53 protein-coding genes and 1 tRNA gene (1 of these 54 cut by a window edge) are annotated in these 57671 nt (G+C 64.9%); 38 read left to right on the top strand and 16 right to left on the bottom strand.

The annotated features are described in order from the left end of the window. Positions 1-42 precede the first annotated feature (42 nt). The 3 genes from KW836_RS00570 (at position 43) to KW836_RS00560 (ending at position 2529) form a co-directional block, all read left to right on the top strand. Positions 43-492, top strand: a complete 450-nt coding sequence (locus KW836_RS00570) for an Lrp/AsnC family transcriptional regulator (RefSeq protein ID WP_175126229.1) — start codon at positions 43-45, stop codon at positions 490-492. 232 nt (positions 493-724) lie between these two features. Next, a complete protein-coding gene (locus tag KW836_RS00565; protein ID WP_175186489.1) occupies positions 725-1231 on the top strand; it encodes a hypothetical protein in 507 nt (168 codons plus the stop codon). Positions 1232-1329: 98 nt separating this feature from the next. Further along, a complete protein-coding gene (locus KW836_RS00560; RefSeq protein ID WP_218342178.1) occupies positions 1330-2529 on the top strand; it encodes an MFS transporter in 1200 nt (399 codons plus the stop codon). Positions 2530-2736: 207 nt separating this feature from the next. On the opposite strand, the gene gltX is transcribed toward KW836_RS00560, so the two are convergent. Continuing rightward, complete coding sequence (gltX, locus tag KW836_RS00555) at positions 2737-4143, bottom strand: glutamate--tRNA ligase (protein WP_218342176.1); 1407 nt, start codon at positions 4141-4143, stop codon at positions 2737-2739. A gap of 134 nt (positions 4144-4277) precedes the next feature. On the opposite strand from gltX, the gene KW836_RS00550 reads away from it, so the two are divergent. Continuing rightward, positions 4278-6719 (top strand): GNAT family N-acetyltransferase, encoded by a 2442-nt coding sequence (locus KW836_RS00550; protein ID WP_218342174.1) that lies wholly within the window; start codon positions 4278-4280, stop codon positions 6717-6719. 75 nt (positions 6720-6794) lie between these two features. On the opposite strand, the gene KW836_RS00545 is transcribed toward KW836_RS00550, so the two are convergent. From KW836_RS00545 to yjgA, 6 genes are all read right to left on the bottom strand, one after another. Continuing rightward, positions 6795-7487 (bottom strand): isochorismatase family cysteine hydrolase, encoded by a 693-nt coding sequence (locus KW836_RS00545; protein ID WP_218342172.1) that lies wholly within the window; start codon positions 7485-7487, stop codon positions 6795-6797. Positions 7488-7496: 9 nt separating this feature from the next. Beyond that, positions 7497-8333 carry an ABC transporter permease gene (locus KW836_RS00540; RefSeq protein ID WP_191578201.1) on the bottom strand — a complete coding sequence of 279 codons (837 nt, stop codon included), beginning with the start codon at positions 8331-8333 and terminating at the stop codon, positions 7497-7499. 3 nt (positions 8334-8336) lie between these two features. Beyond that, on the bottom strand, positions 8337-9152 hold the full coding sequence (locus tag KW836_RS00535; protein ID WP_056564409.1) for an ABC transporter ATP-binding protein: 816 nt from the start codon (positions 9150-9152) through the stop codon (positions 8337-8339). Continuing rightward, complete coding sequence (locus KW836_RS00530) at positions 9152-10156, bottom strand: ABC transporter substrate-binding protein (protein WP_175125491.1); 1005 nt, start codon at positions 10154-10156, stop codon at positions 9152-9154. Before KW836_RS00530 ends, KW836_RS00535 begins: the two co-directional genes overlap by 1 nt. Positions 10157-10538: 382 nt before the next feature. Beyond that, on the bottom strand, positions 10539-11213 hold the full coding sequence (locus KW836_RS00525; protein WP_175125489.1) for an alpha/beta hydrolase: 675 nt from the start codon (positions 11211-11213) through the stop codon (positions 10539-10541). A 19-nt stretch (positions 11214-11232) separates the two neighbouring features. Further along, positions 11233-11784, bottom strand: coding sequence for a ribosome biogenesis factor YjgA (yjgA, locus tag KW836_RS00520; RefSeq protein ID WP_175125487.1), 552 nt, complete (start codon positions 11782-11784; stop codon positions 11233-11235). Between the two features lie 58 nt (positions 11785-11842). Between yjgA and pmbA the strand changes: the two genes are divergently transcribed. From pmbA to erpA, 12 genes are all read left to right on the top strand, one after another. Further along, positions 11843-13207: a metalloprotease PmbA gene (gene pmbA / locus KW836_RS00515; RefSeq protein WP_175125485.1), complete on the top strand. Its 1365-nt coding sequence runs from the start codon at positions 11843-11845 to the stop codon at positions 13205-13207. Between the two features lie 196 nt (positions 13208-13403). Next, positions 13404-14498 carry a TRAP transporter substrate-binding protein gene (locus tag KW836_RS00510; RefSeq protein ID WP_218342171.1) on the top strand — a complete coding sequence of 365 codons (1095 nt, stop codon included), beginning with the start codon at positions 13404-13406 and terminating at the stop codon, positions 14496-14498. Between the two features lie 254 nt (positions 14499-14752). Then, a complete protein-coding gene (locus tag KW836_RS00505) occupies positions 14753-15907 on the top strand; it encodes an ABC transporter substrate-binding protein (protein WP_175139118.1) in 1155 nt (384 codons plus the stop codon). Between the two features lie 168 nt (positions 15908-16075). After that, entirely contained in the window at positions 16076-16957 is an 882-nt protein-coding gene (locus KW836_RS00500; protein WP_056564389.1) for a branched-chain amino acid ABC transporter permease, read from the top strand. 3 nt (positions 16958-16960) lie between these two features. After that, the gene (locus tag KW836_RS00495; RefSeq protein WP_175125479.1) at positions 16961-17836 is read left to right on the top strand and encodes a branched-chain amino acid ABC transporter permease; all 876 of its coding nucleotides are present in this window, start codon (positions 16961-16963) and stop codon (positions 17834-17836) included. Then, a complete protein-coding gene (locus KW836_RS00490; RefSeq protein WP_175139117.1) occupies positions 17829-18617 on the top strand; it encodes an ABC transporter ATP-binding protein in 789 nt (262 codons plus the stop codon). The genes KW836_RS00495 and KW836_RS00490 overlap by 8 nt, the downstream gene beginning before the upstream one ends. After that, the gene (locus KW836_RS00485) at positions 18614-19324 is read left to right on the top strand and encodes an ABC transporter ATP-binding protein (RefSeq protein WP_175139116.1); all 711 of its coding nucleotides are present in this window, start codon (positions 18614-18616) and stop codon (positions 19322-19324) included. Before KW836_RS00490 ends, KW836_RS00485 begins: the two co-directional genes overlap by 4 nt. A 303-nt stretch (positions 19325-19627) precedes the next feature. Continuing rightward, a complete protein-coding gene (gene rplM / locus KW836_RS00480; protein ID WP_056564379.1) occupies positions 19628-20056 on the top strand; it encodes a 50S ribosomal protein L13 in 429 nt (142 codons plus the stop codon). A gap of 9 nt (positions 20057-20065) precedes the next feature. Further along, positions 20066-20458, top strand: coding sequence for a 30S ribosomal protein S9 (rpsI, locus tag KW836_RS00475; protein WP_008163098.1), 393 nt, complete (start codon positions 20066-20068; stop codon positions 20456-20458). A gap of 193 nt (positions 20459-20651) precedes the next feature. Then, positions 20652-21716, top strand: a complete 1065-nt coding sequence (argC, locus tag KW836_RS00470; protein WP_175125472.1) for an N-acetyl-gamma-glutamyl-phosphate reductase — start codon at positions 20652-20654, stop codon at positions 21714-21716. Between the two features lie 42 nt (positions 21717-21758). Continuing rightward, positions 21759-22508: a DUF6776 family protein gene (locus KW836_RS00465; RefSeq protein WP_175139115.1), complete on the top strand. Its 750-nt coding sequence runs from the start codon at positions 21759-21761 to the stop codon at positions 22506-22508. Between the two features lie 86 nt (positions 22509-22594). Continuing rightward, entirely contained in the window at positions 22595-22966 is a 372-nt protein-coding gene (gene erpA / locus KW836_RS00460) for an iron-sulfur cluster insertion protein ErpA (RefSeq protein ID WP_063951957.1), read from the top strand. A gap of 159 nt (positions 22967-23125) precedes the next feature. Here the strand turns inward: erpA and KW836_RS00455 are convergent, their stop codons facing one another. Next, complete coding sequence (locus tag KW836_RS00455; protein WP_370632967.1) at positions 23126-24259, bottom strand: anhydro-N-acetylmuramic acid kinase; 1134 nt, start codon at positions 24257-24259, stop codon at positions 23126-23128. 87 nt (positions 24260-24346) lie between these two features. Then, entirely contained in the window at positions 24347-25756 is a 1410-nt protein-coding gene (locus tag KW836_RS00450) for a peptidoglycan DD-metalloendopeptidase family protein (protein ID WP_175139114.1), read from the bottom strand. 256 nt (positions 25757-26012) lie between these two features. Here KW836_RS00450 and tyrS point away from each other — a divergent pair, with 256 nt between their 5' ends. The 4 genes from tyrS (at position 26013) to nrdR (ending at position 30201) form a co-directional block, all read left to right on the top strand. Next, entirely contained in the window at positions 26013-27242 is a 1230-nt protein-coding gene (tyrS, locus tag KW836_RS00445) for a tyrosine--tRNA ligase (RefSeq protein ID WP_218342168.1), read from the top strand. A 71-nt stretch (positions 27243-27313) separates the two neighbouring features. After that, entirely contained in the window at positions 27314-27967 is a 654-nt protein-coding gene (locus KW836_RS00440) for a YbhB/YbcL family Raf kinase inhibitor-like protein (protein WP_175139112.1), read from the top strand. Between the two features lie 281 nt (positions 27968-28248). Then, on the top strand, positions 28249-29499 hold the full coding sequence (glyA, locus tag KW836_RS00435; protein ID WP_218342166.1) for a serine hydroxymethyltransferase: 1251 nt from the start codon (positions 28249-28251) through the stop codon (positions 29497-29499). 222 nt (positions 29500-29721) lie between these two features. After that, positions 29722-30201, top strand: coding sequence for a transcriptional regulator NrdR (gene nrdR, locus KW836_RS00430; protein WP_056327845.1), 480 nt, complete (start codon positions 29722-29724; stop codon positions 30199-30201). A 49-nt stretch (positions 30202-30250) separates the two neighbouring features. Here nrdR and KW836_RS00425 read toward each other — a convergent pair whose 3' ends face one another. Both KW836_RS00425 and KW836_RS00420 read right to left on the bottom strand, forming a co-directional pair. Next, positions 30251-31243, bottom strand: coding sequence for a GlxA family transcriptional regulator (locus KW836_RS00425; RefSeq protein ID WP_218342165.1), 993 nt, complete (start codon positions 31241-31243; stop codon positions 30251-30253). Between the two features lie 19 nt (positions 31244-31262). Further along, a complete protein-coding gene (locus tag KW836_RS00420; RefSeq protein ID WP_218342164.1) occupies positions 31263-31826 on the bottom strand; it encodes a cysteine hydrolase family protein in 564 nt (187 codons plus the stop codon). Positions 31827-32039: 213 nt separating this feature from the next. Between KW836_RS00420 and ribD the strand changes: the two genes are divergently transcribed. The 9 genes from ribD (at position 32040) to KW836_RS00375 (ending at position 43299) form a co-directional block, all read left to right on the top strand. Further along, positions 32040-33155 carry a bifunctional diaminohydroxyphosphoribosylaminopyrimidine deaminase/5-amino-6-(5-phosphoribosylamino)uracil reductase RibD gene (ribD, locus tag KW836_RS00415; RefSeq protein ID WP_370633002.1) on the top strand — a complete coding sequence of 372 codons (1116 nt, stop codon included), beginning with the start codon at positions 32040-32042 and terminating at the stop codon, positions 33153-33155. Between the two features lie 743 nt (positions 33156-33898). Further along, positions 33899-35815, top strand: coding sequence for a PrkA family serine protein kinase (locus tag KW836_RS00410; RefSeq protein WP_370633001.1), 1917 nt, complete (start codon positions 33899-33901; stop codon positions 35813-35815). Between the two features lie 12 nt (positions 35816-35827). Further along, on the top strand, positions 35828-37087 hold the full coding sequence (locus KW836_RS00405; RefSeq protein ID WP_175125456.1) for a YeaH/YhbH family protein: 1260 nt from the start codon (positions 35828-35830) through the stop codon (positions 37085-37087). Then, positions 37084-38637: a SpoVR family protein gene (locus tag KW836_RS00400; protein WP_218342160.1), complete on the top strand. Its 1554-nt coding sequence runs from the start codon at positions 37084-37086 to the stop codon at positions 38635-38637. The genes KW836_RS00405 and KW836_RS00400 overlap by 4 nt, the downstream gene beginning before the upstream one ends. 145 nt (positions 38638-38782) lie before the next feature. After that, positions 38783-38873 (top strand) — tRNA-Ser (locus KW836_RS00395). 115 nt (positions 38874-38988) lie between these two features. Next, a complete protein-coding gene (locus KW836_RS00390) occupies positions 38989-39921 on the top strand; it encodes a LysR substrate-binding domain-containing protein (RefSeq protein WP_175125454.1) in 933 nt (310 codons plus the stop codon). 196 nt (positions 39922-40117) lie between these two features. Continuing rightward, positions 40118-41056 carry a hydroxymethylglutaryl-CoA lyase gene (locus tag KW836_RS00385; protein WP_218342159.1) on the top strand — a complete coding sequence of 313 codons (939 nt, stop codon included), beginning with the start codon at positions 40118-40120 and terminating at the stop codon, positions 41054-41056. A gap of 29 nt (positions 41057-41085) precedes the next feature. After that, on the top strand, positions 41086-42264 hold the full coding sequence (locus KW836_RS00380) for a CaiB/BaiF CoA-transferase family protein (protein WP_218342158.1): 1179 nt from the start codon (positions 41086-41088) through the stop codon (positions 42262-42264). A 69-nt stretch (positions 42265-42333) separates the two neighbouring features. Further along, positions 42334-43299 (top strand): tripartite tricarboxylate transporter substrate binding protein, encoded by a 966-nt coding sequence (locus tag KW836_RS00375; RefSeq protein WP_175139102.1) that lies wholly within the window; start codon positions 42334-42336, stop codon positions 43297-43299. Positions 43300-43351: 52 nt separating this feature from the next. Here KW836_RS00375 and KW836_RS00370 read toward each other — a convergent pair whose 3' ends face one another. Further along, complete coding sequence (locus KW836_RS00370; protein ID WP_175125437.1) at positions 43352-43579, bottom strand: hypothetical protein; 228 nt, start codon at positions 43577-43579, stop codon at positions 43352-43354. Between the two features lie 222 nt (positions 43580-43801). On the opposite strand from KW836_RS00370, the gene KW836_RS00365 reads away from it, so the two are divergent. From KW836_RS00365 to KW836_RS00355, 3 genes are all read left to right on the top strand, one after another. After that, positions 43802-44731, top strand: a complete 930-nt coding sequence (locus tag KW836_RS00365) for a hypothetical protein (RefSeq protein WP_218342157.1) — start codon at positions 43802-43804, stop codon at positions 44729-44731. Positions 44732-44813: 82 nt separating this feature from the next. Next, positions 44814-45698, top strand: a complete 885-nt coding sequence (nadC, locus tag KW836_RS00360) for a carboxylating nicotinate-nucleotide diphosphorylase (protein ID WP_175125433.1) — start codon at positions 44814-44816, stop codon at positions 45696-45698. A 19-nt stretch (positions 45699-45717) separates the two neighbouring features. After that, positions 45718-46704 carry a tripartite tricarboxylate transporter substrate binding protein gene (locus KW836_RS00355; RefSeq protein WP_218342155.1) on the top strand — a complete coding sequence of 329 codons (987 nt, stop codon included), beginning with the start codon at positions 45718-45720 and terminating at the stop codon, positions 46702-46704. Between the two features lie 86 nt (positions 46705-46790). On the opposite strand, the gene KW836_RS00350 is transcribed toward KW836_RS00355, so the two are convergent. Further along, positions 46791-47468, bottom strand: a complete 678-nt coding sequence (locus KW836_RS00350; protein WP_175139099.1) for a tellurite resistance TerB family protein — start codon at positions 47466-47468, stop codon at positions 46791-46793. 207 nt (positions 47469-47675) lie between these two features. On the opposite strand from KW836_RS00350, the gene KW836_RS00345 reads away from it, so the two are divergent. Beyond that, positions 47676-48074 (top strand): OsmC family protein, encoded by a 399-nt coding sequence (locus KW836_RS00345; RefSeq protein WP_056327870.1) that lies wholly within the window; start codon positions 47676-47678, stop codon positions 48072-48074. A gap of 81 nt (positions 48075-48155) precedes the next feature. On the opposite strand, the gene fabI is transcribed toward KW836_RS00345, so the two are convergent. The 3 genes from fabI to gloB form a co-directional block, all read right to left on the bottom strand. Next, a complete protein-coding gene (fabI, locus tag KW836_RS00340) occupies positions 48156-48941 on the bottom strand; it encodes an enoyl-ACP reductase FabI (RefSeq protein WP_175125419.1) in 786 nt (261 codons plus the stop codon). Between the two features lie 153 nt (positions 48942-49094). Continuing rightward, positions 49095-50513, bottom strand: coding sequence for a transglycosylase SLT domain-containing protein (locus tag KW836_RS00335; protein WP_175139097.1), 1419 nt, complete (start codon positions 50511-50513; stop codon positions 49095-49097). Positions 50514-50520: 7 nt separating this feature from the next. Next, positions 50521-51342 carry a hydroxyacylglutathione hydrolase gene (gene gloB, locus KW836_RS00330; RefSeq protein WP_218342153.1) on the bottom strand — a complete coding sequence of 274 codons (822 nt, stop codon included), beginning with the start codon at positions 51340-51342 and terminating at the stop codon, positions 50521-50523. A 19-nt stretch (positions 51343-51361) separates the two neighbouring features. On the opposite strand from gloB, the gene KW836_RS00325 reads away from it, so the two are divergent. From KW836_RS00325 to dnaQ, 5 genes are all read left to right on the top strand, one after another. Then, positions 51362-52141 carry a class I SAM-dependent methyltransferase gene (locus KW836_RS00325; protein WP_175139096.1) on the top strand — a complete coding sequence of 260 codons (780 nt, stop codon included), beginning with the start codon at positions 51362-51364 and terminating at the stop codon, positions 52139-52141. Between the two features lie 50 nt (positions 52142-52191). Further along, positions 52192-52653 (top strand): ribonuclease HI, encoded by a 462-nt coding sequence (rnhA, locus tag KW836_RS00320; protein WP_175139095.1) that lies wholly within the window; start codon positions 52192-52194, stop codon positions 52651-52653. Between the two features lie 198 nt (positions 52654-52851). Further along, positions 52852-53934 carry an efflux RND transporter periplasmic adaptor subunit gene (locus KW836_RS00315; RefSeq protein WP_175186377.1) on the top strand — a complete coding sequence of 361 codons (1083 nt, stop codon included), beginning with the start codon at positions 52852-52854 and terminating at the stop codon, positions 53932-53934. A gap of 30 nt (positions 53935-53964) precedes the next feature. Next, on the top strand, positions 53965-57063 hold the full coding sequence (locus tag KW836_RS00310) for an efflux RND transporter permease subunit (protein ID WP_218342152.1): 3099 nt from the start codon (positions 53965-53967) through the stop codon (positions 57061-57063). Between the two features lie 44 nt (positions 57064-57107). After that, positions 57108-57671, top strand: the 5' portion of a protein-coding gene (gene dnaQ, locus KW836_RS00305; RefSeq protein WP_218342150.1) for a DNA polymerase III subunit epsilon. 162 nt of this gene lie beyond the right edge of the window; the window shows 564 of its 726 coding nt (coding positions 1-564); it begins with the start codon at positions 57108-57110; its stop codon lies beyond the right edge, outside the window.

The following is a 57671-nucleotide window of genomic DNA, read 5'->3' as shown; positions in this document are numbered from 1 at the left end:
CAATGAACATTTCGTATTCCAAAAAAATCAGGAGACAAACGAATGGACAAGACCGATATCGGCATCCTCAAGGCCCTGCAGGAAGACGGCCGGGCCTCGGCGCAGCAGCTTTCCGAGAAGGTGGGGTTGTCCGCCGCGCCGGTGTGGCGGCGGGTGAAGGCAATGGAGGCGAGCGGGGTGATCCAGGGCTACAGCGCCCAGGTCGACCGCAGCAAGGTGGGGCTGGGCTGCATGTTTGCGCAGATCAGCCTGGAGCGGCACTCGGCCAACACCGTTGAACACTTCGAGCGGTCGGTGCGCGATGCGCCGGAAATCCTGGAGTGCTATGCGGTCACCGGGGATTCGGACTTCCTGTTGAAAATCCTGGTGGAAAGCCCCGAAGCCTATGACCGCTTCTTGCACCGGTTCCTCTTCAACATGCCGGGCATCCGGCAGACACGCACCATCGTGGCGCTGCGCGAGATCAAGCACGAACAGCGGCTGCCGCTGTAGCCGTTTCGGGGCGCTCTATATATAGAGAGGCTCTGTCGCTTGAAACCAACGCATTTTTGCGGTTTCCGCGCGGATTCCGGGCGCGCTCGCGGCCGCACTGTTGCGCATTTGCACACGGCGCGGATCCTCGTTGATTCTTCCCTGGCGCCTATTTAGAGTGCGTGAAGTCCGCTGCGCCTGGGACGTGCCGGTGTGATCGGCGCGGCGCGTCGGCGGACGTCTTGAGGAAGTCATGAGCAGTGTGTTTTTGCGTACGGCAGGCGTTGCCTGCGCCCTCGTGATCCTGGCCGGTTGCGCCGCCAGGAAGCCCGCCGCCATCACCGAGGCCCAGCCTGCGGATCCGCCCAAGCCGGTGGCTTGCACGCCCGCCAAGGCTGGTGACCCGATGGTCGGCACCTGGTTGTCCAATTCGCGTCCGCGCGACGTGGCCGGCGACATGCAAGCGCTGATCGTGCTGTCGGCCGACGGCACGATGTCCTACGAATCCCTGCTCAAGATCGGCCGCAAGACGCGTCCCGCGCTGCGTGAGACGGGCTGCTGGAGCGTGGAGAACGGCGTCTACACGATGCGCACCACCAAGTCGGCCGGCGAGCCGGTGGACCCCACCGATCCGATCTATCTGAACCGCTACCGCGTCGAAAAGGTCGAGCAATCCAAGCTGTCGCTGCGTGAACTCAAGAGCGGCGGCATGCTGCTCACGGCGCGCCGCATGCCGGCGGGCTATCGCCTCGCCTACTGAGCGTTGCGCCGGGCGGACACTTCGCCCGGCGGTTTCGCCAAGCGGGCCGGGCTGCGGTAAGGTGCGGGCTTCGACTTTCGCCCCGCCGCCGGTTATCCATGCCCGCCCTGTCCTCCGAAGCACGCGCGATCGCGCTGCTGGCGCTGGCCGCCTTCGTCAGCGCCAGCGCTTTCCGAATCTGTGATCCCATGCTGCCGCAACTGGCGGCGGAATTCGGCACCACCACCGGCCAGGCCGCGCGCGCGGTCACGGCGTTTGCCGTGGCGTATGGCGTGCTGCAGATGTTCTTCGGTCCGGTGGGCGACCGTTACGGCAAATACCGCGTGGTCAGCGTCGCCACCGTGGCGTGTGCGCTGGGCAGCGCCGGCGCCGTCATGGCCGGATCGCTCGATATGCTGGTGTTCTGCCGCGCCTTGTCGGGCGCCGCGGGCGCGGGCATCGTGCCGCTGTCCATGGCCTGGATCGGCGACAACGTCCCCTATGAACGCCGGCAGGCGACGCTGGCGCGCTTTCTGACCGGCACCATCCTTGGCATGTCCGCCGGCCAGCTTGCGGGCGGCCTGTTCGCCGATACCGTCGGCTGGCGCTGGGCCTTTGCCGCGCTCGTGGCGGGCTATCTGATCGTGGGCGTGCTGCTGCATCTGGAAGTGCGTCGCCAGCGCGCGGCCGGATTTGCGCAGGTCGATCCCGGTGCGCCACGGCAAGGTTTTATCGCGCAGGCGCGGCTGGTGCTCGGCACGCGGTGGGCGCGCGTGGTGCTGGCGACGGTGTTCATCGAAGGCTTGCTGGTGTTCGGCGCACTGGCCTTTGCGCCGTCGTACCTGCATGAGCGTTTCGATATCTCGCTGACGGCCGCGGGCGCGCTGGTGGCCGTGTACGCGGTGGGCGGGCTGATCTATACAGTCGTCGCGGGGCGCATCCTCAAGCGGCTCGGCGAGCGCGGCCTGGCTGTCGCGGGCGGACTGGTGCTGGGCGTGGCGTTCCTGTCATACCTGTTGGGGCCGGTGTGGATGTGGAGCCTGCTGGCAAGCGTCCTGGCGGGTTTTGGGTACTACCTGCTGCACGCGACGCTGCAGACGAACGCAACACAGATGGTGCCGTCGGCGCGTGGCACGGCGGTCGCGTGGTTCGCGTCGTGCCTGTTCATGGGGCAGGCGGCCGGCGTGGCGCTGGCGGGGGCGGTGGTGGACGAGATCGGGCCGGGCGCGCTATTCGGCGGCTCGGCCGTGCTGCTGCCGCTGCTGGGGGCGTTCTTTGCCCGGGCGCTCAAGGCGAGGGCGGGGATGCAGCAGGGGTGAGGGCGTTGGCGTCACGCCAGATTGAAAACAGAAAGGGCCTTGTTCATCGTTGGATGAAAAGGCCCTTTGTTTATGGGGGTGTCAGGCATCCTTGGATTATGCAGGTGTCAGACACCCTGCCGAGACCGTCGCGGGTTTGTGGCGTTATCTCTCAAGGGTGTCAGACACCTGGGCAGTAGGCTTTCGGAGAGTGTCTGACACCCGGATTCAAATCGCCGACAGCCGCTTGAGCACGGTTTCCTTGCCCAGCAGTGCCAGCACCGCATCCACCGCAGGCGTCTGCGTCTGACCGGTGACCGCCACGCGCAGCGGGATGGCCAGTTGCGGCATCCTCAGCCCGCGGTCGGCCAGCACGCCCTTGATCAGCGCGGACAGCGCTTCGCGCGTCCACTCCGCATCCTGCGCGCGCTGCGCGAAATCGGCCAGCGCCTCGCGGGCCGGCGCGGTCAGGTGCTGTTCGGCCAGCTCCGCCGGCGCGCCCTTGAATTCGCCGCAGAACAGCATGGCGCCATCGGCCAGTTGCTCCAGCGTTTCGGCGCGGTCCTTCAGGAGGCCCATGACGCCCGGCAGGTCGATCTGCTCGGGATAACCGCCGCGCGTCGCCACGCGCGTGGCGACGCGTTCGGCCAGTTCGGCGTTGTCCATCTGCTTGATGTAGTGGGCATTGACCCAGTTCAGCTTCTTGGGATCCCACTGCGACGCGGACTTGGACAGATGCTTGGTGTCGAACCACGACACGAGCTGGTCGCGCGAGAAGAGCTCGTCGTCGCCGTGGCTCCAGCCCAGACGGGCCAGGTAGTTGATCATGGCTTCGGGCAGATAGCCCTCGTTGTCGTACTCCATGACGTTGACCGCGCCGTGGCGCTTGGACAGCTTTTCGCCGTCCGGGCCCAGGATCATCGGCACGTGGCCGTATTCCGGCAGGGTGGCGCCAAGCGCGCGCAGGATGTTGATCTGGCGGGGCGTGTTGTTGACGTGGTCATCGCCGCGCAGCACGTGCGTGATGCCCATGTCCCAGTCGTCGACCACGACGCAGAAGTTATAGGTGGGCGTGCCGTCCGGACGCGCGATGATCAGGTCGTCGAGCTCGGTGTTGTCGAAGCTGATCGTGCCCTTGACCATGTCGTTCCAGGACGTGGCGCCGTCCTGGGGATTCTTGAAGCGCACCACCGGCTTGCGGCCTTCGGGGATGGCGGGCAGCATCTTGCCGGGTTCCGGGCGCCAGGTGCCGTCGTAGCGCGGCTTGTCGCCGCGGGCGCGGGCAGCCTCGCGCATCGCTTCGACTTCTTCGGGCGAGCTGTAGCAGTGATAGGCGGTGCCGGCGGCCAGCATCTGGGCCACGACTTCGCGGTACCGGTCCATGCGCTGCATTTGGTAGAAGGGGCCTTCGTCCGGCTGCATGCCCAGCCATTCCATGCTGTCCAGGATGGCCTGCACCGCTTCCGGCGTGGACCGCTCGACGTCCGTGTCCTCGATGCGCAGCACGAAGGTGCCCTTGTGGTGGCGCGCGAAGGCCCAGGAGAACAGCGCGGTGCGCGCGCCGCCCAGATGCAGGAAACCGGTGGGCGAAGGCGCAAAGCGGGTGCGAATGGGTGTAGTGGCGTTGGAAGTCATAGGTGGCAGTGTTAGCGGCTGCGGCGCCACAAAGCGGCGTCGGGCAGTGTCCTCATCAAGCGGACAGCGGGCTTGTCTTGATACGATGAACGCTATTTTAGATTAGTGTGAACAGGCCCTGGCCCGACCTCCCCATGTTGAGACACGCTCTTGCGCCGATGTTCGAACCCGCCTCGCTGGTGATCGTGGCCGATCGGCCGCTGCCCGCGGCAAGTTCCCTGTCTCCCTCCCTGAAGACAAAGACCACGGTTGTCACCGTCGAACCCGGTGCAGCCCCCGACCTGCCGGACAGGCTTGAAGGCCTGGCCCAGGGCGACCGGCCTGATCTGGCCCTGGTTTGCGTGTCGCCTGCCGTGCTGCCCGAAACGCTGCGCCGCCTGGCGCCGTTGTTGCCCCGCGCCGTGATCCTGCTGCCGCACGAACTGCCCGACCCGTACCCGCGCGGCACGCTGGCGTTGTGCCGGGCCTGGGCCGAGGAAAACCACTGCGAACTGCTGGGGCCGCGCTCCTTCGGCGCGCAGCGGCCGCACGCGGGCCTGAACTTCAGCCAGCACCCGGTGCTGGCGCGCAGCGGCCGCGTGGCGCTGGTGGCGCAGTCGCGCTCCATCATGGCCGCCGTCATGGACTGGGCCGAGGACGTGCACATCGGCTTTTCCACCGCCGTGTCGCTGGGCGACGAGGCTGTGGTGGGCCTGCCCAAGCTGCTGGACTACCTGGCCAGCGATCCGCGCACGGACAGCATCGTCCTCTACCTGGAAGACGTCGGGCCCGCCCGCGAGTTCATGAGCACACTGCGGGCCGCGGCCAGCATCAAGCCGGTCATCGTGCTCAAGGCCGGCCGCTCCGATGCCGACAGCAGCGACGCCGTTTTCGATGCGGCGCTGCGCCGGGCTGGCGCGGTGCGTGTGCGCTACTTCGTGCAGCTCTTCTCGGCCGTGAAGGTGCTGGGCTACACGCGCCGCCCCAAGGGCCGCAGGGTGGCGCTCATCTCCAACGGCAGCGGACCCCCGCAGCTCGCCATGGATCTGATCGGCCCCGACGCCGCCGTCCTGCGCGCCGACCTGGCGCCCGCCACGCAGCGCGCGCTGGCCGAGATGCTGGAGCCCGACGCCGGCACCGCCAACCCCGTCATCACCTATCTGCCGATGACGCCCGAGCGCATCCGCGCCATGCTCGAGGCCGTCCTGGACGACACCGGCGTGGACGGTGTGCTGGTGCTGCTGGCGCCCGACGCCTTGGCCGACATGCCCGCAGTGGCGCGCGAACTGGCGCAGATCGCGCCGTCCGCCAAGAAACCCGTGGTGACCTGCTTCATGGGCGATGCCGGCATGCGGCCGTTGCGGCGCATGCTGGACGATGCGGGCACGTCGGCGTTCCGCACGCCCGAGTCGGCCGCGGACGCGTTCGGCGTGCTGGCGTCGCACCACTACAACCAGCAGTTGCTGTTGCAGACGCAGCCGCCCGAACCTGCCAGCCACGTGCCGGACCTGGCGGCGGCGCGCGAAATCGTTGCGCGCGTGCGCGCCGATTGCCGGCGCGAACTGAATACGGCCGAAATCCGCACATTGCTGTCGCTGTTCTATGTGCCGCTGTCCGACGCGGCCGCGTCGGCTACGGCAGCCGAAGCCGAATCACGGCCCATGGCGATCCGCGTGCGTCGCGATCCGCAATTCGGCCCTGTCATCCGCTTTGGCGCGGGCGGGCCGGACGCGGTGCTGTCGCTGGCCGAGCGCGGCATGGACTTGCCGCCGCTGAACGGCTATCTGGCGCGCCAACTCATCGAGCGCAGCAGGCTGTGGCGGCGCGTGCTGGCCCCCCGGGTCGGCCACCTGGCCGCCGAGGCGCTGCAGCAAACCTTGGTGCTGGTGTCCGAGCTGGTGTCGGAACTGCCCGACATCGAATCCCTGGACATCGATCCGCTCTACGCTGGCGAAACCCATTTGCGCGCCGGCGGCCTGCGCATGACGCTGACCGATACGCCGGGCTGCGCTTCGCCGCAGACCACGGGCTACCCGCACATGGCGATCCACCCGTATCCGGCTCGGCTGGTGCAGGTGCGCCGGTTCGATGACGGCATCCCGTGGGTGCTGCGCCCGATCCGCCCGGAAGACGGCGAGGCGCTGCAGGAATTCATTCGCGGCCTGTCGGAGCGGTCGCGCTACATGCGGTTCGTGTCGATGATGCGCGAACTCACGCCGCGCATGGTGTCGCGCTACACGCAGGTGGACTATCACCGCGAACTCGCCCTGGTGGCGGCGACGCAGGTGCCCAATCCCGCCAATCGCGGCCATCCGCGCGAGGTGCTGGTGGGCTTTGCCCACTACCTGCGCAATCCCGACGGCCGGGGCGCGGAATACGCGCTGGTGATCGGCGACGACTGGCAACGGCGCGGGTTGGGACGTCAGCTCATGACGGCGCTGATCGACGCCGCGCGCGAGCAGGGCCTGGAATACATCGACGGCCTGGTGCTGTCGACGAACCGGCCCATGCTGGCGCTGATGACCAGCCTGGGCTTCACGAACGATCGCGATCCCGAGGACCCGACGATGCGCCGGGTCTGGCTGGACCTGGGCTGAGTCTGATTCAGGATCTGGGTCTGGACCTTGGGCTGGGCCCGGGTCTGGACCCGTCACCCGTCGCGCCGGATCGCTTCAGGCGGTCCGGCGCGACGGCTGCGCGGGTTTGAGCCGCGCGGCCGCTTCGTCCACCGACAGCACGTCGCCGAAAAACAGCATCCAGCCGTGAAGCGCGTTTTCGTGCTCGGCCGGCGTCACCGCGGCCAGCGCGTCGTCGATCATGATGGTCCGGAAGTCCCGCATCATTGCGTCGCGCGCGGTGGATTCGCAGCACACGTTGGTGACCGTCCCGGCGATCAGCAGCGTATCCACGCCCAGCCCGCGCAGCAGGGGTTCCAATTCCGACGAACCCGGCGCCATGGCGCTGTAAAAGCGCTTGACCACGCGCGGGTCCGTGGCCTGCGCGTGCAGGTCCGGATGCAGCGCAAAGCCCGGCGAATCGCGCCGCAGGGTCTCCAGGCGGCGGGCGCTGCGTTCGGGCGTGAGCATCACGCCATGATGATGCGACCAGAACACGTCCGCGTTGTCCGACGCCGTCTGAACCCACACCACGACCCCGCCTGCATCGCGCACGGCGCCGCACAGGCGGTTGATGGGGTCGATGATCTCGCGCGCGGGGGCGCATTCGCCCTGATAACCCGGCATCAGGAAATACTGCTGCATGTCGATCACCACCACCGCGGTGCGCGCGGCCGGCAGTTCGTCATAGGGATGCAGGCAGCCCTGACGGGCCACGACGCGATCCTTCACCCACTGGGGGAATTCCATGCTGCCTCCTTAGCCGTAACGCCGCGCCACGGCGGACTCGACGCGGTAAATGATGAGATACATGACGCTGGAAATCAGCGCCAACATCACGATGGCGGTCATGACGATGTTCAGCTTGAACACCTGGCTGCCGTTCATGATGAGAAAGCCCAGGCCCGAATCCGCCGACTGGAACTCGCCTACGATCACGCCCACCAGCGCCAGGCCGATGTTCATCTTCACGGCCGCGATCAACGTGGGCACGCTGCCCGGCAGCACGACCTTGGTCAGCACCTGCCAACGGCTGGCGCCAAAAGTGTGGGCAAGCTTCACCTTGTTCAGGTCGATACCGCGGAATCCCGCGTACACGACCATGATGGTCACGAACACCGCAATGGCCACCGCCATGCCGTAGACCGCGTAATCGGAACCCAGCCACAGATAGAAGATCGGCACGAATGCGATCTTGGGCATGGCGTTGGCCACCACCAGGAAGGGGTCCAGCACCTTGTACAGAAAGTCGGACCACCACAGCGCGGCCGCCACCACGATCCCGATGCCCATGCTGAGCACAAAGCCGACCAGCGTGGCCGACAGCGTCGTCATGATGTGCTTGCCCAGGCTGCCGTGATTCCACAGTTCCAGGAACGTGGGCCACAGCGCGCTGGGATAGCTGGTGAGCAGCGGATTGACGATGTGCATGCGCGGCAGGATTTCCCACGCGCATAGAAAGACCACCAGCAGCAGCGCCTGGGCCACGCGGATGTTGCGGCGGCGCGCGCGGTCGCGGCGCAGGTAGTTCAGGTATTTCTCGCTGGGCCCGGGCACGGCGCGCAGCGGAACGGTATTGGCAATCGGCGCGTTCATGGGTCAGCCCTCCACGTGAACATCCAGCTCGTCCCAGAGCTGTTTGAAGTAGGTGTTGAACTCAGGCCGCGAGCGCGCCTGGAATGGCGTGGGTCGGACCTGGCCGTCGCCGTAATGAATGCGGTACTGGCTCTTTAAACGTCCCGGCCGGCGCGACAGCACGATCACGCGGTCGGTCATGGCGATGGCCTCGCCGATGTCGTGCGTCACCAGCACCACCGTCTTGCCTTCGCGCCGCAGGATGTCCACGACTTCGTCGGAAATCGCCAGCCGCGTCTGCGAATCCAATGCCGAAAACGGCTCGTCCAGCAGGATCACGTCGGGCTCGGTGACCAGCGTGCGCGCCAGCGCCGCGCGTTGACGCATGCCGCCGGACAGCTGCCGCGGCGTGTGCGACAAAAACGCGCCCAGGCCGCATTTTTCAAGCAGGTGCACGGCGCGCGCCTCGCTGCGCGCGTCGCGCCGCCCCTGGATCTCGGCGCCCAGCATCACGTTGTCCAGGATGGTGCGCCACTCGAACAGATAGTCCTGCTGCAGCATGTAGCCGATGCGGGCATTCGGCTTGGTCACCGCCTGCCCGTCGACCAGCACCGCGCCCGAGGTCGGCGGAATCAAACCCGCGATCAACGACAGCAGCGTGCTCTTGCCACAGCCGCTTTGCCCGATCAGGCTGACGAACTCGCCCGGCGCCAGACTGAACGACACGTTCGACAACGCCTCGGTCTCGCCTTCCGGCGTGAAGTACGAAAGACAGACCTCGCGCAGTTCGATCTTGGCCGTGGCGGGCGCCGGTTTCAGGTTATGGATGGCGGCGCCCATCATTGCGCCTTTTTGGCAAAGTCGGCGATCACCACGTCCTCGTACTTGACGCGGGCGGTGTCCTTCATCACGGCGCTGGCCACCAGCATGTCCTGCAGTTGCGTCATCGCCTGCGCGGTCACCAGCGGCGTGGTCTTCCAGATCTGATATTGCTTGTAGCGTTCGATCGCCTCGGTCACCGCGGCCTGGTCCATGCCGGGAAAGAAGGTCATGATCTGCGGGGCCAGCGTGGCGGCCGGCGTGTCCTTCACGTATTTCTCGGCGCGCGCGACCACGTCGGTCCAGGCCTGGATGACCTTGGGGTTGTCGCGGATGTATTTGTCGGTGGCGGTGAAGACCGTGTAGTCCACCTGGCCCACTTCATGTCCCACGGATGCGACGATGTGCCCCTTGCCATTGCGCACCAGCTCGCCGGCCTCCGGCTCCAGGAAGATGCCGTATTCGCCCTGGCCCGCCATCCAGGCGCCAGCGCGCGCGGGGATGCCGATGTTGTTGAGCAGCTTCACGTCCTTTTGGGGATCAAGGCCATGCTTGCGCAGCGCGGTCTCCAGAAACACGATGGGATTCGATCCCGGGCGAAAGCCGATCACTTCCTTGCCCTTGAGCATGGACCAGTCGAACTTGTCGACCGGCTTGCGCGACAGCAGGAAAAAGCCGTCCGTGGCGGTCAGGCCGGCAAATATCTTGGGCTTGACCGGTGATTCGCTGTTCTGCACGTAGATGGACGCCTCGGGCCCGATCAGCACGATGTCCGCGCTGCCCGACAGCAGGGCGGTCATGCCCTTGTCGGTGCCTTGCGAGGTTTTCATGGACACGTCCAGGCCGGCGTCCTTGAAATAGCCCTGCGATAGCGCGACATACTTCGGCACGTAAAGGATCGATCGCACCACTTCTTCGTAGCGCACCTTTACGGGAGGGTTCAGGGCTTCGGCCTGAGCGGCCAGAGGGGCAAGCAGCGCGAGCAGCGCCGCGCCTGCCAGGCGGGGCAAGGGCAAGGTCTTCACGGGACTTTCTCCTGCGTCTTGAATGCGCCGACGGATCGGCGCAACACGGCCAATGGGATGGATCGACTGCAACAACAGGGAAGCCCGAACGGAGAAGGCCCGGGCCGGTAAGGCTTGGATCGAATACTATATTCAAGATAAGGAGGCGACAAGCGTTTTGAGATTGGCGTTTTTCTCTATGGACGCAAGCCCTCCGAGCCGGGACAATGCAAGGCTGGAATACCAGTTGGTATACAAAATAAGATTTTGAGCCGCTTCAGATTTGAATCGTGACGGGGCAGGGCTCATCCCATCGTAGGCGCGCAATGCCGGCGCGCCCATCAGCCAGGAACACGAGCCGCGTCTTGCACGCCGCCCGTTTTCGTTCCTGGCCCGTGCTGCGCTAGACCAGCACTTCGTTCAGGAAGTCCGAAATGTCCGCCACTTCCTCGGCGCAGACCGAGTGCGGCATTGGGTACGTGTGCCAGCGTACGTCGTAACCCAGGCGCTTCAACTCCGCCAACGACGCTTCGGCGCGCGCCAGCGACACCACCGGATCGTATTGGCCATGCGCCATGAAGATAGGCGTGGCATTGTTGGCAGGCTGACGCTCAGCTTCTGCGGTGTCCAGCAGCGGCAGATAGCCAGAGAGCGCCATCATGCCGGCCAGCTTCTCCTTCAGGCGCAGACCCGTGTGCAGGGTCATCGCGCTGCCTTGCGAGAACCCGGCCAGCACGATGTTCGACGTCGGGATGCCACGTGCGTTTTCACGCGCGATCAATTGGTGGATGGCGGCTTCAGAGGCGCGGATGCCGCGGCCATCTTCCACGCGCACCAGATCCATCACCAGGATGTCGTACCAGGAACGCATCGACATGCCGTTGTTGATGGTGACCCGTTGAACCGGCGCATTCGGAAACACGAAGCGCACGCCACGCCCGGCGGGCAGGCGCAGCTCCGGCACGATGGGCGCGAAATCGTTGCCGTCGGCGCCCAGGCCGTGCAGCCAGATCACGGCGTGCGTGGGGTTGGGAGCGGTTTCGATCTCGATGCAGTCGAGCAGGTCGGGTGCGGTCATGGACGGGCTGTTGGGGATATCAGAGGGTAAGGGTCTTGAGCGCCTGGAACAGCGCGCGATAGTGCTTCTTCTGCGGCTCCTGGCCCTGCAACAGCGATGCGTTGGCCAGCTTTTCCTTGCGCGCGGCGCGGATCAGCGTGCGCAATTGCTGCACGTCGGCCTGCGGGTTGTTGGTCAGGAGGCGGGTCAGGGCGTCGTCGTCGTCGAGCAGGCGGTCACGCAGCCCTTCAAGGCGGTGCATGGCGGCCGTTTCCTCGCGGGAGCCGTTCTCCCAGACGTCGAGCTGCTTGCGGATGACGTCAGCCGGCGCGTCGCGCATCAGCTTGCCCACGAAGTGGACCTGACGCCGCAAACCCTCGCGGCCGGTGGTGCGCTGGGCCATGCGGATGGCCTCGTACAGCCGTTCTTCGAGCGGCAGTTGCTTCAGACGTTCGGGCGACAGCGCGATCAATTGCTTGCCCAGGTCCAACAGGGCGTGCATCTCACGCTTGACCTGGGACTTGCTGGGACGGTCGTAGCCGTTCTCGTCGTAACCGTCGTCGACGGAATCTTCTTGGGGATGGGAATTCATGGAAAACTGCGCAATGACAGACTTGGCTATGATAACCGTCTCTGCAAATTGGACTGCAATGGTTAAAACCTCCTCATCCTTGCCGCTGGCGGCGAATCACGCGCGTTTTTCCGAACTTGTCGAACAAACCCTGGCCTACGCGCGCCAGATCGGCGCTTCCGACGCCGCCGCGGAAGTCTCCGAAAGCCTGGGACTGTCCGTCTCGGTCCGCAAGAACGACATCGAAACCGTTGAGCAGACGCGCGACCGGGCGCTGGACCTGACGGTCTACGCCGGCCAAAGCCGCGGCTCCGCGTCGACGTCCGACTTCTCCGAGGCCGCCCTGCGCCAGACGGTCGAAGCCGCCTGGCACATCGCCCGCCATACCGCCGCCGACCCGGCCGCCGGCCTGCCCGACGCCGACCAGCTGGCCACCGAATTTCCCGATCTGGACCTGCACCGCGCCTGGACCGTTTCCACCGAGGAAGCGGCCGAACTGGCGCTGCGCGCCGAGCGCGCCGCACGCGAGGTCGATCCCCGCATCACCAACACCGATGGCGCCACGGTTGGCACGTACGAAGGCCAGTTCGTGATGGGCAACACGCGCGGCTTCCTGGGCGGCTATCCGTATTCGCGCCACAGCCTGTCGGTTGCGCCCATCGCCGGCCGCGGCAACGGCATGCAGCGCGACTACTGGTACACGTCCGAGCGCGATCCGGCCAAGATGGCTTCGCCCGAAGCCATCGGCCGCTACGCCGCCGAACGTACGCTGTCGCGCCTGTCGGCACGCCGCGTGCGCACCGGCAAGTTTCCGGTCCTGTTCGAGGCGCCGCTGGCGCTTGGCCTGGTCGGCGCGCTGACGCAGGCCGTCAACGGCGGCGCGCTGTACCGCAAGGCCAGTTTTCTGGTGGATTCGCTGGGCAAGCCGCTCTTTCCCAAGCACATCAATCTGGTCGAAGATCCGCACATCCGCGGCGCCATGGGCAGCTCGCCTTTCGACGACGAAGGCGTGCGCACGCGCCGCCGCAACGTGGTGTCGGGCGGGGTGCTGGAAGGCTATTTCCTGTCGTCCTACACCGCCCGCAAGCTGGGCATGACCACCACCGGCAACGCCGGCGGCTCGCACAACCTGGTGTTCAGCTCCACGCAGACCCGCCGCGGCGACGATTTCGAAGCCATGCTCAAGAAGCTCGGCACGGGCTTTCTCGTCACCGAACTGATCGGGCAGGGCGTCAACTACGTGACGGGCGACTACTCGCGCGGCGCCTTCGGCTATTGGGTCGAAAACGGCCAGATCCAGCATGCGGTGCAGGAAGTCACCATTGCCGGCAACCTGGCCGACATGTTCAAGCAGATCGTCGCGATCGGCGCCGACACGATCTCGCGCGGCACAAAGACCACCGGCTCGATCCTCATCGAGCAGATGGCAATCGCCGGGATCTGACCCCGCGAGCCGGCGGCGCGCAATGCGCCGCCGGGTTCCTGCATTTGTCCGCTTGGCAATCCCCCCGCATTGCAATCCCGCGCATTGCAACCCCTTTACGCTCGGGATTTCCTCTAGCCGTTCCGGCCATTGCCACCGTGTAATATCCGGCGGGTATTGCTCAAAGTCCCGGGTGTTGCCGTATAGGAGCAAAGTGATGCAACGACGTTCATTCCTGAAGCGCGCCAGCCTGGGCGCCGTCGCTGGCGCCGCCGTCAGTGCGCCCGCGTTCGCCCAGGACATGCCCTCGGTCAGCTGGCGCCTGTCTTCAGGCTTTCCCAGCGCCCTGGACCTGCGCGTCGGCGCCGCCGAAAACTTCTGCAAGTTCGTTGCCGAATCCACCGGCGGCAAGTTCAACATCCGCCACTTCCCCGACGGCGAAGTCGTTGCCGCCGCTGACCTCATGGAAGCCGTGTCCACCAAAAAGGTGGAGTGCGGCCACGTCTGCTCGCGCCTCTACTACGCCAAGAATCCCGCGTTCAGCTTCGACGCGGCCGTGCCGTTCGGCCTGAATGCGCGCCAGATGAACGCCTGGATGAGCGAAGGCGAGGGCCTGCGCCTGACGCGCGAACTCTTCAAGCCCGAAAAGATCATCAACTTTCCGCTGGGCAACACCGGCGCCCAGATGGGCGGCTGGTACGTCAAGGAAATCAAGCGCACCGGCGACCTGAAAGACCTGAAGATGCGAGTCGGCGGCTTGGCCGGCGACGTGCTGTCCCGTCTGGGCGTTGTCCCCCAGCAGGCCGATCTGGCCAAGCTGGCCGAGCTTTTCGAAAAAGAGGGCCTGCAGGCAGTGGCGGGGGCGGGCGCGTATGAAGATGCCAAGCTTGGACTGAATAAAGTAGCTAAGTATTACTACGCACCTGGTTGGTGGGCAGGCGGCGAACAGCTGTCGCTCTATATCAACGACGAGGTCTGGAACCAGTTGCCCAAGCACTACCAGGCCGTCGTGCAGTCCGCCGCGCTGGCTGCGCACACCTCGGCAACGGCGCGGTTCGATGCCCTCAATCCCCAGGCGCTGGCGCAATTGACCGCGAATGGCGCGCAAGTGCGCGCATTCCCCCGGTCAATCATGGACGCCGCGTTTGAAGCATCGCAGCAGGTCTACAAGGACTTGAGCGCCAAAGACCCCAGATTCAAGGCATTGCATGATAGTTACATGGGCTTTCGCGACAGCGAGATGCCGTGGTTTCGCCTGACCGAAGGCGCGTTCGGCCAGTACCTGGGCGTGGCGCTGTCGGCCAGGAGTTAGGAGGAAGCCGGTGCCGAATGGCATTCGGTGAATTTGAGGGTTTGTGCTAGTAACCACACGTTTTTTACAAAAAAATGGGCGGTTTTGAGGCTTTTGTTGAACGGCATTCGAGTTTCGGCCTGATACAAAGGAGTAATATCCCGGGTCTTGACGCGCATACATGCGGCCTTTAGGCGGCATCGACGTCAATCCGGCAGGATTACATCAGCCCGGATTACCAATATTCCGAGACAGACTTTAAGGTGGTAACAACCATGCAATCCAAGACCAAAAAGCTGCTGGCCGCGCTGATCGCCGCCGGTATCGTCCCGGCCGCCAACGCTGCCGACATCAAGCTGGGCGTGGCTGAAGCCCTGTCCGGCGGCGCCGCCCAGTACGGCGTGTCGATCCGCAACGGTTTCCAGCTCGCTGCCGATGAAATCAATGCCGCAGGCGGCATCAACGGCAACAAGATCGTCCTGGTAATCGAAGACGAACAAGGCAAGAAAGAAGAAGCCATCAACGTCTTCAAGAAGCTGATCTTCAAGGACAACGTCCTGATGGTCTTCGGTCCCACCCTGTCGAACTCCGCCCAGGCCGCCGACCCGGTCGCCCAGGCCGCCAAGACGGTCGCTTTCGGCACCTCCAACACCGCTGACGGCATCACCTCCATCGGCAACTACGTGTTCCGCAACTCGGTCACCGAAGCCGACGTGCTGCCCGCCACCATCTCCACCGTCAAGGCCAAGACCGGCCTGAAGAACGTGGCGGTGCTCTACGGCAACGACGACGTCTTCACCAAGAGCGGCTACGACAACTTCAAGAAGGCCCTGGAAGACCAGAAGATCCCGGTCACCACGACCGAAACGTTCGCCAAGGGCGACGTGGACTTCAAGGCCCAGCTCACCAAGATCAAGGGCACCAACCCCGACGCCATTGTGCTGTCCGCACTGCTGGCCGAAGGCGCCCCGATCATGGTCCAGGCCCGCCAACTCGGCCTGAACGTGCCGGTCATCGGCGGCAACGGCATGAACTCGGTCAAGATTTTCGACCTGGCCCCCGGCGGCGCGTCGAACAATCTCTGGATCGGCAGCCCGTGGTCGATCGAGAACAAGGCCCCCGAGAACGTCAAGTTCATCGACGCCTACAAGGCCAAGTTCACGAATGCCCCCGACCAGTTCGCGGCGCAGTCGTATGACGCCATGTACATCGTTGCCCAGGCCCTGAAGAACACCAAGATCACCGGCGAACTGGCCAAGGATCGCGCTGCTCTGCGCGATGCCCTGCCGTCCGTGACCTGGACCGGCGCCACCGGCCCGTTCAAGTTCCGCCAGGCCACCGACCGCGCCGGCAAGCCGGCCGGTTACGACGCCGACCAAGCGCCGATCGTCAGCGTGACCAAGGACGGCAAGTACGTCATCGAGAAGTAAGCAGTACGCATCCCCGCGCGGGGGGATGCGCCTTGCGGATGGCTTGCCGGCCGTCTGCAAGGCGCTTTTTATCGCAGGGCCGTCCCAAGTAGAAAGCTTCCCCGGAAGCAGAAAAGACCTCGCTGTGGGCACAGCGAGGTGGCCCTCTCAGATCTGGAAAGTCCCATCATGTTCGAACAACAATTCGTCAATGCCTTGTCGCTGGGCTGTGTGTATGCACTGTTCGCGCTGGGCTTCACGCTGATCTTCGGCGTGCTCGGGGTGATCAACCTGGCGCATGGCGCCGTCTTCATGGTTGGCGCCTACGCAGCACTTGTCGTGGTCCAGCAGTTCAGCCTGCCCTTGTGGGCCGCGCTGATGGTCGCGTTCTTCGTCGCCGGCTTCACCGGGGTCATCATCGACTACCTGGTCCTCAAGCCGCTGCGCAAGCGCAACGCACCCCACCTGATTCCCATGATCGCCACCATCGGTGTCGGCATCATCCTGAACAACGGCGCCCAAAGCATCTTTGGCGCCAGCAACCTGCGCTTCCCGCACGGCACCGTGCCCGAGGAAGTCATCGAAGTCGCCGGCCTGCACCTGACCGTCATCGAACTGGGCATCATCTTCCTGTCGTTCGCGCTGATGGCCGTGCTGATGTACGTGATGCGCCGCACGCAGTTCGGCCGCGCGCTGCGCGCCATTGCCGAATCGCCCAAGGCCGCCTGGCTGCTGGGCATCAACGTCGAAAAGCTGTTCATCACCACCTCGTTCGCCGCGGCCGCTCTGGGCGGCGTGGCCGGCGTGCTGATCGGGCTGTACTCGAACGCGCTGTTCCCGCTGATGGGCCAGCCGATGCTGCACAAGGGCATCGCGGTCATCATCCTGGGCGGCATGGGAGACATTCGCGGCGCCATGCTGGGCGGTCTCTTCCTGGGCTTCGCCGAGGTGCTGTCCGTGGCTTACATCGGCTCCACCATGCGCGACGCGGTGGCTTTCGGCCTGCTGTTCCTGATCCTGCTGGTCCGCCCGCAAGGTCTGTTCGGCAAAGTGGTTCAACGCAAGGCTTAAGGTATGAGCGGATTCGAAAATTTCTGGGCCATCTACGGCAACCTGGTGCTGACGCTTGGCACCAATGCACTCCTGGCCCTCTCCATCTGGCTGACGCTGGCCTGCGGCATGCTGGCCATGGCCAACGCCGCCTTCATGGGCATCGGGGCTTACACCGCCGCGCTGCTCACCATGAATTACGACGCTCCGTTCACGGTGGCGCTGGCTGGCGGCATGGCCGCGCCCGCGCTGGTGGCGGCCCTGATCGGCCTGCCGACGTTGCGGCTGTCCGGGGTCTACCTGGCGATGGCCACGCTGGGATTCGGTGAAGTGGTCCGCGTGACCATCCTGAACACCGAGTCCCTCACCGGCGGCGCGCTGGGCCTGAACGGCATCCCGCAACTCACGCAGTGGTGGCACGTCCTGTTGGCCGTCATCATCGTGCTGTTCGTGCTGTGGCGCGTGCGTGCTTCCAAGATCGGCCGCTCCTTCGACGCCATCCGTGGCGACGAGACGGCGGCGGGCCTGATGGGCATCAACGTGCGTTCGAACAAGATGCTGGCCTTTGTTGCCGGCGCCATGATCGCCGGCCTGGCTGGCGCGTTGAACGCGCACCTGACGTTCTTCATCGGTCCCAACGAATACGGCTTCGACCGTGGCGTCGAAATCCTGACGATGGCGATCCTGGGCGGCATCGGCGGCCTGGCCGGTCCCGTGATCGGCAGCTTCATCATTACGGTGCTGCCTGAATTGCTGCGCGGATTTGCGGATCTGCGCCTGATCGCGAATGGAGTGATCCTGGTGGTGATTGTGTTGTTCCTGCCGCAAGGCATCTGGGATCCGGCGCGCTTCAAGCGCTGGATGCGTCAAAGCCGCCAGGGAGGGAAGCGTCATGCTTGAGCTGTCCTCCGTCTCCAAGAGCTTTGGCGGCCTGCATGTGCTGCATGACGTCAGCCTGTCCGTGCCCGAAGGCGCCATCTTCGGCCTGATCGGCCCGAACGGCGCCGGCAAGACCACGGTCTTCAACCTCATCACCGGCCTGCTGCCGCCCAGCGGCGGCACCATCACGTTCCAGGGCGAAAGCGTCCTGCGCAAGAAGCCGCACAGCATCACGCGCATGGGCATCGCCCGCACGTTCCAGAACATCCGTCTGTTCAAGGAAATGACGCTGCTGGAGAACGTCGTCGTGGGCGCCTATCGCCACATGAACTACGGTTTCCCCAGCCTGCTGCTGGGCCTGCCCGGCTACCGAGAGCACGAGCAGCGCGCCCGCGAACGCGCACATGAACTGCTGACGTGGATGCGCCTGGATCACAAGGCCAACGATCTGGCGGACAACCTGTCCTACGGCGAACAGCGCCGCCTGGAGCTGGCGCGCGCACTGGCCACCGAGCCCAAGCTGCTGCTGCTGGACGAGCCCGTCGCCGGCATGAACACCGGCGAACGCGCCGAACTGATGCGCGAGATCCTGGCGATCCGCGACCGCGGCTACACCATCCTCATGATCGAGCACGACATGCGCTTCGTCATGGGCTTGTGCGAACGCATTGCGGTGCTGAACTTCGGCAAGATCATCGCCTGCGGCGGTCCCGAGGAAATCCGCAACAACGAGCAGGTCATCGAGGCCTACCTGGGCCGCGAAGACGACGAAGACACCGAACAAGCGGAGGCCGCCAAATGAGCGCCATGCTGGAAGTCCGCGGACTCGAGGTCAACTACGGCCACATCGAAGCCGTGCGCGGCATCGACCTGGACCTGAACGCCAACGAAATCACCGCCCTGGTCGGCGCCAACGGCGCCGGCAAGTCGACCACGCTGCTGGCGCTGTCGGGCCTCCTGCCCAAAGCGCGCGGCCGCATCCTCTTCGAGGGCGAAGACGTCACCAACCTCGCGCCGAACCAGCTGGTCGCGCGCGGCATCGTGCAGGTGCCGGAAGGCCGGGCCATCCTCACCACCATGACGGTGCTGGAAAACCTGGAACTCGGCGCCTATCGCCGTGGCCTGAAGAACGTCGCCACCGATCTGGAATACGTCTTCAACCTGTTCCCGCGCCTGAAGGAACGGATCAATGGCATGGCCGGCAACCTGTCCGGCGGCGAACAGCAGATGCTGGCCATCGGCCGCGCCTTGATGGCCAAGCCGCGCCTGTTGCTGCTGGACGAACCGTCGATGGGCCTGGCGCCGATCGTGGTCCAGGAAATCTTCCGTTCACTGCGCGCCATCAACGCCGACGGCCTCACGCTGTTCCTCGTTGAGCAAAACGTGCGCCAGGCCTTGAAGATCGCGCAACACGGCTATGTGCTTGAAAACGGCGCGTTGGCGCTGAAGGGCACCGGCCGCGAACTGCTGGGCCATCCCCGCGTGCTGGAAGCCTACCTGGGCGCCTGACGGGGCAGGGGGCATCATTTGTCCCCTTATCCAAATTGCGGCTGCCGTCTGGTGGCGGCCAGCCGCAAGTCACTCGAATTCTTTCCGCTTGCCCATTTTTTGAGCAACCGTGTTAGAATTTCAGGCTTTCCCTCATTTTGACCTTTGCACGGGCGGATTCATAACGCTTAGGCGGGGGGCGATTAAGGGCTGTAGGTTGTGGCCAAGGCGTGTAGCCAAAGCGCTGCAATACGCGGCCTAGTTTGGGAAAGAACACTGGCGGGATGTTCCGGCCAGAGCAAATTTTTATTCTTAGGAACCATCATGAAGACCTTTGTGGCCAAGCCGCATGAAGTCCAACGTGACTGGTTTGTGATCGACGCCAAGGGCAAAGTCCTCGGTCGTGTGGCCAGCGAAGTCGCACGTCGTCTGCGTGGCAAGCACAAACCTGAATTCACGCCTCACGTTGATACCGGTGACTACATCGTCATCATCAACGCGTCCGATATCGTTGTTACCGGTGCCAAGGCGAAGGACAAGAAGTACTTCCGCCACACGACGTACCCGGGCGGTATCCGTGAAACGAACTTCGAGAAAATGCAAGAGCGTTTTCCCGGCCGTGCCATTCAGAAGGCCGTCAAGGGCATGCTGCCCAAGGGTCCTCTGGGCTACGCCATGATCAAGAAGCTTAAGGTCTATGCCGGTGCCGAGCACCCGCATACCGCCCAGCAGCCCAAGACGCTGGATCTCTAAGGAAACGCCATGATCGGTAACTGGAATTACGGAACCGGCCGTCGCAAAACTTCGGTGGCTCGCGTTTTCATCAAGAAGGGCACTGGCAAGATCGTCGTCAACGGCAAGCCCGTCGACGAGTTCTTCGCTCGTGAAACCGGCCGTATGGTCGTGCGCCAGCCGCTGGAACTGACCGGCCACCTGGAATCGTTTGACATCAAGGTCAACGTGCACGGCGGCGGCGAAACCGGCCAAGCCGGCGCAATCCGTCACGGCATCACGCGTGCCCTGATCGATTACGACGCCACGCTGAAGCCCTCGCTGTCGCAAGCTGGCTTCGTCACGCGCGATGCCCGTGAAGTCGAACGTAAGAAGGTCGGCTTCCGCAAGGCGCGTCGTCGCAAGCAGTTCAGCAAGCGTTAATGCCCTGCAAAAAGCCCGCTTCGGCGGGCTTTTTGTTTTTGGGCCGGCAATGCGTCATCGCCGGCCCCGCGCGGAACTCCGCGCCACCCGCCCGGTCGGAAAAAAGGTTTGCAGTGCCAAATCCGGCACGCCGGTGCAATCCGTCGTTTCCCGAGCGATACAATCGTCATTCGTTCTCCGAAGAGCATCCATCATGGCCCAAGCATCGAACACCCGCATCAAGGTTGGTATCGTCGGCGGCACCGGATATACCGGCGTCGAACTGCTGCGCTTGCTGTCGCAGCATCCCAACGTGGAACTGACTGCCATCACGTCCCGCAAGGAAGACGGCCTGCCCGTCGCCGACATGTATCCCAACCTGCGCGGCCGTGTGAAGCTTGCCTTCTCGGCCCCGGAAAAGGCCTCGCTGACCGACTGCGACGTCGTCTTCTTTGCCACGCCGCACGGCGTGGCCATGGCGCAGGCGCAAGAGCTCATCGCTGCCGGCACCCGCGTCATCGACCTGGCCGCCGACTTCCGCCTGCAGGACATTCCCACGTTCGAACGCTGGTACAAGATTCCCCATACCTGCCCGGACATCCTGGCCGAATCGCAATACGGCCTGGTCGAACTGAACCGCGAAGCCATCTCCAAGGCGCGCGTCATCGGCAACCCCGGCTGCTACCCGACCACGGTGTTGCTGGGCCTGGCGCCGCTGCTTGAAGGCGGCAAGGCGCTGGTCGATACGCAAACCCTGATCGCCGACTGCAAGTCGGGCGTGTCCGGCGCGGGCCGCAAGGCAGAAGTGGGCTCGCTGTTCTCCGAAGCCTCCGACAACTTCAAGGCCTACGGCGTGGCCGGCCATCGTCACCACCCCGAGATCTCCGCCCAGCTCGAAAAGCTGGCCGGCGGCAAGGTGGGCCTGACGTTCGTGCCGCATCTGGTGCCGATGATCCGCGGCATGTTCTCCACCATCTATGCCCGCATCAAGCCCGAAGCGCGCGACACCGACTTCCAGGCGCTGTTCGAGCAGCGCTATGCCGACGAGCCCTTCGTGGACGTCATGCCTGCCGGCAGCCATCCCGAAACGCGTTCGGTGCGCGGTTCCAACAACCTGCGCATCGCGCTCAGCCGCCCGGATAACGGCGACCTGCTGATCGTCATGGTCGTGCAGGACAATCTGGTCAAGGGCGCCGCCGGCCAGGCGGTGCAGAACATGAACCTCATGTTCGGCATCCCCGAAACGGTCGGCCTCGACCAGGTCGCCATCCTGCCGTAAGGCCAGGGCGGCCCGCTCGGCGGGCCGCCAATATTGCTCTTTATGCCTGCAGATCCGTCAGTCAGTTCCCCGCCTCGCGCCCGTTATGGCGCCATCGTGCGTCTCTGCGCGATGCTGCTGCTGGGCGTGCTTGCGGGTGGCGCCGCCGGGTTCTTTCACGCGCGGCACCTCTACCGTCCGCAGGACGCCGTGGTCATCAGCGTCCAGCAGGCCGAAGCCCAGGACGAGGCCATGCGCCAGCAGGCCACGCAGCTGCGCTACATCCGCGGCCAACTCGATACCGCCGACGGCGAACTGGTCATCGAACGATCCGCCCGCCAGGAACTCGAAACCCAGCTCCACGCCGCGCAAGCCGAAGTCGGCCGCGTACGCGACCAGCTCGCGTTCTATGAGCAACTGCTGCCGCCCGGTCCTGAGGGGTCTGTGGACATCCGGGGCGTTCAGATCGACCGCGAAGGCGGCGGTCTGCGCTACAAGGTGCTGCTGATGCGCAGCGGCCGCAATGGCGGCACGCCCTTCGCGGGCGCCCTGCGCTTTCAGGCCACAGGCGTGCTCAAGGGCGAAACCGTCACCGTCGACCTCGCGCCCATGCAGGTCAAGGCCGAAACCGGTCCCGTCACGGCCACGGGCGAAAACCTGGCCGCCGCCTCGCTTGCCCTGCAGTTCGACCAATACCAGCGCAGCCAGGGCATCCTGGCCGTGCCCGAGGGATTTGTCCCCGAAAGTGTGACCGTTAGCGTCCTCGAGGGTGAAACCGTCCGCGCATCGCGCAGTGTCAAACTGGAACTTTGAGTCTGGTCAAGCCCTGCGCTATAGTGACACCATACGAGCGGCGACGCCGCTCACTGAAATATGGCCGATTCGGCCAGGAGTGAACCATGAATGCAGTGACCGAAACCGTCGACCTTCAGGCCCCCCCGCCTGTTCCCCTGGTGTTCACCGACTCGGCTGCCGCCAAAGTGAAAGACCTGTTGGCCGAAGAAGGCAACCCCGAACTGAAGCTGCGCGTATTCGTCCAGGGCGGCGGCTGTTCCGGCTTCCAGTACGGTTTCACGTTTGACGAAGTCGTCAACGAAGACGACACCGTGCTGGACAAGGACGGCGTGCAATTGCTCGTCGACCCGATGAGCTTCCAGTACCTGGTCGGCGCCGAGATCGACTACAAGGAAGACCTGGAAGGCGCGCAGTTCGTCATCCGCAATCCCAACGCCAGCACCACCTGCGGCTGCGGCTCCTCGTTCTCGGTGTAATCGCCAAGACCGGAAAGGAAAAAGCCCTTCGGTTTTCCGAAGGGCTTTTTGCATTGGGGCGGCGCTTGGCGCGTAGCGGGGATTCTACGCGCGATGCGGCGCGTCCCCGCCGCGCGCCAAGCGCCAAACCCAGACCGCCGCCCGAGCCTGATGCGGAGCTCAAGCCGGATACAGCGCTCCAAGTATCCTCGGGCCGCGTGCGCCGGTCACGCTGGGCAGGCCGGCTGGCTTGCCCTTTATGAACGCATGCGCCAGCCACGCAAATGCCAAGGCCTCCACCTGCTGCGCGGGCACGCCTAGCGCATCGGTGGGACGAACGGGGCGTTGCAGGCAATACGCCAGTTCCTGCATCAGGCCGGCGTTGTGCGCCCCGCCGCCGCACACAAAGACCTCCTGCGTCCCCGCCGCGGCCCGATCGATCGCGTCGGCGACCGTCCTGGCGGTCAGCCGCTGCAGCGTCGCCTGCACATCTTGAGGGGCGGGCGCGGCACCGTCGAACTCCGCCAGTCGGGTGTCCAGCCACTGCATGTTGAACAGGTCGCGGCCCGTGGATTTGGGGGGCGGCAAACCGAACCACGGCTCGCTGCCGATCAGTTGTTCGAGCAGGGGCGCCAGCACCTGTCCCGTCGCGGCCCAGCGGCCGCCGGCGTCGTAAGGTCGGCCCAGATGGCGCTGGCACCAGCCGTCCAGCAACACGTTGGCTGGGCCGGTGTCAAAGCCGCGCGCTGGCTGCCCCGGCTCAAGCAGTGTCACATTGGCAATGCCGCCCAGGTTCAGCACGGCGCGGCCGTGGCTGGCACCGAAGATGGCGGCGTGAAACGGCGGCACCAGCGGCGCGCCCTGGCCGCCAGCGGCGACGTCGCGCGTACGGAAGTCGGCGATCACCGAAATGCCGGTCTGTTCCGCCAGCAGGGCAGGCGCGTTGAGCTGCAGGGTGTAGCCCAGGTCAGGTCGGTGCCGCACGGTCTGGCCGTGTGCCCCAATGGCGCTGACGTCGGCTGCGGCCACGCCGGCATCCGCAAGCAGCTTTGCCACGGCCTGGGCATACACGCGCGCCAGTGCATTGGCCGCGAGCGCGGCGCGGGCGAGCTCGTCGCCTCCCGAAACGTTCAGTGCCAGCAACTCCCGGCGCAGATTCTCCGGCATGGGCAGGCTGGCATTGGCCAGCACCTGCGGCGGTTGTCCGTCTTCGAGGCGGGCCAGCACGCCGTCGACGCCATCGACGCTGGTGCCCGACATCAGGCCGATGTAGAGCGGGCGGCGGTCTTGCTGCAAGGGCAGGGTGGCATTCACGGGCGCCTCCAAATAAAAAAGGCGGCTGGGGCTTGCCGCCCCGCCGCCGCACCCGCTGCGCGCGGGCCTGTTTAGTGCGGACCTGCCTTAGCGGCTGGCCACGTTGGTCAGCGCGTCAGGCAGCGTCTGCTGGAATTGCGTCAGCAACTGGATCTGCTGCTTGTAGGGTCCAACCGCCTGGTTGAACGCGCGGACTTCCGCGGGTTCGAGGGCGCGCGCCACGGGCAGGTCCACCGACAGCGGGTCGATGGGCTGGTTGTCGACGCGGAATTCGTAGTGCAGGTGGGGGCCGGTGGCCCAGCCGGTGGAACCGACATAGCCCAGCAGTTGGCCTTGCGAGACCTTGGAGCCCTTGGTGACGCCTTCGGCGATGCGGCTCTGGTGCGCGTACAGCGTCGAATACTTGCCGTGGTGCTTGACGATGACCACGTTGCCGTAGCCGTTCTGCCAGCCCGAGAATTCGACCGTGCCGTCCGCGGTGGAGTGGATCGGCGTGCCCGACGGCGCGGCGTAGTCGACGCCCTTGTGTCCCGTCCAGGTCTTGTGGATGGGATGCATGCGCATGCCGAACGTCGAGCTGATGCGGCTGAACTTCAGGGCGGTGCGCAGGAACGCGCCGCGCAGGCTGGTGCCGTCGAAGTCGTAATAGGAGCCGGACTTTTCGTCGGGGCTGAACCAGACGGCGTTGAAGGTCTTGCCGCCGTTGATGAATTCCAGGGCCAGCACGCGGCCGGCGCCAGCGTAGCGGCCGTCATGCGAACGCACTTCGTAGACCACGCGGAATTGATCGCCTTGGCGCAGGTCGCGCAGGAAGTCGATCTTGGCGCTGAGGATGTCGGCCATTTGCATGGTGACCGAGTCCGGGATGCCGGCGGAGTCCGTGGCACCGAAGAGCGAGGACTTGATGGTGCCGACGGCGACGCGGGTCTGGCGTTCGGTGCTTTCGGTGACTTCCTCGGCCTTGTAGCTGTCGCCGGACGGGGCGACGTGCAGCATGCGCGTCACGACCTGGCCGTCGGTTTCATTGCCGGGAGTGTGGATGTAGCGCAGCCAGACCAGATTGCCCTGTTCGTCCGTGGCGGCCTGCACCGAGCGGCCGGGATACAGCTTGTAGATGCTGCGGGCGCTGGCGTCGTGCGTCAGGAAGGATTGCAGGTTGGGCGCGTCGAGTTCCAGGCGCTGCAGCACTGCCGACAGCGTGTCGCCCGGACGGATCCGGGTTTCGCTGATGTAGGGGGCGGCGCTGGGGGTGCTGACTTCGACTTGCTCGGCGGTCAGCGGCAGAATGCTCTGGATGACGCGCGAGGGGGGGAGTTCGGTGCGGTCGGGTTGCTGCACCATGCCGAGAGCGGCGGCGCCTGCGAACAGACCAATTGCGGTGACGAGAAGCGTGCGGCGGAAAAGTCCCGAGCGATGGGGCTTGGGCTCAACGGGCGCAAATACGGCAGCGACTTTGCGCTTGAGGCCACTCGCCAGTTCGTGGAGGCCACGAGTCATCGTGAAAATACCCTCTCAGGTGGCTTGAACTCGCAGGGTGCGGTACACGAACGGCCCTCGCGCGCCACGTTTCCGGGGCAAGGGCTGGCGCGGGGGCGCATCTGTGAACAAGGGATGGTAGAGCGAACGCACCTGCGTACATATGGCAGTTGCGTATGATTAGGCCGGTATCCTAGCCGATTCGGCTAGAATTTACGATAGTTTTCGTCACTTTTTACACCTTTTTGTCGGCTGAAGCCGCCTTGGGCCCCCTGTCATGTCACCCACCGAAGCCCCCATCACCCCCGAAGTCGAAGCGGATCTGCGTATAGCCAAGCGCGGCTGCGATGAACTGCTGGTCGAGTCCGAATTCGCCCGCAAGCTGGCCAAGAGCCGCGCCACCGGCGTGCCGCTGCGCATCAAGCTCGGCCTGGATCCGACCGCGCCGGACATTCACCTGGGTCATACGGTGGTGCTGAACAAGATGCGCCAGTTGCAGGACCTGGGGCACAACGTCATCTTCCTGATCGGCGATTTCACCTCGACCATCGGCGACCCCAGCGGCCGCAACAGCACGCGCCCGCCGCTGACGCGCGAGCAGATCGAGGTCAACGCCAAGACCTATTACGCCCAGGCCAGCCTGGTGCTGGATCCGGCCCGCACCGAGATCCGCTACAACTCCGAATGGTGCGATCCCCTGGGCGCGCGCGGCATGATCCAGCTGGCGTCGCGCTACACGGTCGCCCGCATGATGGAGCGCGAAGACTTCACCAAGCGCTTCAAGGGCGGCATCCCCATCTCGGTGCATGAATTCCTGTATCCGCTGATGCAGGGTTACGACTCGGTCGCGCTGAAGTCCGATCTGGAGCTGGGGGGCACCGATCAGAAGTTCAACCTGCTGGTGGGACGCGAGCTGCAAAAGGAATATGGACAGGAGCCGCAGTGCATCCTGACGATGCCGCTCCTGGTCGGGACGGACGGCGTAGAGAAGATGTCCAAGTCCAAGGGCAACTACATCGGCATTTCGGAGTCGCCCGATTCCATGTTCGGCAAGCTTATGTCGATTTCCGACACGCTGATGTGGCGCTACTTCGAGTTGCTGTCCTTCCGCTCGCTGGAGGACATCGCGTCGCTCAAGCAGGAGATCGACGGCGGCCGCAATCCGCGCGACGCCAAGGTCATGCTGGCCCAGGAAATCATCGCGCGCTTCCATTCGGCCAAGGCGGCGGACGACGCGCTGGCCTCGTTTGAGGCACGGTTCCGCGACGGCGCCATCCCTGACGACATGCCCGAAGTCAATATCGGCGGCGCGCCGGTGGGCATCCTGAAGCTGTTGCGTGAAGCGGGGCTGGTCGCTTCCGGCTCGGAAGCGCAGCGCAACGTCGAGCAAGGCGGCGTGCGCGTCAACGGCGATCGCGTGGAAGACAAATCGTTGCAATTGCCGGCCGGGACTTACGTCGTTCAGGTGGGCAAGCGCAAGTTTGCGCGTGTTAACTTGAACCCGTAAATGCGAAGTTTTGATACGCTCAGGGTACATACAAACGCCTGGCGCCTTTGCGGCATTTAAAGGAGCACGACATGGAACTTTCGAGTTTGTCTTTTTCCGATCACGAGTCGATTCCCGAACGCTATGCTTTCGGCAAGATCGATGCGCAATCGCACGTCGCGCTGGCAGACAACTGCAACCCGCAATTCTCCTGGGACGACGTCCCCGCGGGCACGCAGTCGTTTGCACTGATCTGCCACGATCCCGATGTGCCCTCGCGTCCTGACGATGTCAACCAGGAAGGCCGCGAAGTGCCCGCCGACCTCGCCCGCGTGGATTTCTTCCATTGGGTGTTGGTCGATCTGCCGGCCGACCTGCGCGAGATCGACGAAGGGGCGTTTTCCAACGGCATCACGCCGCGCGGCAAGGGCGGCCCGTTGGCCCCCATGGACGCGCGCCAAGGCATCAATTCCTATTCGTCGTGGTTCGCCAATGACCACGACATGAGCGGCGAGTACTTCGGCTACGACGGTCCGTGCCCGCCCTGGAACGATGCCCTGGTCCATCGCTACATCTTTACGCTGTACGCCCTGGACGTGCCCAGCCTGAACCTGCAGGGCTCTTTCACCGGCGAAGACGCGCTGCGGGCCATTCAGAAGCATGTGCTCGCGCAAGCGTCGCTGACCGGCACCTATACGCTCAATCCGGCGCTGGCGCCCAAGCAAATCGGGGCCACGTCGGCCTGATCGACACCGCCATGTACGCAGGGCCGCCAAGCGCGGCCCTTTTTATTGCCCGCGCCCTTTGCATGAATCTTTCTCAAGTCGTCATGAGAGCCGTTTCCCGGCCCGCGGCGATGCCGTGGTTTTCGCGCCCGTCCGCCGGAAATTGGGCCGGTTCAGGCCGTTTTGAGCGCAAATGATCCCGCATGACGGGGTAAACTACTCAGCATTCTGCGGGTTTACCCGCCCGACGCCGTTTTCTTCTCTCTCGTTTTTTCCTTTTACCGCCTCAGGAAACCCCCGTCATGTTTGACCGCAACCTCACCTTGTCCAAGGCTGACCCGGACGTTTGGGCCGCCATCCAGAAGGAAGATCAGCGCCAAGAGCAGCACATCGAGCTGATCGCTTCGGAGAACTACGCCAGCCCGGCCGTCATGGAAGCGCAAGGCACGCAGCTCACGAACAAGTACGCCGAAGGCTACCCGGGCAAGCGCTACTACGGTGGTTGCGAATATGTGGACGTGGTCGAGCAACTGGCCATCGACCGCCTGAAGCAGATCTTCGGCGCCGAGGCCGCCAACGTGCAGCCCAACTCCGGCTCGCAGGCGAACCAGGGCGTGTACATGGCCGTGCTCAAGCCGGGCGACACCGTGCTGGGCATGAGCCTGGCCGAAGGCGGTCACCTGACGCACGGCGCGTCGGTCAACGCGTCGGGCAAGCTGTACAACTTCATCTCGTACGGCCTGGATGAAAACGAAGTCCTGAACTACGAGCAGGTCGAACAGCTGGCCAAGGAACACAAGCCCAAGCTGATCGTGGCGGGCGCATCGGCCTATGCCCTGCATATCGACTTCGAACGTATGGCCCGCATCGCCCGTGAAAACGGCGCGCTGTTCATGGTCGACATCGCCCACTACGCGGGTCTGGTCGCCGGCGGCGCCTACCCCAACCCGGTTCCGCACGCCGACTTCGTCACCTCGACCACGCACAAGTCGCTGCGCGGCCCGCGCGGCGGCGTCATCATGATGAAGGCCGAGCACGAGAAGATCATCAACTCGGCAATCTTCCCCGGCATCCAGGGCGGTCCGCTGATGCACGTCATCGCCGGCAAGGCCGTGGCCTTCAAGGAAGCGCTGGAACCCTCATTCAAGGACTACGCGCAGCAAGTGGTCAAGAACGCCAAGGTGCTGGCCGACACGCTGGTCAAGCGTGGCCTGCGCATTGTCTCGGGCCGTACCGAAAGCCACGTCATGCTGGTGGACCTGCGTTCCAAGGGCATCACGGGCAAGGAAGCCGAAGCGGTGCTGGGCCAGGCCCACATCACGGTCAACAAGAACGCCATCCCGAACGACCCGGAAAAGCCCTTCCTTACCAGCGGCATCCGCCTGGGCACGCCGGCCATGACCACCCGCGGTTTCACCGAAGCCGACGCCGAGCTGACCGCCAACCTGATCGCCGACGTGCTGGACAACCCGCGCGACGAAGCGAACATCGCCGCCGTGCGCGCCAAGGTCAATGAACTGACCTCGCGTCTGCCGGTGTACGGCAAGAAGTAAGCAGGTGCCCCGGACGCGGCCTGGCCGCTTCCGGGCAGAGTCATACCAAGGGACGGCGCCGCAAGGTGCCGTCCCTTGATCTTTATGGCGGGCAGGCGTTGGCATCTGCCGCACGATGCGCCGATGTCTCGGCGGCGTCGGATTCGTCCCTAATGCCGCTTTGCATCATGCCGTCGTTACAATATGCTCAATTTTTGCCTTCAGCGCCTTTAGGGATCACACATGCGGTGTCCATTTTGCGGCAATGCCGAAACGCAGGTCGTCGACAGCCGGGTCTCCGAAGAGGGCGACGCCATTCGCCGTCGCCGCCGTTGCCTGTCCTGTGACAAGCGGTTCACCACCTATGAACGGGTGGAGCTCGCCATGCCTTCGATCGTCAAGCGCAATGGCAGCCGCAGCGAATACGATCCGGTCAAGCTGCGCGCCAGCCTGAGCCTGGCCCTGCGCAAGCGCCCCGTCAGCACGGAGGACGTGGATGCGGCCGTCGCGCGCATCGAGGAACAACTGCTGGCCAGTGGCCAGCGCGAAGTGCCGTCCGAACACATCGGCGAACTGGTCATGAACGAACTGCGCAAGCTCGACAAAGTGGCCTACGTGCGCTTTGCCTCGGTCTACAAGAGCTTCGAGGACATCGGCGAGTTCGTCGAGGCGATCCGCGAGATGCAGGGGCCGCTGCTGCCCGGCAAGCTGCGCAAGGACTAGCGCCGCACGGCGCGGCCTGACCGATCATGAACGGCGCCTGGGGCGCCGTTCATTGCATTGGCGTCCCGCGCAGGGCATCTCCAGGCGTGAACTCCCCCCGCATCAGGCTTGGCGTCAGGGGCTGAAACTTGCGCCATACGCGGCGCATGTGTTGCGCCGACCCGAATCCGGACTTTTCCGCCACGCGCTCCAGGTCCAGCCGGGTGTCGCGCAACAAGTCGCGCGCCAGCGCCACGCGGATCTGATACAGGTAGTCCATCGGCGTGCAGCCGGCGTGTTCACGAAAGAGGCGCGTCAGATGGCGGGCGCTGGTGTGCGCCTGATCCGCCAGCGACTGGGCCGACCAGGGCGCGGCCGGATCGCGGATGACGGCATCCTGGACCCGGTGCACGCCCGGGTGCATATGGCTGCGATGGTCCAGCCAGGGCGACAACGCGGAATCCGAGCCCGCCCGGCGCTGGTAGACGACCATGTCGCGCGCCGCCTCGCTGGCCGCGCGCGGGCCGCAATGGCGCGACACCATGTGCAATGCCAGATCAATCCCGGCCGTGATGCCCGCGCTGCTGACCAGGTTGCCGTCCTCGACGAAGATGCGGTTGTCCAGCACGCGGGCAGTGGGATCCAGCGCGGCAAGCTGTTCCAGACAGATGTGATGCGTGGTGCACTCGCGCTGCCGCGTCAGGCCGGCCGCGGCCGCGAACAGGGCGCCCGCGCAGACCGTCATCAACGTGAAGCCGTCGGCCGGGTGGCGAACCGCCAGCCAGTCGACGATGGCGCGCGCATCGTCGTCTTCCAGGCGCGTGTGTTTGCCCACCACGCCCGAGATGATGACCAGCGCATTGCGGGGCACGGCCGCCGGCAGCGGTTGCACGTGCGCCAAATGCAGGCCCGGAATGCCGCTTTCGACGTCGCGGGAAGGGCCGCAGAAATGCTGCGTGAACGTGCCCGGACACAGCTTGTTGGCCACGCGGAAGGCTTCCGCCGGACCCGCGAGGTCCAGCAGGACGATGCCCCGCGGCACCACGAAATACACCGGGATCATCTGCGCCTCCAACCGGACGCTACGCGGCCAGCGCGTCAGCCGCGCGCACGATGCGGGCAAAGCGGCCCTGCAGGACCAGCTCGGTCCGGTCGCGGATCTCGGCCGGCGTGTAGTTCCTGCCGGACGGGCTTTGCATGGCAAAGGTCAGCGTGGCGTCGGTGGGAAACACCACCTTGAAGCCGGCGTCGCTGGCATGGCGCGACGTCGTTTCGCAGCACTGCTCCGTACGGATGCCGGCCACGATGATGCCTTCGACGCCGTGTTTGAGCAGCCAATCGTGCAACGAGGCGCCATGCTCGTCCTTGGCGTACAGCGACGAATGCACTGTCTTATGAAATACCGCCGTGGGCGAAATTCGCAATTCCTTGAGCGTCCTGACGTGGCCGGAGGCGAGCGAAAACGGATTGGCGGGGTCGTCGGCGGGGCTGGTGTGGAATACCTGCAGGACCGGCATGTCCTTCGCGGCGGCGGCGTCGATCAGCGGCTGGATCTGCGAAATGAACGCCGGATACTCCGATTCGTCCCAAAACGGACGTTGGCGAAATGATTCCTGGACGTCGATGACGATAAGTGCCTGTTTCATTTCCGGGCCTCCTGGCCATGGCTTCGTGAGGGTGACGCCATTTTTACTCCCGATTGGCCGGATCCGCGAGCGCGTTCCAAGACGACCGGCGGCCCAAAACGGACATGGCGGGGTGGCTGCCGGAAAGCGCCCGGACCGCGCGGCAGATTCGTGCGCGTCGGACATACAATCCTCGGCATGGACATTACCCGCGACTCCGACGATCTCTTCTGGATGCGACGCGCCCTGGCGCTGGCGCACACCGTCATGTTCACCACCGCGCCCAACCCTCGGGTCGGCTGCGTGATCGTGCGTGACGGCCGCGTGCTGGGCGAAGGCGCGACGCAGCCGCCGGGCGGCCCGCACGCGGAAATCTGCGCGCTGCGCGATGCGCAAGCGCGCGGCGAGACGGTCGCCGGTTCCACGCTTTACGTCACGCTGGAACCGTGCAGCCACTTTGGCCGCACGCCGCCATGCGTCGATGCGGTGCTGGCGGCGCGGCCGGCGCGCGTGGTGGTCGCCATGGGTGATCCTAATCCGCTCGTCAACGGGCAGGGGCTGGCGCGGCTGCGCGAAGCGGGCATCGCGGTGACGACCGGCGTCTGCCGCGAAGAAGCGCTGGCGGTGAACGCCGGCTTCATTTCGCGTATGAGCCGCGGCCTGCCGTGGGTGTGGATGAAGATGGCGGCGTCGCTGGACGGCCGCAGTGCGCTCCATAACGGCATGTCGCAATGGATCACCGGACCGGAAGCGCGGGCCGACGGACACCGCTGGCGGGCGCGCAGCTGCGTCGTGCTGACCGGCATGGGCACCGTGCTCAAGGACGATCCGCAGCTGAACGTGCGCGACGTCGATACGCCGCGCCAGCCGCGCAAGGCCGTCGTGGACGGCCAATTCCAGATCCCGGAGACCGCGCGGCTGTTCGATGGCGCAGAGGTCATCGTGTTCACCGCGCGCGAAGATGCCGCGAAGGCAGCGCGCCTGGCGGACAAGAATGCGCGCGTGGTGTGCTTGCCGGGCACGGAACCTGGCCGCGTCGATCTGCCTGCCATGATGCGCTGGATGGGCGAGCAGCAGTTCAACGAGGTTCACGTCGAGGCAGGCGCGGGCCTGAGCGGTGCGCTGGTGTCGGCCGGCTGCGTCGACGAACTGTTGTTGTATCTGGCGCCGGTGCTGCTGGGCGACGCGGCGGGCATGGTGCGCTTGCCGATGCTCGAACACCTGGACGCCGCGCGGCGCTACGAATTTACCGATATCGCGCGCGTGGGCGCCGATCTGTCTGTGCGCGCGCGCGTGGCAGGCACGTGGCGGCAATTGATGGAAAGCGTCGCGTTGCCCACGTTGTCGTAACGGATTTGCTGTTAGCACTCCGCGCGTTCGGCTGCCAATCGTTTGAAAGCCGCGCACAGCTTGCGTCTGCACGATGCACCCTATCGATGCGTGAGGATCGGCATGCGCGATGGGCGCGCACCACACCGCGCACGAAGGCGTTTCGGGTGATTACGCGAGCAAATATTCGCGCAAAATGAATTGCCACAAAAGAGTCACGGGCTTAGCATAAGCAGCATGACTTGGCGCTACGCGCTCACGGACCACCCGCACAGCCGCTGCGCGCCCTCGTCACCACGGATTCCCGTGCCGCGAATCGGCGCAGTTCAACACCGACCGGCACGCCACTGAACGAAGTCGCCCAGCGCCGTTCAGCCCGTTCGCTGCGATCGCATGGCGAACGCTCCGGGTTTATCCCGGGCCAACAAGAATCCATCGGATATCGCTCATTCCGTCGTTTCGTTGCCGACCATTTCATGTGCGGTTGCGTCAGGCACGCTATATGCGGGTCTATGCTCGAGACGACGAGTTAACTTGCTCACGTTAGTTGCAATCCCTGACGGAACTAGTGCGAAAGGGGTGCAGCCTAAACACAAAGGGTCCGATCGTGCTTATGGTTGATGTGTGGCGAAAGCAACATAACAACTTGCCGAAAACGCCAACAGCGAAGTTGTTTAGTAATTCGCAGGCGCTGATGCACAATGGGCATGTAGGGACGTATTGAATTTTTCGCGTGTTGTATGTAGGAGGTTTCCGTGCAAAACATCGTCGAAGGCTTCAAGTCGCAGTATGCAAGAGAGCAGGAATCAGAGCTCTCGCTCGAGGAGTATCTGAGCCTCGCCAAGCGCGATCCCATGGCCTACGCCAGCCCCGCTGAGCGCATGCTTGCCGCGATCGGTGAACCTGAAATCGTGGATACGCGCAACGACCCACGTCTTTCCCGTTTGTTTTCCAACCGGACCATCCGGCGCTATCCCGCGTTCCAGGAGTTCTACGGCATGGAGGACGTGATCGGACAGATCGTCGCGTTCTTCAAACACGCCGCGCAGGGACTGGAAGAGCGTAAGCAAATCCTCTATCTGCTGGGACCGGTGGGCGGCGGCAAGTCGTCCATCGCGGAACGGCTCAAGGCGCTGATGGAAAGTTTTCCCATCTACGCGTTGAAGGGATCGCCGGTGAACGAATCGCCGCTCGGGCTGTTCCATCCGGAGCGATTCGGCGACACGCTCGAAAAGGAATACGGCATCCCGAAGCGCTACCTGACCGGCATCATGTCGCCGTGGGCAGTCAAGCGCCTGAAGGAGTTCGACGGCGACATCTCGAAGTTCCGTGTGGTGCGTTTGAATCCGTCGGTGTTGCGGCAGATCGCCATCGCCAAGACCGAACCGGGCGACGAAAACAACCAGGACATTTCGTCGCTGGTGGGCAAGGTTGATATCCGCAAGCTCGACCGCCATTCGCAGGACGACCCGGACGCGTACAGCTATTCCGGTGGCTTGTGCCTGGCGAACCAGGGTCTGCTCGAGTTCGTGGAAATGTTCAAGGCCCCGATCAAGATGCTGCATCCGCTGTTGACGGCTACCCAGGAAGGTAACTTCAAGGGCACGGAAGGCTTCTCGGCCATTCCGTTCAACGGCACGATCCTGGCCCACTCGAACGAATCGGAATGGCAGACCTTCCGCAACAACAAACACAACGAGGCGTTCCTTGACCGTATCTATATCGTCAAGGTGCCTTACTGCTTGCAGGTGTCCGAAGAGGTCCGCATCTACGAAAAACTGCTGCATCACAGCTCGCTGTCCGAAGCCCCGTGCGCGCCCGGAACGCTGGACATGATGGCGCAGTTCTCGGTGCTGACACGCCTGAAGGAACCCGAGAATTCCAGCATCTATTCCAAGCTGCGGGTCTACGACGGCGAAAGCCTGAAGGACGTCGATCCCAAAGCCAAGGCGCTGCAGGAATACAAGGACTACGCGGGCACGGATGAAGGCATGACCGGCGTCTCCACGCGTTTCGCGTACAAGATCCTGTCCAGCGTCTTCAACTACGATCAGACCGAAGTGGCCGCCAATCCGGTGCACCTGATGTACGTGTTGGAGCAGCGCATCGGCCGTGAAGACTATCCCGACGAAATCCGCCGGCGCTATCTGGAGTTCATCAAGGGCTTCCTGGCGCCGCGTTACGCGGAGTTCATCGGCAAGGAGATTCAGACCGCTTACCTGGAGTCCTACTCCGAATACGGCCAGAACATCTTCGACCGCTACGTCACGTTTGCCGACTGCTGGATCCAGGACGAGGAGTTCCGCGACCCTGAAACCGGCGAAAGCTTCGACCGCAGCGCGCTGAACGATGAACTGGAAAAGATCGAGAAGCCCGCAGGCATTGCCAATCCGAAGGACTTCCGTAACGAGATCGTGAACTTCGTGCTGCGGGCGCGCGCCAACAACAGCGGCCGCAATCCGAACTGGACCAGCTATGAAAAGCTGCGCGAAGTGATCGAGAAGAAGATGTTCTCGAATACGGAAGACCTGCTGCCGGTGATTTCGTTCAACGCCAAGGCCTCGGCCGAGGACAAGACGAAACACCAGAGCTTCGTCGACCGGATGGTGGAGAAGGGCTACACGGAAAAGCAGGTCAGGCTGCTGTGCGAGTGGTATCTCCGTGTGAGGAAGTCTTCCTGAGCGAGGTGAATCATGAATTCACTGATCGATCGCCGTCTTAACGGTCGCAACAAGAGCGCCGTTAACCGGGAACGCTTTCTGCGGCGTTACAAGGATCAGATCCGCAAGGCGGTACACGGGATGATCCGTGACCGCTCGATCCAGGACATGGATCAAGGCGGTGAGATCAATCTGCCCGCCCGCGATATTTCCGAGCCGACATTCCGGCACGGCGCGGGCGGCGACCGCGAAATGGTGCATCCGGGCAACCGCGAATTCGCCAAGGGCGACACCTTCGACCGGCCGCAGGGTGGGCAGGGCGAGGGCGGCTCCGAGCCGGGTGAAGGTGAGTCGGTGGACCAGTTCACCTTCAGCCTGTCGCGTGCTGAATTCCTGAACCTGTTTTTCGAGGATCTGGAACTGCCGCACCTGGCGCGCAACCAGCTTGGCGAAGTCAGCCAGAAGAAGTGGCAGCGCGCCGGCTACACCACCACCGGCTCGCCCAGCACGCTGAGCATCAGCCGCACGCTGAAGTCATCGCTGGCGCGTCGGGTGTCGCTGGGCGTGAAGGCGCGCGCCGACCTGCGCGATGCCGAGGACGCGCTGGAAGAGGCCAAGGCTGCGGGTGTGTCGCAGGCTCGAATCCGCGAGCTGGAACAGGAGGTCGAGGATTGCCGCGAGCGTCTGGCGCGCGTGCCGTTCCTGGACGACCTGGACCTGCGCTATCGCAACCGCGTGTCGGTCGCCATCCCCATGGCGCGCGCCGTCATGTTCTGCCTGATGGACGTGTCCGGTTCCATGGACGAGGGCAAGAAGGATCTGGCCAAACGCTTCTTCACGCTGCTCTACCTGTTTCTGTCGCGCAAGTACGAGCACGTCGATCTGGTGTTCATCCGCCACACCGACAACGCGGAGGAAGTGGACGAGCACACGTTCTTCTACGACCCCAAGAGCGGCGGCACGATCGTGTTGTCGGCATTGGAGCTGATGCGCGAGATCCTGGAAAAGCGCTATCCGCCGTCCGCGTGGAACGTCTACGCGGCGCAGGCCAGCGACGGCGACTCGTTTGGCGCCGATGCGGGCAAGAGCGCGCGATTCCTGGCCGAGCATCTGCTGCCTTCGTCGCGCTACTTTGCCTACATCGAAATCCCCGACTCGCAGGAAGCCCGCAAGAGCAGTCTGTGGGCCGAGTATGAACAGAAACTGGAACCGCACTTCGTCATGCGGCGCATTTGCGACCGCGGGGAAATCTTTCCCGTGTTCCACGACCTGTTCAAGAAGGAGACCGCATGAACGCCAACATGGGTGCGCTCGTGGAGCCGGGATCGGACGGTGGAATCCGGCCGATCTCGCAGGGTTCCGAATGGACGTTCGAACTGATCCAGACCTATGACGACGCGATCTCGCAGATTGCGCGCGAATACGGCTTGGACACGTATCCGAACCAGATCGAGGTCATCACCTCGGAACAGATGCTGGACGCGTACGCGTCGGCGGGCTTGCCCATTGGCTACCCGCATTGGTCGTACGGCAAGGAATTCATCCGCAACGAGCAGTACTACCGCCGCGGCATGCAGGGGCTGGCGTACGAAATCGTCATCAATTCCAACCCGTGCATTTCTTACCTCATGGAAGAGAATTCCATGCCGATGCAGGCGCTGGTGATCGCGCATGCCTGCTACGGGCACAATTCCTTCTTCAAGGGCAACTATCTCTTCCGGCAATGGACAGACGCCGACGGCGTGCTGGACTACCTGGTGTTCGCGCGCAAGTACGTGATGGCGTGCGAAGACCGCTACGGCATCGACGCCGTGGAGTCGCTGCTGGACTCGTGCCATGCGCTGTCGCATCACGGCGTCGACCGCTACAAGCGCCCGACGCCGGTCTCCTTCAAGGAAGAGGCCACCCGCCAGGCCGAGCGCGAGGAACACGCGCGCCTGCAGTACAACGACCTGTGGCGCACGCTGCCGCGCATCGAAGCGGACAAGGACACGCGCGTCGCGGCGTCCGTGTTTCCGCCCGAGCCCGAGGAAAACCTGCTGTACTTCATCGAGAAGTACTCGCCCAAGCTGGCCCCGTGGCAGAAGGAGCTGGTGCGCATCGTCCGCAAGGTCGCGCAATATTTCTATCCGCAGACCCAGACCAAGGTCATGAACGAAGGGTGGGCCACGTTCTGGCACTACACGATCCTGAACCGTCTGCACGAGAAGGGTCTGGTGAACGACGGCTTCATGATGGAGTTCCTGCAAAGCCACACCAACGTCGTCAGCCAGCGCGGCTTTGACGAGCGCGGCTATGGCGGCATCAACCCGTACGCGCTGGGCTTTGCAATGATGTCGGACATCCGCCGCATCTGCGAAGCGCCCACGCCCGAAGACCGCCGCTGGTTCCCCGACATCGCGGGCGGCGACTGGTTGAAGACGTTGGACTTCGCCATGCGTAATTTCAAGGACGAGTCCTACATCTCGCAGTATCTGTCCCCGCGCCTGATCCGCGAATTCCGCTTCTTCGCGATCTCGGACCACCAGGCCAACCCCAAACTGGAAGTGGCCGCGATCCACGACGACGAGGGCTACCGCGACATCCGGCGCCTGCTCGCCGCGCAGCACAACCGCGACAACCTGGTGCCCGACATCCAGGTCGTCCGCTTCAACCGCGACACCGACCGCTCGCTGGTGCTGCGCCACTTGAAGAGCCGCGGCCGACCGCTGGCCGGCGAAGATGCCGAACAGGTCATGAAGCATCTGGCACGTCTGTGGGGATTCCGCGTCCGGCTGGAAGAAACCGAACCGGACGGCACGATCAGCTCCTACCGGGAGCAGGACCCGCCCGCGTCGAAGTAATGACGCCGGCAGGGGAAGGGACGCGCGTAGTGCGTCCCTTTTTGTTTGCCCGCTTGCTGTGCTGTTGCCGATTCTGCTAGAATCGCGGATTCGCATTTTCAGCAGCGTCTTTCATCAGCACCGAAAGGCCCCTGGAAGTGCAGTAGGACAGGTGGCCGAGTGGTTGAAGGCGCACGCCTGGAAAGCGTGTATACGTCAAAAGCGTATCGGGGGTTCGAATCCCCCTCTGTCCGCCAGGAATACTGGCAAGGCCGCCAAGCCCCTAAAAAGCGGCCAAGCCAAAAAAGGCCCCGATCTCCCAGAGATCGGGGCCTTTTGCATTTCCGCGAATCGTTACGGTACGCTCGTGCCATGACTTTCGACCTGCCGATCCGATCATCCGCGCCTCGCCTGGATCTCTACAGCCTGCAGGTCTTTGTGGCCGTGGTTGAAGAGGGCAGCATTGCCGCGGCCGCCGCGCGTGAGCACATTGCGCCCTCGGCGCTGAGCAAGCGGCTGTCTGAGCTGGAGCGCATCCTGGATGTGGTGCTGATCACGCGGCATGCTCGAGGGGTGGCGGCGACGGGCGCGGGCCATGCGTTGGCGCGGCATGCGCGGGCGCTGCTGCATCAGGCGCGCGGCCTCACGGACGAGATCCGCGATTTTTCATCGGGCGTGCGCGGGCATGTGCGCATCGCGGCCAACCTGTCTTCCATCACGCAGTTCCTGCCGCAGGATCTGCGGCGCTTTCTGACGCTGCACCCCGGCGTGCAGATCGATCTGGAGGAGAACGTCAGTTCCGCGGTGACGCGAGCGGTGCAGCAGAACATGAGCGATATCGGTATCTATACCCAGACCGACGACGACAGCGGGCTGCAGAGTTTTCCGTACCGGCGCGATGTGATGACGCTGCTGGCCAACCGGTCTCATCCGCTGGCTGCGCGGGAGCGCGTGGCGTTTGCCGACACGCTGGAATACGACCACGTCGGCATGCACCGGGGCAGCGCGGCGAACTACCTTTTCACGCGCGAGGCGGCAGCCATCAATCGGACGGTGCGGCTGCGGTTCCAGGTCACGTCATACGATGCGCTGGTGTCGATGGTGCGCTGCGAGCTGGGCATTGGCATCGTGCCCGTGGAGGCGCTGTCCCTCTTCGATTGCGGCGATCTACGGATTATCCCTTTGACGGACGCGTGGGCGCGTCGCCAGCTCAAGTTGTGCGTGCGCAGCAATGAGCCCCTGTCCGGCGCTGCCCGGTTGCTGATGGAGCACCTGCTGCAAGAGGCCGCCGCCTCCGGCAATTGAGGCAGGTCTTTCTGGATTGGGACACGGATGTTGCGTAGCAAAATCCGGACGGCCAACGCAGGCGCCGCCGCGCTCAGCCATCGCGAATGGCGATGCCCCGCTGAAGAATCGCGATTTGTGCCACGCCGGCGGACCTCGGAAGATAGCTCATCAAGCCCATGGACCGCCCGCCGCGCGGGCGCGAGGAGAGAGAGACGTGAGCCTTCCAAGCCGAGTGCAGATCGTGGAGGTGGGACTGCGGGACGGACTGCAAAGCGAGCCCGAGTTCGTGCCCACCGAGACCAAGGCTGCCATCCTGAATGAACTGATTGCCGCCGGCGTGCGGCACATCGAGGCAACCTCGTTCGTGTCGCCCCGGGCGGTGCCGCAGATGCGCGACGCCGCAGAGTTGCTGGCGCTGGCGGACAAGCGGCCGGGCGTCGTGTTGAGCGCGCTGGCGCCGAACCCGCGCGGCGTTGAACGTGCGCTGGCATCGCGTGCCGATGAAGTCGTGGTGTTCCTGTCGGCCAGCGAAAGCCACAACAGAAAGAACCTGAACCGGTCCGTGGAGCAATCGCTGCGCGACATCGAGGATGTGGCGGCGCTGTTGCAGGAGCATCCCATGCGGCGCAAGGGCGCCATCGCGGTCGCCTTCGGTTGTCCGTTTGAAGGCGATGTCGATATCGCCACGTTGAAGACCATCGTGGCCGAGTTTGCCCGTCTGGATTTCGACGCCGTCACGCTCGGCGACACGACGGGCATGGCGACGCCGCGGCTCGTGCGCAAGACGGTGGACGCGCTGCGCGCCGCGTTTCCGGCCATGGATTTTTCGCTGCACTTTCACAACACGCGCGGCCTCGGGCTGGTGAATGTGGTCGAGGGGCTGCACGCCGGCATCACGTCCTTTGAATCGTCGCTGGGCGGCTTGGGCGGCTGTCCGTTCGCGCCCGGGGCGACGGGAAATGTCTGCACCGAGGACACGGTCAACCTGCTGCACGAGATGGACATCGAGACGGGCATCGACCTGGCGGCGCTGATCCAGGCGTCGCGGCATCTTGAGCAGGTGATGAAGCGCCCGTTGTCAGGGCAGGTGATGAAGGCCGGGCCGCGTCTTGCCTTGCACGATTACGACGGCGCCGTGGCCGCCGTTGGCTGATTTCCGCAACCCTGGATTCAAAAGAACCCATGCCTTTATCCGGATTCCGCATTCTGGACCTGACCCGCATCATCTCGGGTCCGTTCTGCACCTCTCTGCTTGCCGACATGGGCGCAGAGGTCATCAAGATCGAGACGCCGGGCGAAGGCGACCCGGTGCGCGCCCAGGGCGTGATACGCGACGGCCTGAGCTGGTACTTCGCCAACTACAACCGCAACAAGAAATCCGTCACGCTCGACCTTTACAGCGAGGAAGGCAAGGCCGTGCTGCGGCGCCTGATCGCCGAATGCGACGTCATCGTCGAGAACTACCGTCCCGGCGTAATGCAGAAGATGGGGCTGGGCGACGAGGCGCTCAAGGCGCTCAAGCCCGACATCATTCATTGCAGCATCAACGGCTTTGGTACGACCGGGCCCTATCGTGACCGGCCGGCGTTCGATTTCATCGCGCAGGCGATGAGCGGGTTCATGAGCCTGAATGGCGCGGAAAGTCAGCCGCCCATGCGCGCGGGCCCCCCCATCAGCGATCTGGTGGCCGGCATGAATGGCGCGCTCGGCATCGTGGCGGCATTGCTGCGCCGCGAGCGCACCGGCCAGGGGGACAGCGTCAGCGTGAGCCTCCTGGGCAGCATGATCGGCCTCTTGAGCTTTCAGGCGTCGAACTATTTTGCCGACGGCCGGCTGCCGGCGCGCACGGGCAACGATCACGGCATCGCGTCGCCCTACGGGCTGTTCGAGACGGCCGACGGGCAGGTCGCAATCGCGCCCAGCAACGACGTCGTCTATCACAAGCTGCTGGACGCGTTGGAGCTATCGGAGTTGCGCGCCGATCCCCGTTTTGCGACGAACGCCGATCGCATGCGCAATCGTGGCGCCATCACCGAGGCCATCCAGACGCGCACGCGCCAGCACACCAGCGCCCACTGGATCGAACGCCTGAACCGGTTTGGCGTGCCGTGCGGTCAGGTGCTGAACCTTCAGGAAGTGTTCGAGGATCCTCAGGTGCAGGACCAGCGCATGGCCATCGACGTGCCGCATGGCGACCATGGCGATGTGCGGATGCTGGGCTTCCCGATCAAGTTTGCGCAGGCCGAAGCCCGGCCCGTGCAAGCCGCGCCCGCGCTGGGCGCGGATACTCGCGATGTGCTGCTGCGATTCGGATTCGCGCAGGACGACATCCGCGGTTTGCAGGAACGCGGCGTCATCTGAACACGCCGCGGCAGGACCACCAAGGCGACACAGCCTGCCCATAAAGCAATAACGACGGAGACAAACGACATGCTACGCAACCTTCTGCTTTCAGCTTGCGTGCTGGGCGTCGCGGCAGGCGCCCATGCCCAGGAGTCCTACCCGAATCAACCCATCCGCATCATCGTGCCGTTCACGCCGGGCGGCGGCACGGACTTCCTGTCCCGCACGGTGAGCGCCAAGCTGGGCGAGACGACCAAATGGAACGTGGTGGCCGAGAACCGGCCGGGCGCCGGAGGCACCATCGGCATCGGCGCGGCCGCGCGCGCCAAGCCGGACGGCTATGAAATCGTCATGGGGCAGGTCGACAACCTGGCGGTGGCGCCTTCCATCTACAGCAAGCTTTCCTACGACCCGATCAAGGACTTTGCGCCGATTGGCATCGTGGGCGAAGCACCCCTGGTCATCGTGGCGGGCAAATCCAGTCCCTACCAGACCTTGCAGGCGCTGATCGAAGCGGCCCGCAAGGCGCCGGGGGCCGTCAACTACGGGTCGCCGGGCGCCGGCACCATCACGCACCTGGCTGCCGAACTGCTCCAGCAGCGCGCGGACGTCAAGCTGGTCCACGTGCCGTACAAGGGGTCGGGGCCCGCCATGGCGGATCTGCTGGGCGGGCAGGTGCCGGTGATCTTCACGTCCATCCCGTCGGCGGCGCCGCAGCTCAAAGCCGGAAGCGCGGTCGCGCTGGCCGTCACCTCGCCGCAGCGCAGCCCGGCGCTGCCCGACGTGCCGACCGTGGCGGAACTGGGTTATCCCGGCTTTGACGTACGGGTCTGGTATGGCTTGCTGGCGCCCGCCAAGACGCCCAAGCCCATCATCCAGACGCTGAACACGGAGCTCAACAAGGTGCTGGCATTGCCGGCGATGCAGGAGGCCCTGGCGGCTCAGGGCGCGCAGGCCATGCCCACGACGCCGGAACAGTTCGCGGAGACCATCAAGCAGGACTACCAGAAGTGGAAGCCTGTGATCGAGGGTGCGAAGGTGAAGCTGGACTGAGGGTATCGCCGGCTTTGCGCCGGCGATACCTATGCGCGGAACACCGTGCGCGTCACGTCTTGGGTGTGTCGTACGACGTATCCAGCACGTCGTCTTCCGGCGTGATGACACCCGGCTCCCCGGGTTCCGCAATGGCGCGGCCACGCCGCGGCATGCCTGCGACGACGTTGCTTTCATCCGGCATGGGCAGGGTCTCGGTGCCCTTGCGCGGGTCTGTCGGGGGCTTTTGTTCGTCCGCACCCTTGGACGCAGTGGTGGGATCGGGGGTGGTTTTCAGCATGGCGATTGCTCCGACTGCGCGCGAGGCCAGGATGGCGACGCGCCTGGACATTGGTCCATCTTAGAACCCCCATCCCGGTGAGGCAGCGTTCTGGATGTCACGATTGCAAGGGGCTGTTGCAGGACGAGGCCATCAAAACTTGCCACACTGCGTCCTTATAATCTCGAGTTTCGCGCCGCCATTTTCTGCCGACCGCCCATTCTCGATATCCCCACGCCCACCTTGACCGAATCCGTCGAACGCTCCGTCCATGCTGAACTCGTTGCCGTGCTGGTTGCGGTGACCAACGGCGAGCCGCGGGTGCTGACGACGGACGATGCCAGGGCGTTGCCGGCCGGGCCGTTCGAGTTGTCGCACCGGTCGCTGCAGGCCGGCCTGCGAGATTGGGTCGAGGCGCAGACGCATCATCCGTTGGGGTATGTCGAGCAGCTGTATACCTTTGCGGACGGCGATCGCTCGGATGAGTCCGGCGGGCGGGTCATCTCGGTCAGCTACCTGGGCCTCACGCGCGAAGCGGGCGAGACGGGCGTTGCGCAAGTCGGCTGGCAGGACTGGTATCGCTACTTTCCGTGGGAAGACCGCCGCGCGGGCACGCCGGCGCTCGTCGAGGAGGTGATCGTGCCGCGGCTCACCGCGTGGTGCGAAGGCAGCGCGGACGCATCGGTCCGCGCGCGCCGCCAGCAGCGCGCGGCGATCACCTTTGGACTGGATGGCGCGGCGTGGAATGAGGACATGGTGCTGCAGCGCTACGAACTGTTGTTCGAAGCCGGGCTGGTGCCCGAGGCGGTGCGGCGCACCGGCGAAACCGCGGTGGTGCCCGGACAGCCGATGCGCCACGACCACCGGCGCATCCTGGCCACCGGCATTGCGAGGCTGCGCGCCAAGATCAAGTACCGCCCGGTGGTGTTTGAACTGATGCCGGACGAGTTCACGCTGTTGCAGCTGCAGATGGCGGTCGAGGCGCTGGCGGGGCGTGGGTTGCACAAGCAGAACTTCCGCCGCTTCATCGAACAGCAGGATCTGGTCGAAGAGACCGGCGCCATGGCGACCGGCACCGCCGGCCGGCCCGCCAAACTGTTCCGGTTCCGGCGCGACGTGCTGTTGGAGCGGGCCATTGCAGGCAGCAAGCTGCCGGTGTCGCGCATCGTTTGATGCTTGACAAGGCTTATACTCATAATTAGCATAAGTGGTGCGCAATTCTTGCGCGCCTTTTTTTACCCTACAAATACTCAAAATGAGCATTAAAGCCGCAAAGCCCCTCGCAGCCGATCGCCTTCCCGTTCCGCCGCTGCCGGACGTCATGCTGGAGCCGCTCGTGCGGGCGGCGTTGCTGGAGGACCTGGGCCGCGCTGGCGACCTGACGACCGACGCCATCGTGCCGGCCGATGCCACGGCCGAAACGCGGCTCGTGGCGCGGCAGGAGGGCGTGTTGGCGGGATTGGATCTGGCCCGGCTGGCGTTCCGCACGATGGACCCAAACCTAGCATTTACGGTGTCGCGCCGCGATGGCAGCGATCTCGAGCCCGGGATGGAAATCGCGCGCATTCAGGGCAATGCGCGCGCGATGCTTAGCGCGGAGCGGGTGGCGCTCAATTTTCTGTGTCACCTGAGCGGCGTGGCGACAGCCACGGCGTCGATCGCCCGGGCCATCTCGGATTTCGGCGCGCGTGTCACGTGCACGCGCAAGACCATGCCGGGGCTGCGGGCGGTGCAGAAGTACGCGGTGCGCGTGGGCGGCGGCAGCAATCACCGTCATGGGCTGGACGACGCGGTGCTCATCAAGGACAACCACATTGCGCTGGCCGGCAGCGTGGCGACCGCCGTCGAACGGGCGCGCGCCGGCGTGGGCCACATGGTGAAGATCGAGCTGGAAGTGGACACGCTGGAGCAGCTTGAAGTGGCGCTGTCGCTGGGCGTGGACGTGGTGCTGCTGGACAACATGAGCCTGGATGACCTGCGTCGCGCCGTCGCGATGGCGCGGGGCCGGGCGATTACGGAAGCCTCGGGCCGGATCACGCCCGAAACCGCGGCGGCCGTGGCCGCTACCGGCGTGGACCAGATCGCCGTGGGGTGGCTGACGCACAGCGCCAAGGTGCTGGACATTGGTCTGGACGCCTGACTTTTCATTGGTCCCGAACATGAAACGCCTGCTGCTTTCGTCTCTTACGTTTGTTGCTCTGTCGCTGACGGCCTGCGGTAATCCGCCCTCGGGCGAGGCGCCGGGCGATGCGTCGTATCCGTCGCATCCCATCACGATCGTCGTGACGTTTCCGCCCGGCGGCGGGACCGATCTGCTTGCACGCCGCATCGGCGCCAGTCTGCAGGAGTCGTTGGGGCAGCCGGTGGTGGTGGAGAACCGGCCGGGCGCCAGCGGCAACATCGGTGCCCGGATCGTGGCCGAGTCGCCGCCGGACGGCTACACGCTGCTGATGGTGAACAGCTCGTTTGCGATCAACCCGGGCGTCTATCGCAATCTGGGCTTCTCGCCGAAGCGGGATTTTGCGGCGGTCATCAATGTGGCTTTCGTGCCCTCGGTGTTTGTCGTGCCGGCGGCGTCCCCTTTGCGCAATCTTGATGACGTGATCGTGGCCGCCGTGCCGGACAAGCCGCTGGCGTTTGCGACGTGCGGCAACGGCACACCGCAGCATCTGGCGGGCGAGATGCTGTCGCGCAAGACGGGCGCGGTGATGCAGCAGGTGCCGTACAAGGGATGCGGCCCGGCGCTGACCGACGTGATGGCGGGGCAGGTGGGCGTGGGGTTAGTGACGGCTTCCAGCGCGGCGCCGTTGATCGCCGCGGGCAAGCTGCGCGCGCTGGCCGTGACGTCGCCCGCGCGGTCACCGCTCATGCCCACCGTGCCGACGGTGGCCGAGCAGGGCGTGTCAGGCTATGCGCTGGATCAGTGGCACGGGCTGTTGACCCCGGCGGCGACGCCGCCCGCAGTGGTCGACAAGCTGAATGCGGCGGTGGGGAAGATCGTGCGGCGGCCGGATGTGCAGGCCGCACTGCGTGAGCAGGGCTTTACGCCTGCCAGCAGCTCGCCGCAAGAATTTCAGCAGATGATCGGCGCGGACATCGACCGCTATACGGCGCTGACCGAGGCGATTGGATTGCGGGCGGATTGAACGGCAAAGCGGCCGATCCGGCGCGTGATGCGCGGAATCGGCCGCGGAGGGGGCTGGAACTACGGTTGCAGCGTCAGCCGCTGTTATCAGACAGCCGCTTTGGCGTGCTGCTCCAATTGCTCCTTCAGGCCCGGTTCCAGCTTGAGCTGACGCGCCAGCTCATCCAGGTACGCGCGCTCCATGTAGCTTTCCTCGTCCACGACGAGCAGGCTGGCCAGGTACATTTCCGCCGCCATTTCGGGCGTCTTGGCTGACTGGGCGATCACGCTGGGATCCAGCGGGCGGGACAGCTCGGCTTCCAGCCAGCGGCGGTCCTGGGCGTCGGATGACAGCTTGGCCAGTTCCGTTTCCAGCAGGGTTTTTTCCTCGGGGCCGATATGGCCGTCGGCCTTGGCCGCGCCGATCATGGCGGTGAGGACGGCGTTGCTGTGCTGTTCGGCCTCGGGGGCGGGCAGGCGGTCCAGCGTCTGGGGCGGGGCAGTGGGCGCGCCCGCCTGCTTGCGCTGCCAGTCGCCGTAGGCGCGATAGGCCAATGCGCCCAGCGCGGCCATGCCGCCGTACATGGCGACCTTGCCGCCGATCTTGCGGGCCTTCTTGCTGCCCATCAAGAGGCCGAGGGCGCCTGCGCCCAGGGCGCCGCCGCCCAAGCCGGAAAGCAGGGACGATCCCTTGCCGCCGGTGGCGTTCTGCACGCGGTTTGTGGTGTCGGAAAGCAGCCCTTGTCCGGACTGCAACAGTTGATCAAGTAATTGCCGGGCGCTCATGCGGCCTCCTGTAAAACGGTCGGTCAGGGATATCGGACCGTGGCCGTCGCAGGAAGTTCAGCTAACCGTCAGGCGGTTGATCCGGCCCCGGAAGGCTGCGGCAAGTGCTACAACCGTCCTTGTCGCCGGCCGACCGGCCGCCCCATGCAGGCGCAGCCAGATCATCCAGGGCTGTCCCTGGTAGTCCCAACACAGGAGAACCGATCCATGAGCATCCGCGTGCGCCAGAATGCGCCCCAGTCCCTGCAATTCACCGCAACGGCCGAAGGCCACGACCTGCCGCTGGACATGCCCAAGCCGCAAGGCGAGGGGCCGGATCCGCATGATTACTTCGATACCGCGCTGGGCGGCTGCAAGGCGATGACGCTGATGGTCTACGCGCAGCGCAAGGGCCTGCCGCTGGAATCGGTGGGGGTGGAAGTGGTGCGCGATGCCAGCGAGGAACGCCGTGGCATCTACCGTCTGACCGCCAAGCTGACGCTGCATGGCGAGTTGTCCGATGCGCAGATCGACGAATTGCTGGCCGTGGCCGAGAAGTGCCCGATCCACAAGCTGATGACGGCGGTGGACGTGCAGGTGTCCACGCTGATCGTGCGGCCGGACTGAGAAACCGGAAATCTGAGAAGGGGCCGGAGAAACCGGCCCCGTTCGGCAATGCGGGGCGCCAGGCCCCGTCCCAAACAGGTCTTACTCTTCCATGCCCGGAACGATGGTCGAGAAGCCGCCGTCCACGTGGGTGATCTCGCCGGTCACGCCGGCAGCCAGGTCCGACAGCATGAAGGCCGCGACGTTGCCGACGTCTTCGATGGTGATGTTGCGGCGCAGGGGGGACTGGTTTTCCACGAACTTCAGGATGGCCGAGAAGTCCTTGATGCCGCTGGCGGCCAGGGTCTTGATCGGGCCGGCGGAGATGCCGTTGGCACGGATGCCGCGCGGGCCCAGCGCCGTGGCCAGGTAGCGCACGCTGGCTTCAAGCGACGCCTTGGCCAGACCCATCGTGTTGTAGTTGGGAACCACGCGCTCGGCGCCCAGGTACGTCAGCGTCAGTACGGAACCGTTGCGGCCTTCCATCAGGGGCAGCGCGGCCTTGGCCATGGCGGCAAAGCTGTAGGCCGAGATGTCGTGGGCGATGCGAAAGCCTTCGCGCGACAGGCCGTCCAGGAAGTTGCCGGCAATGGCTTCACGCGGGGCGAAGCCAATGGAGTGGACCAGGCCGTCCAGGCCGTCCCAGTGCTTGCCCAGTTCGGCGAAGGCGCCGTCGATCTGGCTGTCTTCGGCCACGTCGCAGGGCAGCACGATGTTGCTGCCGAACTCGGCGGCGAATTCGCTGACGCGGTCCTTGAAGCGGTCGCCCACGTAGGTGAACGCCAGTTCGGCGCCTTGCTGATGACAGGCGCGCGCGATGCCGTAGGCGATGGAACGGTTGGAAAGCACCCCGGTGACCAGGATGCGCTTGCCGGCGAGAAAGCCCATAGATGTGTCCTTGAAATTTTTCCCTTCTGGAGGCCGCCTATTTTAGGGAATTTGGCGGTCCAGCGGGCGAGACGGCGCGGCCCCCTTGCGGGGTGCCGCGCCGGGGTGTCGCGCCGGCGTGTCGCGCCGAGTGTGCGGCGATTGTGGCGGGGGTTACCCGCGCGCGTTTGTGCCCGGCACGCGAAGCTGCGTGCCGATCTTCAGGGCACTGCCCTTGATGTTGTTGAGCGCACGCAGCGCGTCGACCGTGGTGCCGTATTGCTTGGCCAGCGAGAACAGGGTGTCGCCCTGGCGGACCTTGTGGCTGCGGACGTTGGGGCGGGCGCTGGAAACGCGGGCGGCGGGTGCCTGCGTGGTGCGGCCACGCGGGGCGGCGGCCTTGTTGTCCTGCGGCGCCGCGTCCAGCGCGCCGACCGGCGGGGCCAGCGATGCGATCTGCACGCCGCCCGTGCCGGGGTCGCCCGGCACCAGCAGCGCCTGGCCGTTCGCGGATTTCTGGCGGCGGCTGATGTCGTTGGTCTCGCGCAGAGAAGCCTCGGACACGCCAAAGCGCTTGGCGATGGCCGCGTAGGACTCGCCGCGCCGGGAGTGGTAGACCTTCCAGGCGGACAGGTCGCCCTTGTAGTTGGTGAGGTTGGCGTTGAAGATTTCGACGCGGTCGGCCGGCAGCAGCAGGGTGGGGCCATGGTCGCCGCGGATGACCGGGCGGTTGAAGGACGGGTTCAGGGCCTTGAATTCGTCCAGCGGCATTTCGGCCAGCTTGGCGGCGATTTCAAGGTCGATGTCGCTGTTCTTCTGCACCGTCACGAAGTACGGCGTGTTGCCCACGGGCGGCAGGGCCACGGCATAGCGCTGCGGATCCGCAATGATGTTCTTGATGGCCTGCAGCTTGGGCACGTAGTTGCGGGTCTCGTCCGGCATGTTCAGCGACAGGTAGTCGGTGTTCTGGCCGGCGGCCTCGTTCTTGGCCATGGCGCGCTGCACCGAGCCTTCGCCCCAGTTGTACGAGGCCAGGGCGAGGTACCAGTCGCCCTGCATTTCAAACAGCTTTTCCAGGTAGTCCAGGGCCGCGTTGGTCGAGGCGATGGGATCGCGGCGCTCGTCGCGCCACCAGTCCTGCTTCAGGTTGAAATGCTGGCCCGTGGCCGGCACGAACTGCCACAGGCCCGAAGCCTGCGCGCGGGACAGCGCCGTCGGGTTGTACGCGCTTTCCACGAAGGGCAGCAGCGCCAGCTCGGTCGGCAGACCGCGGCGGTTGATCTCGTCGACGATGAAATACAGGTATTTGCCTGCGCGTTCCGCCATGCGCTGCACGGCCTCGGGGTGGGACGCGTAGTAGTCGGTCCACTGCTTGGAGAGGTCGGTATTCAGGTTGGGGATCGCGAAACCGCGGCGGATGCGGTCCCAGGCGTCGGCCGGCGGGTTGGTCAGGTCGATCGTGCGGGAAGTGTCCCGGGCGATGTATCGGCCTTGGGAATTGGTGGTGAGGTTCTTGCTATCGGGGGCTTTGGTTCCTGCGCAACCGGCGAGGACTGCCAGCATGAGCGGCAGAAGGAGTCGGGATAGATTCATCAGGTGGTCACTTGAAATCGTTCTTCCATTCACGAAGGGAGGCAAAAACCTCTACCGGCGTTTGCTGGTGGCGTCCGGCCCAGCTTGCGGCGGCCTGGACGACGTCGGGCTGCTGCGTGCGCAAGAACGGATTGGTCGCGCGTTCCTGGCCGATGGTCGAAGGAAGCGTGGGGTGACCATCAGCGCGTAATTGCTGGGCCCGCAGTTGCCACGTTTGCAGGTCGCGGTTGGCCGGTTCGACGGCCGATGCCCAGCGAAGGTTCGCTAGAGTGTACTCGTGTGCGCAAAAAACTTTTGTATCCGGCGGTAAAGCGGAAAATTTTTCCAAGGAATCAAACATTTGCGCTGGGGTGCCTTCGAAAAGCCGGCCACAGCCCCCCGCGAAAAGCGTGTCGCCACAGAACAGCGCGTGCTCGACGCCGGCCGCGCGGCCGGCATAGGCGATGTGCCCGGCGGTGTGGCCCGGGACGTCAAGCACAGTCAGGTCCAGGTCCAGTTCCGGCAGCGTCACGCGGTCGCCTTCGGCCAGACGGACGTCGCAGCGCGGCAGCTTTTCGCGCGCCGGACCATATACGGTGATGCCCTCGATGCGGGACAATTCGAGCACGCCGCCCACATGGTCGCTATGGTGGTGCGTGAGTAGAATGGCGCGCAGCTTCAAGCCATGCTGATCCAGGAACTGCAACACGGGGCCGGTTTCGCCGGGGTCCACGACAGCCGCCAGGCCGTCCTGGACGATTGCCCAGATGTAGTTGTCGGAAAAGGCTGGCAAAGGCAAGACCGCGGCGTTGCGTTCGCGGCCGCCTGCGGGGGCGGTCAAGGCTTGCATGGGATTCGAAGGAAAAAACGTGGCAGAAGAAACTCCGCCGATTGTAGAACTGGCCGAATGGTTCCAGACGCCGCCGGGCCAGTACGTGCTGGCCTGGGAACGGGCCCAGTTCGACGCGGCCGTCGCGGATGTCTTCGGATATTACGCCTGGCAGGTCGGCCTTGCCGACCTGAACCTGTTGCGGGCGAACCGGATGCCGTTCAAGGGCTATGTGGGCACCGAGACCCCTGCGCCGGAAAATATGCCCGGCTGGCAGTCGCGCGTGGTCGTCGCAGAGCCCGAGGCCCTGCCGTTCGAATCGCAAAGCGTCGATCTCCTGATCCTGCCGCACACCTTCGAACTCACGCCCGATCCCCACAACGTGCTGCGCGAAGTCGAGCGCGTGCTGGTGCCCGAGGGGCGGGTGGTCATTTCGGGGTTCAATCCCTGGAGCATGTGGGGCGCGCGCACCCGCATGCCCGGCATGGAGCCCTGGCTGCCGCAGCCGCCGTCGTCCCAGGTGTCGCTGGTGCGGCTCAAGGACTGGTTCAAGCTGCTGTCGCTGGAGGTCGATGAAAGCCAGTTCGGCTGCTACGCGCCGGCCTGCCGCAGCGAAAAATGGCTGCAGCGCTGGGGCTTCCTGGAATCCGCCGGCGCCCGCTGGTGGAGCCTGGGCGGGGCGGTCTACATGGTCTCGGCGGTCAAGCGCGTGACCGGCATGCGTATCATCGGGCCTGCCTGGAAGACCAAACCCAAGCGCGCACGCGCGGCGTCGGTGGTGGTCAACCGCCAGGCGGACGACGGCTTCGACCCCTCCTGAACGGCCGGGCCGGCCTCACATTGCAAGAACAAGGACACGCACGCAGCACCATGCAGGACAACAAAGCGAACGATCAGAAAGTGGAAATGTGGACCGACGGCGCCTGCAAGGGCAATCCGGGTCCCGGCGGCTGGGGCGTGTTGATGCGCGCCGGCGCGCACGAAAAGACGCTGCATGGCGGCGAACTCCAGACCACCAACAACCGGATGGAACTGCTGGCGGTCATTGAAGGCCTGCGCGCCCTCAAGCGTCCGTGCGTCGTCACCATCCACACCGACTCGCAATACGTCATGAAGGGCATGACCGAGTGGCTGGCCAACTGGAAACGGCGCGGCTGGATCACCGCCGAGAAAAAGCCGGTCAAGAATGCCGAGCTCTGGCAGGCGCTGGATGAGCAGGTGCAGCGGCACACGGTGTCGTGGCGCTGGGTTCGCGGTCACGCGGGCGACCCCGGCAACGAGCGCGCCGACCAACTTGCCAACATGGGCGTCGACGTCGCGCGCCGCGCCTGACCGGAATCGGCTGCCCCGCCGGCATCCGGAAATACCCTCAAATCGGCCCACTAGGGCAGATTTAGTTCTTTCATCGCGCTTCAGGATTGTTCCAGTATGTAAATCCGGGTGCTAAAGTGCCTTCCCTTCCTCCAGTTCCTGCGGCGACGTCCGAGTGGGGCATGCCCGGTCCGCGCCGCAACACCGCCACTTTCGCGCATGAAAAAAGCTGTACTGCTGGCCGCCGTCGCGGCAGGGTTGGCCGCGGGGGCCGCGCTCGGCGTGTTTGTGCCGCGCTGGCTGGCGCCGTCCGCCGCTCCCGCCCCGGTCACCACCAAATCTCAAGCCGCGCCCGCCGCGCCGTCCCGCGTGGCCGTGGCCGCCGTCCAGGAAATCCCCTTTGCACGCGGCCTGTCCGCAGTGGGCAGCCTGCGTTCCGATGAGTCCGTCGTCCTGCGCCCCGAAGTGGCCGGGCGCATCCAGGCCATTGATTTCAAGGAAGGCCAGCCCGTCAAGCAGGGTCAGTTGCTCATCCGCCTGGACGATTCGGTGCCGCGCGCTGAACTTGCGCAGGCGCGCGCGAACCTTACGCTGGCGCAAAGCCATTACCGCCGCGCCGTCGAGCTGCAGGGCAAGGGTTTCGTCAGCCAGCAGGCGCGCGACGAGTCGGCCAGCACGCTGAAGGTGCAAGAGGCCGCCGTGGCGCTGGCCCAGGCGCGGCTCGACAAGATGACGATTACCGCGCCGTTCGCGGGCATCGTCGGCCTGCGCAGCGTGTCGGTGGGCGACTACGTGAATCAGGGGCAGGACCTGGCGCCGCTCGAGGCGATCGATCCGCTCAAAGTGGATTTCCGCGTGCCCGAGATGTACTTGAGCAAGGTGCGGGTCGGCCAGCAACTGACGCTGCGCCTGGACGCCTTGCCCGGCCAGGAGCGCCGGGGACTCGTCTACGCGGTCAGCCCGCTGGTCGACGCGGGCGGCCGGTCGATCCTGCTGCGCGCCACCGTGGCCAACCAGGACGGTGTGCTGCGCCCCGGCATGTTCGCGCGGGTGCAACTGCTGTTCAACGAGGACAAGGCGCTGGTCGCGCCCGAGGCCGCGCTATCGCCGTCGGGCGAAACGCAGTACGTTTACCGGGTCGAGAACGGCGTGGCGCATCGGCGCGAAGTGACCATCGGTGAGCGCCGCGAGGGCCGTGTCGAGATCCTGACCGGCGTCGCCCTGAACGACCAGCTGGTGGTCTCGGGCCTGCAGCGCGTGACCGATGGCGCGCCCGTGACCATCGTGGGCAACGGCCAATAGCCGGCCCCTTACCCTTTCAGCGATAGCGCCATGCGTATCTCGGAAACCTGTATCAAGCGCCCGGTGTTCGCGTCGGTCCTGTCGCTGATCATCGTGCTGATCGGCCTGATCTCGTATTCGCGCCTGACGGTGCGCGAATACCCCAAGATCGACGAACCCATCGTGTCGGTCGACACCACGTACAAGGGCGCCTCACCCGAGGTGATCGAATCGCAGGTGACCAAGCCGCTGGAAGACCAGCTGGCCGGCATCGAAGGCGTCAACGTGATGACCTCGCGCAGCCGGTCAGAGCGCAGCCAGATCAACATCAAGTTCAACCTGACGCGCGACCCGGACGCCGCGGCGGCCGAAGTCCGCGACAAGGTTTCGCGCGCGCGGCGCTTTCTGCCGGATGAGATCGACGAGCCCATCATCGGCAAGGTCGAGGCGGATTCCCAGCCCATCATCTACATCGCGGTGGAATCCGGATCGTTCTCGGCCATCCAGACGTCCGACTACATCAACCGCTATATCAAGACCCGTCTGTCGGTGCTGCCGGGGGCGGCCGAGGTGCGCGTCTTTGGCGAGCGGCTGCCGTCCATGCGCATCTACGTCGACCGCGACAAGCTGGCCGCGTACGGCCTGACGGTGCAGGACGTCGAGGCCGCGCTGCGCAGCCAGAACGTGGAAATTCCGGCGGGGCGCATTGAATCGCGCGCGCGGGAATTCTCGGTGGTGTCCGCGACCGACCTGCAGACGCCGGCCCAGTTTGAAGACGTGATCGTCGCCAACGTGAAGGGCTATCCGGTGCGGATGCGAGACGTGGCCAAGGTCGAGATCGCGGCAGCCAATGACCGCATCCTGTCCCGCTTCAATGGCAAGCCCGCCATCAACATCGGCGTCACGCGGCAGTCCACCGCCAACCCGCTGGAACTGTCCAAGGCGGCGCGCCAGGAAGTCGCCCGGTTGAACGAGACCCTGCCGGCCGGCATGAAGCTGAATATCGCGTACGACTCGTCCGTGTTCATCGAGCGGTCGATCGATTCCGTGTTCCACACCATCATCGAGGCCATCGTGCTGGTGGTGCTGGTGATCTTCTTCTTCCTGCGCAACCTGCGCGCCAGCATCATTCCCATCGTCACCATCCCGGTGTCGCTGGTGGGCGCGTGTGCGCTGATGTACCTGTTCGGCTTTTCCATCAACACGCTGACCCTGCTGGCCATGGTGCTGGCGATCGGCCTGGTGGTGGACGACGCGATCGTGGTCCTGGAGAACATCTACCGCCACATCGAGGACGGGATGCCACGCAAGGAAGCGGCGCTGCGCGGCTCCAAGGAAATCGGCTTTGCGGTGGTCGCCATGACCATGACGCTGGTCACCGTGTATGCGCCGCTGGCGTTCGCCACGGGGCGTACCGGCCGGCTGTTCATTGAATTTGCGCTGGCGCTGGCCGGCGCGGTGCTGGTGTCGGGCTTCGTGGCGCTGACGCTCACGCCCATGATGTGTTCCGTGCTGTTGCGGCACGAGACCAGCCATAGCCGCTGGTACAACCTGATCGAAGGCTGGCTGAACGGCATGAGCAACGGCTATCGCCGCATGCTGGGCGCGTCGCTGCGGCATCGTTGGATCGTCGTGGTGATCGGCCTGGCCGTGGCCGCGGGCAGCGGCGTGCTGTTCAAGGTGGTCAAGAGCGAGCTGGCGCCGGTCGAGGACCGCGGCGTGGTGTTCGGCATCGTGAACGCGCCCGAGGGCGCGACCCTGAACTACACGCTGGACAGCATGCTGGGCATCGAGAAGTTCTATGCCGACATTCCGGAAGCCAGCGGCAGCCAGGTCACGGTGGGCTTTCCCACGGTCACGGACGGCACGGCGATCCTGCGCTTGAAGCCCTGGGAAGAACGCGAGCGCAAGCAGCAGACCATCACGCAGCAGTTGCAGCCGCAGTTCGCGTCGCTGCCGGGCGTGCGCGCCTTTCCCACCAATCCGCCATCGCTGGGCCAGTCGGCCCGATCCAAACCGGTGGAGTTCATCATCATGAGCCAGGCCTCGTACGAAGAGCTGTCGCGGCTGACCCAGATTTTCCTGACCGAGCTGCGCAAGTATCCCGGCCTGCTGAACCTGGACACCGATCTGCGCCTGAACACCCCGGAGCTTCGCGTGCGTGTGGACCGAGACAAGATGGCCGACGTGGGCGCCAACGTGGACGTCGTGGGCCGCACGCTGGAATCGATGCTGGGCGGCCGCCAGGTCACCCGCTACAAGGACGAAGGCGAGCAGTACGACGTGATCGTGCAGGTCACGCCGCGCGACCGCGCCAATCCCACCGACATTTCAGGCATCTATGTGCGCGCGCGCGACGGCAGCATGGTCCAGTTGGACAACCTGCTGGGCGTGCACGAAGGCGTGTCGCCGCAGTCGCTCAACCACTTCAACCGCCTGCGCGCCGTGAAGATCGACGCGGCTGTCGCGCCCGGCTATGCGCTGGGCGAAGTGCTGGAACACATGCACCAGGTGGCGCGCGAGGTCCTGCCGAACACGATCATCACGGACCTGGACGGCCAGTCGCGCGAGTTCCGCGATTCGTCGGGCAGCATCTATCTGGTGTTCGCGATGGCGCTGGCGTTCATTTATCTGGTGCTGGCCGCGCAGTTCGAAAGCTGGCGCAATCCGTTCATCATCATGCTGTCGGTACCGCTGTCCATGACGGGCGCATTGCTGGCGCTGTGGCTGACGGGCGGCACGCTGTCCATCTACAGCCAGATCGGGCTTATTACATTGGTCGGCCTGATCACCAAGCACGGCATCCTGATCGTGGAATTCACGAATCAGTTGCGCGACGAGGGCAGGGAGCTGTTCGAGGCCGTGGTCGAAGCCAGCGTGCTGCGCCTGCGGCCCATTTTGATGACGACGGGCGCCATGGTGCTGGGTACCGTCCCCCTGGCGCTGTCCACGGGCGCGGGCGCGGAATCGCGGCAGCAGATCGGCTGGGTTCTGGTCGGCGGGCTGTTGCTGGGTACACTACTGACCTTGTTCGTCGTGCCGGTGGCCTACACGCTGATTGCCACCGCACGCAAGAAGGCAGGCGAGTCCGGCAGCGAAGCGCATCAATCGCACACGCCGCCAGCCTCGCAGCCTCAAGCATCGGAATAAACCCTTCGGAATAGACCCGTCGGAATCGACGGGTCGGAATCGTTATGCGCCAGATCATCTTTGACACTGAAACCACCGGACTGGACCCTGCACAGGGTCATCGCATCGTCGAAATCGGCTGCGTGGAGCTCGTCAACCGGATGGCCACGGGCAACAATCTGCACATCTATCTGAATCCGGACCGCGACAGCGATCCCGAGGCACTCGCGGTGCACGGGCTGACCACCGAGTTCCTGTCGGACAAGCCGCGCTTTTCCGAGGTCGCGGACGAATTCGTCAAGTTCATCCAGGGCGCCGAGCTGATCGCGCACAACGCCGCGTTCGACGTGAAGTTCTTCAACGCCGAGCTTGCCAAGACCGGCCGCGGTCCCATCACCGAGTTCTGCGAGACCGTCACCGACTCGCTGCTGCATGCCCGGTCGCTGTTCCCCGGCAAGCGCAACTCGCTGGACGCGCTGTGCGACCGCTTCGGCATCTCGAACGCGCACCGTACGCTGCACGGCGCATTGCTCGACTCGCAGCTTCTGGCCGAAGTCTGGCTGGCGATGACGCGCGGCCAGGACGCGCTGTTGATCGACGTGGACGACAATGCGGGCACCGGCAGCGAT

The sequence above is a fragment of the Achromobacter sp. ACM05 genome (assembly GCF_019218915.1).
GTDB classification, from domain to species: Bacteria; Pseudomonadota; Gammaproteobacteria; order Burkholderiales; family Burkholderiaceae_B; genus Achromobacter; species Achromobacter animicus.
Note: the sequence above shows the minus strand (reverse complement) of the source record. Positions and strands in the feature narration are given on the sequence as shown.

Coding starts and splice junctions, on each gene's coding strand:
- KW836_RS00355 (WP_218342155.1), top strand. CDS start 45,718: ATGAAACGCCTGCTGCTTTCGTCTCTTACGTTTGTTGCTCTGTCGCTG.
- rplM (WP_056564379.1), top strand. CDS start 19,628: ATGAAGACCTTTGTGGCCAAGCCGCATGAAGTCCAACGTGACTGGTTT.
- KW836_RS00525 (WP_175125489.1), bottom strand. CDS start 11,213: ATGACCGCACCCGACCTGCTCGACTGCATCGAGATCGAAACCGCTCCC.
- nadC (WP_175125433.1), top strand. CDS start 44,814: ATGAGCATTAAAGCCGCAAAGCCCCTCGCAGCCGATCGCCTTCCCGTT.
- KW836_RS00310 (WP_218342152.1), top strand. CDS start 53,965: ATGCGTATCTCGGAAACCTGTATCAAGCGCCCGGTGTTCGCGTCGGTC.
- KW836_RS00565 (WP_175186489.1), top strand. CDS start 725: ATGAGCAGTGTGTTTTTGCGTACGGCAGGCGTTGCCTGCGCCCTCGTG.
- fabI (WP_175125419.1), bottom strand. CDS start 48,941: ATGGGCTTTCTCGCCGGCAAGCGCATCCTGGTCACCGGGGTGCTTTCC.
- KW836_RS00485 (WP_175139116.1), top strand. CDS start 18,614: ATGAGCGCCATGCTGGAAGTCCGCGGACTCGAGGTCAACTACGGCCAC.
- KW836_RS00540 (WP_191578201.1), bottom strand. CDS start 8,333: ATGAACGCGCCGATTGCCAATACCGTTCCGCTGCGCGCCGTGCCCGGG.
- glyA (WP_218342166.1), top strand. CDS start 28,249: ATGTTTGACCGCAACCTCACCTTGTCCAAGGCTGACCCGGACGTTTGG.
- KW836_RS00490 (WP_175139117.1), top strand. CDS start 17,829: ATGCTTGAGCTGTCCTCCGTCTCCAAGAGCTTTGGCGGCCTGCATGTG.
- nrdR (WP_056327845.1), top strand. CDS start 29,722: ATGCGGTGTCCATTTTGCGGCAATGCCGAAACGCAGGTCGTCGACAGC.
- tyrS (WP_218342168.1), top strand. CDS start 26,013: ATGTCACCCACCGAAGCCCCCATCACCCCCGAAGTCGAAGCGGATCTG.
- KW836_RS00450 (WP_175139114.1), bottom strand. CDS start 25,756: ATGACTCGTGGCCTCCACGAACTGGCGAGTGGCCTCAAGCGCAAAGTC.
- rnhA (WP_175139095.1), top strand. CDS start 52,192: ATGCAGGACAACAAAGCGAACGATCAGAAAGTGGAAATGTGGACCGAC.
- KW836_RS00370 (WP_175125437.1), bottom strand. CDS start 43,579: ATGCTGAAAACCACCCCCGATCCCACCACTGCGTCCAAGGGTGCGGAC.
- KW836_RS00335 (WP_175139097.1), bottom strand. CDS start 50,513: ATGAATCTATCCCGACTCCTTCTGCCGCTCATGCTGGCAGTCCTCGCC.
- KW836_RS00425 (WP_218342165.1), bottom strand. CDS start 31,243: ATGATCCCGGTGTATTTCGTGGTGCCGCGGGGCATCGTCCTGCTGGAC.
- KW836_RS00560 (WP_218342178.1), top strand. CDS start 1,330: ATGCCCGCCCTGTCCTCCGAAGCACGCGCGATCGCGCTGCTGGCGCTG.
- KW836_RS00535 (WP_056564409.1), bottom strand. CDS start 9,152: ATGGGCGCCGCCATCCATAACCTGAAACCGGCGCCCGCCACGGCCAAG.
- KW836_RS00500 (WP_056564389.1), top strand. CDS start 16,076: ATGTTCGAACAACAATTCGTCAATGCCTTGTCGCTGGGCTGTGTGTAT.
- KW836_RS00390 (WP_175125454.1), top strand. CDS start 38,989: ATGACTTTCGACCTGCCGATCCGATCATCCGCGCCTCGCCTGGATCTC.
- KW836_RS00380 (WP_218342158.1), top strand. CDS start 41,086: ATGCCTTTATCCGGATTCCGCATTCTGGACCTGACCCGCATCATCTCG.
- KW836_RS00315 (WP_175186377.1), top strand. CDS start 52,852: ATGAAAAAAGCTGTACTGCTGGCCGCCGTCGCGGCAGGGTTGGCCGCG.
- KW836_RS00505 (WP_175139118.1), top strand. CDS start 14,753: ATGCAATCCAAGACCAAAAAGCTGCTGGCCGCGCTGATCGCCGCCGGT.
- KW836_RS00400 (WP_218342160.1), top strand. CDS start 37,084: ATGAACGCCAACATGGGTGCGCTCGTGGAGCCGGGATCGGACGGTGGA.
- erpA (WP_063951957.1), top strand. CDS start 22,595: ATGAATGCAGTGACCGAAACCGTCGACCTTCAGGCCCCCCCGCCTGTT.
- argC (WP_175125472.1), top strand. CDS start 20,652: ATGGCCCAAGCATCGAACACCCGCATCAAGGTTGGTATCGTCGGCGGC.
- KW836_RS00510 (WP_218342171.1), top strand. CDS start 13,404: ATGCAACGACGTTCATTCCTGAAGCGCGCCAGCCTGGGCGCCGTCGCT.
- rpsI (WP_008163098.1), top strand. CDS start 20,066: ATGATCGGTAACTGGAATTACGGAACCGGCCGTCGCAAAACTTCGGTG.
- KW836_RS00350 (WP_175139099.1), bottom strand. CDS start 47,468: ATGAGCGCCCGGCAATTACTTGATCAACTGTTGCAGTCCGGACAAGGG.
- KW836_RS00345 (WP_056327870.1), top strand. CDS start 47,676: ATGAGCATCCGCGTGCGCCAGAATGCGCCCCAGTCCCTGCAATTCACC.
- KW836_RS00465 (WP_175139115.1), top strand. CDS start 21,759: ATGCCTGCAGATCCGTCAGTCAGTTCCCCGCCTCGCGCCCGTTATGGC.
- KW836_RS00495 (WP_175125479.1), top strand. CDS start 16,961: ATGAGCGGATTCGAAAATTTCTGGGCCATCTACGGCAACCTGGTGCTG.
- gloB (WP_218342153.1), bottom strand. CDS start 51,342: ATGCAAGCCTTGACCGCCCCCGCAGGCGGCCGCGAACGCAACGCCGCG.
- ribD (WP_370633002.1), top strand. CDS start 32,040: ATGCGACGCGCCCTGGCGCTGGCGCACACCGTCATGTTCACCACCGCG.
- KW836_RS00405 (WP_175125456.1), top strand. CDS start 35,828: ATGAATTCACTGATCGATCGCCGTCTTAACGGTCGCAACAAGAGCGCC.
- gltX (WP_218342176.1), bottom strand. CDS start 4,143: ATGACTTCCAACGCCACTACACCCATTCGCACCCGCTTTGCGCCTTCG.
- KW836_RS00375 (WP_175139102.1), top strand. CDS start 42,334: ATGCTACGCAACCTTCTGCTTTCAGCTTGCGTGCTGGGCGTCGCGGCA.
- pmbA (WP_175125485.1), top strand. CDS start 11,843: ATGGTTAAAACCTCCTCATCCTTGCCGCTGGCGGCGAATCACGCGCGT.
- KW836_RS00420 (WP_218342164.1), bottom strand. CDS start 31,826: ATGAAACAGGCACTTATCGTCATCGACGTCCAGGAATCATTTCGCCAA.
- yjgA (WP_175125487.1), bottom strand. CDS start 11,784: ATGAATTCCCATCCCCAAGAAGATTCCGTCGACGACGGTTACGACGAG.
- KW836_RS00550 (WP_218342174.1), top strand. CDS start 4,278: ATGTTGAGACACGCTCTTGCGCCGATGTTCGAACCCGCCTCGCTGGTG.
- KW836_RS00440 (WP_175139112.1), top strand. CDS start 27,314: ATGGAACTTTCGAGTTTGTCTTTTTCCGATCACGAGTCGATTCCCGAA.
- KW836_RS00545 (WP_218342172.1), bottom strand. CDS start 7,487: ATGGAATTCCCCCAGTGGGTGAAGGATCGCGTCGTGGCCCGTCAGGGC.
- KW836_RS00570 (WP_175126229.1), top strand. CDS start 43: ATGGACAAGACCGATATCGGCATCCTCAAGGCCCTGCAGGAAGACGGC.